Here is a 56,338-nt window from a genome sequence, read left to right as displayed (position 1 = left end):
GGACAAGTCGTGGTTCGACTGGCTGAGCGAGAGCCTGCTGCTGTCCCAGCCCGATCTGCAGGCCAAGAACTTGGGCCAGAAGGGCCTTCTCGCCCGCGAGGTGCGGGCCAAGCAGGTGAAACCGGCGCTGGAGTTCGAGCCCGACCTGGCCGTGGTGCTGTGCGGCGGGAACGACCTGCTGCGCGGCTCGTTCGACGGGGTCGCCGCCGAGCTCGACCAGATCGTCGGGCCGTTGCGCGAGAGCGGCGCGACGGTGGTCACCATGGGCCTGTTCGACATCACCCGCTCCGGGCTGCTGCCCGACGAGTTCAAGCCGTCGCTGAAGGCCCAGCTCGACGAGCTCTACGCGATCGTGGGCGGCGTCGCCGAACGCAACGGCACCCTCCACATCGACTTCGGCACCCACCCCGCAGCGGCCCAGGACGACGTGTACGCCAGCGACTTCCAGCACCTCACCACCCGGGGCCACGCGGTGGTCGCGTCCGCCACAGTGGTCCGGCTGAGCGAGCAGAACTGAAAAATCCCGTACGGTCCGGTTCCCGGAGCCGGACCGTACGGGCCTGCTTTCAGGGCTTGACCGCGACCCCCGCGTAACAGTTCACCGGAGCGCCCCGCGCACCCAGCCGGCTGCTCAGCGGTGAGGGTTCCGGCCGCCAGTCCGGCAGCAGCACGATCCCGGGTTCCAGCAGCCCGAAATCGCCGAACAGCAGGGCCAGCTGGTCTTTCGTGCGGTAGTCCAGGTGACCGTAGGCGCCGGCGTAGACCTTTCCGATCGCCTGCCCCCGGCCGTCCAGCTCGCTGGTTCCGTGGCTGATGGCCAGGTGGCTGCCGGGCGCCAGCGCGTCGCGGTAGACCTCCAGCGCGGCGGTCACCTCATCCCGGTCGAGGAAGTGCAGCACGTTGAAGAAGAACAGCGCCACCGGCTGCGAGAGATCGAGCCGCGAGATCACGTCCGGGTGCTGGAGAATCTCCTGCGGCTTGGTCAGGTCGCCCTGGAACGATCCGCAGTGCGGCAGGTCCGCGAGCAGCTCGCGGCCCCGGGCCGCCGCCACCGGGTCGATGTCGGCGTAGACCACCTTCACGTCCGGGTTGACGGCGTGGGCCACCTCGTGCACGGACGCCCGGGCCGGGATGCCGGAACCGATGTCGAGGATCTGCGTGACCCCGCCCGCGACCAGCTCGCGCACCACCCGTTTGATGAGCTTGCGGTTCTCCCAGATGGTCAGCCGGATCATCGGGGCGGCGTTGCGGGCGGCGTGCGCCACGTCGCGGTCCTCCTCGACGTGGCGGTCACCACCCATCAGGTAGTCGTACATCCGCGCGATGCTGGGGCGGGACAGGTCCGCGCCCTCCACCACCCAGCCCGGTTCGGGTTGTGTCGATGACGTCATGGGTCACGCTCCAGAAGTGGTGAGTCGCTGGTCGACGGAGGCGAGGTCGGGGTACTGCCGGCCCAGGGCGCTGATCCAGCGCTCCAGGCCGAAGGCCACACAGCCGGTGAAGGCCGGCGAGCCGTCCGGCAGCCGGATCCGGTACCGGTCACCGAAGAAGTTGCGGTGGAAGTTCACCGACGCGATGGCCAGCGTGCCGTCGTACAGGAACTCCTCCTTGGTCGGGAAGAGCTTCTGCATCTGGCTCTTGGCGCCGTTCGGATCGAAGAACGGGTCGGTCGCCACGTCGACATGGTGCGGCAGGCCCAGCTGTTCCAGGAACGCCGCGATCCGCGTCCTGAACGCACCCAGGTGCTCCAGCACGGTGTCGCGGTCACCGACGAGAATGACCTCCCGCATGGTGAAACCGAACAGCCGCCGCAGGCCCTCGTAGTGGTCTTCCCGCCGGAAACACGTGGCCACCGTGGTGATCGCCCGGTTCCCGCCCTCGACCGCGGAGTCGGCCAGGTCGAAGTAGGCGCCGTAGCAGGCAGCCGAGGGCAGAACGTACTCGGCGTCGACGAGAGCCGACGCCACCACCGCACCGTCCGCGACCGTGCCCTCGGCGAGCCCGGCGTCACTCATCAGCGTGCGGTTCAGCGCGGAGACGGGTGAGGCCAGGTGCGGGAAGTTGTCGAAGTAGTCCATCTTCGCCAGGTCGCCGACGGTGAGCAGGGGCGGGAAGCGGTACTCCTGTGCCCCCGCCTCCAGACCCCACCCGGCGAAGGTCCGGTCCAGGCGGCCCAGCAGCCCGATCGCGGCCGGGCCGAGGGTGGCCCGGCCGTCGCCGGTGACACCGGTTCCCGTCAGCAGGGTTTCAGACGCCATCGAAGAACCTCTTCCTGATCGACTCGACGGTCCGGAAGTCCTCCCGGCTCACCGAGTCGATCGAGATCTCCCGGCCCGAGTGCTCCTCGAGCAGCAGGATGAACTCGACGAACCCGAGCGAGTCGAGCACCCGGTTCTCGATCAGGTCGTAGCCCGGCGGGATCTGCTCGCCGTTGCCCTGCACCTTCTGGTAGCGCGTGCGCAGGTTCTCGGCGACGACGTCGAAACCGTTGCTCACGAGGCCGCCCCGGCCCGGCGCGGCTCCTCGAACAGCGGCGAGGTGAACACACCGGTGTTGGTCATGAACGAGATGCTGCGCTTGAGGATCCGCTCCACGTAGGCCGGGTGGGACGGGTCGGCCAGCACCTGACGGCGCACCTCGTAGGGGTCGGGGATCCCCGCGTCCTTGTAGATGAGCGGGTCGACCAGGCTGTCGATCGAGGCGATCATGTAGCGCTTGATGTAGGCCTCCAGCACGGCCTGCTGACTCTGGTCGATACGGTCGCGCAGGTCCGACCAGAGCATCGCGACGATCTGCCGCCCGAACGCGATGTGGCGCGACTCGTCCCGGTGGTGCACCTCGTTGACCTTGCGGATCGTCGGGTCGAGGCGCTCGTCCTGGCCCATCCGCTGGTTGAACACGTCCACCAGCTCCTCGAAGATCAGCAGCCGGGAGAAGACCAGGAAGTGGTCGGCCTCGGCCACCCCCGGCCCGGCCAGGCTCATGGCCCGGGAGGGGTAGATCTTGCCGCCGTACCGCAGGCAGAACTCGGCGAAGAACCACATGTGCTCGTTCTCCTCGCCGATGATGTGGTGGAAGTACGCCGAGGGCGCCACGAAATCGGTGGTGTGGATCCGCGCGATGATCTCGTGCAGCAGCTCGCGGATGCCGTGCACGTTGAGGCTGTAGAAGTTGATGCTCTCCCAGCGCGAGATGGTCTGCAGCTGCTGCTCACTCAGGGTGGCGCCGACGGCCGTGCCGTGCTCGACCATCATCTCCGGCGTCATCCACCAGCGCTGCTCCGGCAGGCTGTCGGGCCACTGGAACTCCCGGTACGGGTTGTAGTAGTCCCGCTCCGACAGATCCACCAGGCGCTTGAGCACGTCGCGGAACCCGGGGTCCTGATCGAGCCGTTCCCGGACGCTGGCGTAGGTGGCGGTCATCTGGCTCCTACCCTTCTGATCACGGTGCGGGTGGTCGCCGGGCGCACGCCGCCGGCTGTGTGGTGCAGCGACTCGGGGGCCCCGGCGCCGATCGCGCCCGGCAGCATCCGGTTGATGCGCGACCCCACGCAGGCCGCGGGGATACCGGGATGCGGGTGCTCGGCGAGGTTCGAGAGCCGCTCGAAGACCGCGTCGACGGGTTTGGTGACCCCGTCGTCGTCCACCACCTCGACCCAGGAGTGCGCCAGGTCGAGCATGCCGAGGATCCACCCGCCCCGGGTGCGGGCCTCGTAACCGGCCGCCTGGAACTCTTTCCGCAGGTAGGTGGACGCCGCGACGCACGGGGCGACCCCCGCGTCCAGAATCGGTGCGTAGTCGTGCTGGCAGTCTTCCGGCAGCCGGACCCAGCGGTACCCGCGGTCGAGGAACTCCTCGGTGATCTTGCGCAGGTGCGGGGAGACCAGGCCCCGCACCTTGCCGGCGGTGCTGATGCTGCCCGAGAACGTCACCGGGCCGGGCCCGTCGAACTCGAAGTGCGTGGGCGTGATCCGCACCGCGGACGAGCTCTCCCAGTTCTCCAGCAGCCCGCCGTTCAGCTCGGGCAGGAACCGGGTGTGCGACCACGACCCCGCCACCTCGTCCGGTGCTGACATCTCGATCGAGAACGACCACTGCATCGGGGTTTCCCAGGTGCTGGGGTCTTCCCGCATCCAGCGCAGGGCGTAACGGACGGCCCGCTCGGGGCGGGAGCGCCCGGTCCCGGCGTCGAGGGCGAGGTTGGTGAGGTCGTTACGGTCGAACCGGCCCCCGTCGTGGGGCAGGCCGGCGGCGACCAGGTCGGCGAAGACCTCCGGGCCGCAGCGCAGCACGTCCTGGGCCGCGTCCTCGTCCAGCAGCGGCACCCGGTAGCCGTCGGGTACCGGGTAGAGCCGGGAGAGGGCGGTCAGCCAGGCCTCGCGTTCAGCCGTCACTCCGGGCCCGGCGCTGCCGTCGGGCCGACCAGGGAGCTGACCAGCCTCTCGATGTCGCCGACCGTGGCCATCTCCACGGCCTGCCCCTCCGGCACCTCCGCGAGGTCGAACTCGGTCTCCAGCGCCATCGCCAGTTCCAGCGTGCCGAGCGAGTCGAAACCCAGGTCGGTCAGCTGGTCGCCGGTCTCGACCTCGCGCCGCCCGCCGGGCACCAGACTGCCCACGACGTCCCGCACCCGGGCGCCGATGTCCGCGGATGAGGTGGTGTTCTCGCCGATCTCGGTGTTCTGAGCCATGTCTGTCTCCTGTGGGTAGGGCGGTTCAGCGGGCGGCGGCGACCGGGTGCGGTGTGCCCCAGACGTCCGCGTACTCCGACAGTGCGGTCTCCAGGGTGCGGTCCCAGATCTTCTCGGCGTCCTCCCGTAGTTCCGGAAGACCCATCAGGCGCAGCTGACGTAGGGCCCGGGTGCGGGTGAGATCCCACTGGGTACTGAGCAGGGCGGCCCGTTGCAGCAGGGCCGGGCGCAGGACCGGCGCCGCGCTCTTGCGCTGCGGGTTCACCATGATCCGGGCCGAGGCCTCGACGCCGTTCAGGTACACCTGCGTGATCCGGTCGCGTAGCGGACCCTCGGCGGCCTGCCGGGTGACGGCCAGACCGTAGGTGAAATGCCGCGACTCGTCGCGGATCACATTGCCCAGCCCTTCTTCCAGTGCGGGCAGGCTGAACCGACGGGCGATGCGCCGGGTCAGGTGCAGCGCGGCGGCGGCCAGGATGCCCTCGGTGACGAGGTGATACTCGACCACCGCCGTGTGCCACCAGCCCACGTCCCCACCCGTGGCCGCCACCTGCTCCAGGCTCGTTCGCAGCGTCGGCTCGAACAGCTGGGCGTAGGCCGAGTCGTCATCGTCGGCGGCATCCTCCAGACCCACGGCCTCCAGCCGGTAGTCCTGGAAGAACTGGGCGTGCCGGGCCTCGTCGGCGACCTGGGTGCTGAGGAACAGGCGGTCGGGGTCGGAGGGGGCGAAACCGACCAGGGTGCTGAGGGTGCGGCTGACGAAGACCTCACCGGTCTCCAGCTCGTTGAGCGCGCCCAGCAGTTCCTGGCGGGCGAACGGCCGGAGCGTCTCCCACTGCTCGTGGTCGCGTCGCACGTTCACCTGCGCGATCGCCCACTGCTGCTTCTCCCACTGGTTGTACAGGGCGCGGGGTTCAGGCAGACGGCTGTCCCGGGCCGCGGGCGTGTCCTCGACATCGAGGAGACCGACGACGGGCGCCGTCTCGTTCGTAGCGGTCATGACCGGCCTTCCTGGGTCGCGAGCTGCCAGTCGGTGAGGCCACCGGCCAGATAGTCACGCCACAGCACGCGCCGGCGCGGCTTTCCGCTCGAGGTGCGGGCAATGGCCCCGGAGCGGCCGGCGTACACCGGGCAGTCGAACTCCGGGCTGGTGCGGGCGCGCACGGTGGAGACGATCGTGCCGATCCGGTCGTTCCATCGTTCCGGGGAAGAACTCTCGATCAGCACCACAGCCCGGTCGCAACCGCCGGAGCGGCCCAGCAGCACCGCGACCTGGCCGGCCCGGGTCCCCGAGACCCGCTCCAGCTCGGCCTCCAGGTCTTCGGCGAACACCATCGCGCCGCGTACCTTGATGCCGTCGCCGATCCGTCCGACCACGAAAAGATCCCCGTCGAGCAGGAAACCGGCATCACCGGTGCGGTGACCGGCGGGGTCGAAGTCGATCCGGCGGCGGTCGCCCAGCACGTAGCCGTCCGCCAGCGAAGTACCGCTGATGGTGATCTCGCCCAGGGCCCCGTCGGGCACCTCCGCGCCCTCGTCGTCGAGCACCCGCACCACCAGGCCGGAGAGCGGGCGGCCGCAGCCCACCAGGTGCTCACCGGTCCCGCGGTCGCGCCCGAGCAGCCCGTCGCGCCGCGCCCCGACCGGTGACCCGGGTTCGACCACGGTGCTGTGCGCCGTCGCCAGGGGTGAGCCGTCGGCCGGCCGGGCCCCGGTGACGGCCAGGGTCGCCTCGGCCAGGCCGTAGGCACCCACCAGCGCGTGCGGGTCGAAGCCGAAGGGCGCGGCCAGCCGGGTGAAGTCGTTGACCCCGACCGGGTCGATGCGCTCGGCGCCGAGGATCGCGATGCGCCAGCGGGAGAAGTCGTAGCCGGCCAGGTCGTCGGGGGAGACCCGGCGGGCGGCATAGGAGTAGCCGAAACTCGGCGAGGTGGTGATGGTCGCGCCGTACTTCCCGAAGCACTCCACCCAGCGCCCGGGATTGCGGATGAACTGCTCCGGGCTGAGGATCCAGGTGTCCACGCCGCTGGTGATGCTCGTCAGCATCTGGCCGATCAGCCCCATGTCGTGGAACAACGGCAGCCACCCGGCGAATCGGTCCTGCGGCGTCAGGCCCAGCCAGTCCCGGATGGCACCGACGTTCGCCGTGAGCGCGCCCCAGCTCACCCGCACGCCCTTGGGGTCGCCGCTGGATCCGGAGGTGAACTGCAGCAGCGCCGTGCGCCCGGGCGGGCGGTCGTCCGGCACCCGGACCGGTGGCCCCTGCGCACCGGACTCCCGGACGGCCGTGAAAGTGACGACGGGAGAGGGCAGTCCGGAGACCTTGACAGCCTCCTCGGCATACGCTTGCGACTCTTCCCCGGCCACTACGAGGGCCGGGTCGGCGGCGGTGAGGATGCCGGAGACGTGCGAGATGTAGCCGTCGGCCTTGCGGAACAGCCCCCGGGGCATGACGGTCGAGGGGGTGACGCCGGCCAGCAGACAGCCGAAGAAGGAGACGACGAACTGCTCCGACTCGCTGACCATGAGGGTCACCACGTCGCCGTGGCGCAGGTCCTGCGCCTGCAGGCCCGCGGCGAAGACCTTCACCCGGACGGCCAGGTCGCGGTAGGAGGTGTAGTTCCAGCCGGAGGTCGGGGTGGCCACGTGCAGGCCGGCGTCGCCGGAGGCCTGGGTGAGCCACCGCAGCAGTGGCTCGTCGGCAGTCGGTGGATCTGCTGTGGTGAAGGTTTCTGGCACCCGTCGGATTCCTTCCCGAAGAAGATCTTTCACGGTGTGCAGGCAGGACGACGCTTCCGGGCAGCGAAAAGTGCTGTCGGACAGGCGAACGTGAGATGTCTTAGGTAAGTGAGAAATTCAGCTCGGATGAGCGGAAATGAATATCCGGTCGTACGTCAGCATTGACGGCCCCCTGGAATTGATGGTGCGTCCCCATTGTCGGCAGCGGCGCAGATACTGGACCCGCGCGTCACTGCCACTGCCACGCGGTGGTCTGCCGGTGGCAGTGCTGATCGACCGCTCACCCCATCGATCCAGCCCGATGCTACATCAGAGTAACTATTGGGGGGAATGCCCGTTTTCGTGATGATTCCGCGAACTGTCGGCGCTGGTACCAGGAGGCATGCGCTAAAGTCGCGCCGTGATCCAGACATCAGTCGCGCACGAGGTGCGCAGTGCTGTCGTCTTCGGGGACCACTCGTTCCGGCAGGACTTCTACCAGTAGGCGAATCCGTTCGCCTCACTGTCATGGTCGTTTCCTGTCGAAAGGCTGTTCTTCGTGCTACCTGATTCCTTGCTGTCCCGTCACGCCCATCCCGATCTTCGGTGGGTGGCCTCGCCGGTCGCGGAGGACTTCACTGCGGTGGTGGCGGCATGATCGACCTGCACCGGCACCTCGAGGGTTCGCTGCGGGTCTCGACGATCCTCGAACTCGCCCACCGGGACGGGCACCCGCTGGCTCTGGTGCCCGATCCCGAAGACCTGCTCGTCGCCCGGGGCCCGCTGGGCGGCCTGGTGCCGTTCCTCACCAAGGTTGACGTGGCGGCCTCGGCCTTCCCCGGTCCCGACGACTGGAACCGGGCCGCCCGCGAGGCGGTCGACGACGCCGCCGCCGACGGTCTGGATTATCTGGAACTGCGTTTCAGCCCGTGGTTCATCAGTCAGGAGACCGGCCTGGCCCCCGAGGCCGTCATCGATGCCGTCGCCGACGGGATCAAGACGGAGCATCGCGTCGAGGTGGGCCTGATCGGCATCCTCCTGCGTGACCTGGGCCCGGAACGCGGCCTGGATCAGGTCGAAACGCTCCTGAGCCGGCGGGAGACGTTCTGTGCCGTCGATCTCGCGGGCAACGAGGCGGGCGTGCCGGCCCGGGAGTTCGTGCCGGCCTTCGCCCGTGCCCGCGACGCCGGGCTCCACGTCACCGTCCATGCGGGTGAGGGAGCCGGACCGGCCAGCGTGTGGGAGGCGGTCCGGCACCTCGGGGCGGAACGGATCGGGCACGGGGTGCGCTCCGCCGAGGACCCTCAGCTGATGGAACACCTGGCCGGGAAAGGTATTACGCTGGAGGTGGCCCTGACGAGCAACCTGCACACCGGTGTGGCCCGCAGTTACCGGGGGCACCCGGTGCACGCTCTGCTCGCCGCCGGCGTGCCGGTGGCCCTGGCCACCGACGACCCGCGCGCGTCGGCGATCACCCTGTCCGGCGAATTTGAACGCGCCACAAACGATGTCGGACTGGATCCAGAGCAGATCGCCCGGATCCGCCAGGACGCCCGGCGGGCCCGGTTCAGCTGATCCGATGCGGCAACGCCGCCGGCAGCGCTTCGCCGTGCGGTGACCCCGGGCCGGGGTTCGGGTCCCAGCCCGGCCGCGTCGCCTATGCTCCGGTGTAGCCGACCGGCACGTCCCACCCAGCGAGATCACGGCCAGCCGCTGCCCGGTGCCGTCGAGTTCCGGCGGAAAGCGTTACAGGCTAACGAGTTCTACGGGGGATTAGGTGATCTGCGAGGTGCTGTCCGGCACGTGGAACTCGGGCCGGGTGATGGGCTGTGTGCCCAGGCCGATCACCGACAGCACGATTTCGTTCAGCTCGTCGGGCCGCGTGATCTCGCCGAACTGTTCACTGAGCTGCTCGTTCGTCACCACCGCGGGCGTCGGCACCAGGCGGTCGGGCAGCGGGGCCCATCGGCGCAGCAGCGGTGTGATCCGGGTGCGTCCCTCCGGCGCCGGGGTCGCCTCCAGTGGCGTCTCCCGCAGCCAGCGGCGACTTTCGCCGCCCGGTAGCACAACGCGTCCATCCGTGTTCCTCCCTCCGTGGATCTTCCCCCTACGCCGGGCATTCTGCCCGGAACGGCCGCCCGGACGATCGGATTGCCGATGTCTGTCCGGGCCGAGGTTGCGCGGGGACCCGCGAACGATCAAGGTGTGGTGTGGACGAAAGAGGCATAGCGGACCCCACCGGATTCATCCTGACCCTGCTCAGCCTCCCGCTGATCTTCGGCGGGGTGGTGGCGGTGCTGAGAAGCATCCAGCGCGAGAGCAGCAGGCGCCGGCTGGCCGATCTCGCCACCTCGAAGGTGCCCACCGACTTCGGGCAGGCCAAAGCCCTGCGGGAAGCCCTGGCCAACTGGGCCGCGCCCGATCGGCTGCCGGAGTTGTGGCTGTACGCCTTCGCCCTGCGGTCGCGCCGGTGGATGCTGCCGCTCCAGACGGGAGTCCTGATGGGTTCCTGGAGAGGCCCAGCGTCTGGCAGATCTGCGTCGCCGGCCTGGTGACCGTCATCTACCTGCCCCTCCTCGTCTTCACCGAGCGCAACGCCCGGATCGCCGAAGAATTCCTGCGCCGGTATCCGGAGGGGGAGCCGGTGGGGGACGAGGTGGCCGGCGACCGGGGTCCCGTCGCCTGAGTCCGGCCGGGGTTCCTTGATCGCTCGGGTTGCGACCGGGCGGATCCGGCGGTGAAGTGTGTCCATGGACGATTGGGGCAATCTGGACCGGCTGGCGTTGGGCCTGAATGTCGTGGGTTTCGCCCTGGCCGTGGTCGGTGGTGCTCTGGGGGTCCTGAGCGCCGTCCGGGTGGGCAGATTGCGCCGGGAAGCAGGTCTGCCCGAGAGCATGCCGGGCCACTTCCAGCAAAGACAAAAGCTTCTTGAGGCCCTCGAGCACGGCCCCCGCCCCCGTGAGCAGATGATTCGGTTGCGGTTGTACGCCCGGTGGCTGCGATCCCAGCGATGGCTAGAGCTGACGAGCGTGGGCATGACCCTCGGTCAGTGGGGGTTCCTGGTCAAGGCGCCCTTCTGGTGGTGGGGCCCGTTCGCCCTTGCCTTCACCCTGTTTTCGATTGCCTTCATCGTCCTGACCGAGCGCAACGCCCGACCCGCCGACGCCTTCCTGCGCCGGTATCCCGAGAAAGAGCCGGTGGGGGACGAAACGACTGGCGATCGCGGACCGGTCGCCTGAGACGATGGACGAGATCGGGATCCTGGACGGGTGCGGGCTGGTACTGGTCGCCGGCTGTCTGGTGGCGATGGTGATCGCGGTGGTCCGGATCTACCGGGATTTGATGGACCAGGCCGAGAAACGTCGGGCTGCGGGCATTTCCCCGGACCGGCCGAAAGGTGTGGCCCAGAAGAACATCATGGTGGATGTTCTCGAACACCCCGACAATGTTGATCTGACCGAACAACATCTGGTCGAGCTGCGCCTGAACGCCATGGCTCTACGATCCACTCGCGCCCTGGTGGTTGTTCAGGCAGCCATGGTGGTGGCGTGGTGGGGCAACTTCCTCGTCAACCGGTGGCTATGGGCGGGTATTTTCGCCGCGTTCATGACCCTGCTGTTCTTGCCCGTGTGGATACAGGTCGAGCGCAACGCCCGTATCGGCGCGGCCTTCCTGCGTCGTTTCCCGGCCTGACCCGGTCAGTCGCCCACCGGAGCCTGTCCGAGCACCCCGAAGCTGATGGCCCAGTAGGCGATGTACAGGGTCAGCAGGAGCACCCCGTGCCACCGTCGTAGCCGGCCGGTCGAGATGAAGTAGGCCGACAGCCCGGTCATCACGGTCAGGACCGGCAGGTGCCAGGTCAGCACGTCGTCGCCGACCGCGATGTCGTGGCCGGTCAGCAGGATGATGCCGAGCTTGGCGGTGACGCCGAAGACCACGCTGCCGATGACGTTCCCGATGCCGATCTCGGGGGCGCCGCGACGGTTCGGGCCGACGGTGAGGAACAGGTCTTCCAGCGACAGCACCAGGGTGGCGATCGTGGCGCCGAACAGGGTTCCCTCGATGGAGAAGTCGTCGAGGATGCCCTCGATCCCCTCGCTGGTGACCGCGGCCGCCACCACCAGCCCGGCCAGGGCCAGCACGGTCAGGGCGGGGGCGACCCGGCGGGAGGGTGGCCGCCCCTCAGTGAAGGGCGCGATGGCCGGCACCGGCGGCACCGCAGAACCAGCCGCACCGACCCGTTCCAGGACCTCGGCGTTCCGGAACACCGGCGTGGTGCTGCGCAGCTCACGGGAGGCGACGTAGCCGATGAACGCGACGAACAGCAGCACTAGGATCACGCCGTGCACGGTGGTCAGCGGGCCGGTCAGCACGAACGGGATCATGAGCAGGGGCGAGACGGCGAACAGCACGACGTAGTCGCGGGGGATGTCCACCCGCACCGGGCTGACGATCGCGGCCAGCGCCAGCACGATGCCGGTCATCGAGATCGCAGTCCCGAAGACTGTTCCCAGCGCCACGCCGCCGAGGTCCTCGAGGTTCAGGGCCACCCCGAGCGCGACGTCGTCGAACTCGATGCCGGTGAACACGATCGCCAGCAGGAACACCGAGATGTGCAGCGCGGCCGCGGTGCCGACGAGGTGGGTGACGAGTTTCTCCGCGCAGTAGACCAGCAGGGCCGCACCGACCACGAAGATCAGGATGGACGTCATGTCTGCGCTCCCGCTGGTCAGGCCCGATGGGGACGGGGGACGAGGTTCCCGGCCGGGGCTCCCGGGTTCGCCGCCCGCACGGCGTCGGTCACCAGGGCGTGGTCGGGCGAGAGGTGGCACACCGGGTCGGTGCGCGCCGCGTCGCCGGTGAGCTGGAAGGCCTGGCATCGGCACCCGCCGAAGTCGATCTCCCGGCGTTCACAGCTGTGGCAGGGGTCGGGCATCCAGGAGGTGCCCCGGAAGGCGTTCATCACCGGGGAGTCCGCCCAGATCTGCGCGAGCGACGCCTCGCGCACGCTGGCCCGGGGCAACGGCAGCGACTGGGCCGCCGGGCAGGGCAGTACGTCGCCGTTCGGGGTGACGGTCAGCTGACGCGACGCCCAGCCGCCCATACAGGGTTTCGGGTAGCGGCTGTAGTAGTCGGGGATCACGTAGAGGACGTCCATCGGTAACCGCTCGCGCGCTTCCCGGACCACCAGCTCGGCCTGCGCCAGCTGCTCACGGCTGGGCAGCAGCGCGTCGCGGTTGCGCCAGGCCCAGCCGTAGTACTGGGTGTTGGCCAGTTCCACCCGGTCGGCGCCGGCCTCCTGCGCGAGCTCGAGCACCTCGGCGATCCGGTCGATGTTCTGCCGGTGCAGCACCACGTTCACGGTCAGGGGCCAGCCGAGCTCCTTGACCAGGCGCATGGCGTCGATCTTGCGGTCGAACGACCGCAGGCCGGCGATCCGGTCGGACAGGGCCGGGGCGTCGGCCTGGATGCTGACCTGCACGTGGTCCAGTCCGGCGGCGCGCAGCTGCTCGGCCTTGCGGCGGCCGAACCCGACCGCACTGGTGACGAGGTTGGTGTACAGACCCAGACCGTGCGCGGCCGCGACGATCTCGGGCAGGTCACGGCGCAGCAGGGGCTCCCCGCCGGACAGGTGGCACTGCAGTACCCCCAGATCCCGGGCCTGCGTCAGCACCCGGATCCAGTCGGCCGGGCCGAGCTCCTCGGTGTAATCGTCCAGGTTCAGCGGGTTGGAGCAGTAGGCGCAGGCCAGCGGACACCGGTAGGTGAGCTCCGCGAGCAGGCCGAACGGCGCGTCCACCATCGGGTCGTCAGTCATCGGCCATCTCCACACAACGCCGCGCCACCAGGCTCTTCAGGAAGAGCCGGACCTCGTCGCCGGGCACGTCCCGGTAGCGGGTGGCCAGCTCGTCGACGATCGCCCCGACCGTCGTCCGGCCGTCACACAGGCCGAGAACGGCCGCACCCGTGGGGTTCAGCACCACCACCGTCTCCGGCAGCTGCAGCACGTGCTGCTGCCGGGCCGGCGACCAGACCAGCCGCACGTGACGGGCCAGCCGAGGCCGGTCGCTGCCGGGAATCATGCGGTGAAGGCCCGGTCGATGGCGTCCATCATGCTCCACAGCACGTCGCACTTGAACGACAGGGCATCCACCGCCGCGCTCTGGTCCTGCTCCGAGAGACAGTGTGTGGTGACCACTTCCAGCGCGTGTTCACTGTCGCGGGGAGCCTGGTGCAGACGGTCGCGGAAGTAGGCCAGGCCGGAGGGCTCGATCCAGCCGTAGTACCGCTCGAAGGCGAGGAGTCGCTCGGCCATCAGGTCGGGGGCGAACAGTTCGGTGAGCGACGACGCCACCGACTCCACCCACGGACGCGTCCGCGCGAAGGTGACGTACGCGTCCACCGCGAACCGCACGCCGGGCACCAGGTGCCGGTGGTCGAGGATCTCCTCGCGGCTCAGCCCGGCCGCCTCGCCCAGGCGCAGCCAGGCCTCGATCCCGCCCTGCCCGGGAGCTGTGCCGTCGTGATCGGTGATGCGGCGGATCCAGCGCCGGCGCACGGCGGGATCGGGGCAGCGGGACAGGATCGCGGCGTCCTTGAGCGGGATGTTCTCCTGGTAGTAGAAGCGATTGGCCACCCAGCCGCGGATCTGTTCCGGACTCAGCGTGCCCGCGTTCATCCGCACGTGGAACGGGTGCTGGTCGTGGTAACTGCGCGAGTGCGCCCGCAGACGTGTGACCAGATCTTCGGTACCGATTGTCGCCGTCATGACCTACACCTCCAGCTCAAGACCGTCCACCGCCACCTCCAGGCCGCCGGCCTCCACACGACGTCGCTGTGGGGAGTCGGTCAGCAGGATCGGGTTGGTGTTGTTCATGTGCACGTAGATCGTCCGTCCGCCCCGGTCGCCCAGCAGCGGCAGGCTCTCGGCGACGGGAAGGTGGCCCATCTGCCGCGAGGTCTTGCTGCCCAGGCCGAGCCGCACCAGTTCGTCGTCGCTCCAGCAGGTCCCGTCGATCAGGAGACAGTCGCAGTCGCCGATCACGGACAGCAGGGCCGGTGTGAGCGACTGCACCCCGGGCAGGTACACCAGCGTCCGGCCGGCGTGGACCATCCGGTACCCCACCACCCGGCCGTGCTCCAGACCGGTGCGGAACCGGTCGCGTTTCGTGGTGGGCACGTCGAACGCCCGGGCACACAGCCCTCCGGCCAGGGACATCTCGGTGCCGGGCAAAACCTCCTGCCATTCGACCGGGCAGTACCGTTCCAGCAGGCGCAGCAGCCCGGAACCGTCGCGCAGCGTCTTGTGGATGGCCGGGGTGGTGAACAGCTGTACCGACGACGCCTCCCGCAGCTGGAGCAGCCCCAGCGTGTGGTCGAGTTCGGCGTCGGTGAGAAGAACTCCGGCCAGCGGTGTCTCCCGACCCCGGCGCGGGTGCAGATCGGTGAAGGCGTCGAACTGCGTACGGACGTCCGGGCTCGCGTTGATCAGGAACCACCGTTCGCGGTCGGTGCTCACCACGACGGACGACTGGCTGCGCGGGGGAGCGGCGCCGGCCCGTACGGCCGAGCAGACGCGACAGCCGCAGTTCCACTGCGGTGAACCACCCCCGGCCGCCGACCCGAGAACCCGGACGAACATGCGAAGGCCCTCCCCTCCTCTGCCGCTGATCGCAGCCACCTTCTCCCCGTGATCATGCAGTCTCCCGGCCGAAGGCTGGGGACCGCATGATCACGAGCGAAGTGGACGGACGACGTGCGCGGCGTCTGCTAGTCGTCCAGCTGGGCGATGTACATGGTCACTTCGGGGGCGACGGCGATCTCGTCGAACACGGGTGTTTCCCAGGCGATGAGCTGCGGTTCCATCGGGGTACCTCCTTTCCGGACGATGTCAGAGGCCCCGGGAGGGGGTCTCCTCGGGCAGGGCGAACACGATCAGCGCGCTGCCGTGGCCCGCGCCGAGCATGCCGGGCAGGAATCCCTCGGCCCAGCCGCCCCAGCCGACCGGCACGGCGATGTACTGGCGGCCGTCCACCAGATAGGTCACCGGGCTGCTGTGATGGCCGCTGCCGCACTGGAACTGCCACAGCAGCTCGCCGGTGCGGGCGTCGTAGGCGTTGAACTCGCCCGAGGGCTCACCGGCGAACACCAGGTCACCACCGGTCGCGAGCACGGACGCGCACATCGGCAGTTCGTTGCGCCAGCGCCACTTCTCCTCGCCGTCGGCGTCGAAGGCGCTGATGTATCCGACGGCCTCGTCGATGTCGACGGAGACCCCGGCGCCCCAGTAGGGGATGCCTTCCTTGAACTCCCGGCGCCGCCGGGCGGCGGTGGCCCCGACATCCTGGACCGGCACGTAGAACAGCTCCGTCTTCGGGCTGTAGGCCGCGTGCGTCCACTCCTTGGCCCCGGCCGGGCCGGGGTAGAAGTGCACCGGGACCCCCTCGTCCTGCGGGTAGATCTTCGGGGTCACCTGACCGTCGCGGGTGATGGCGCCCCAGGTGATCCGGTCGACGAACGGCGTGATCGAGACCCGCTCCCCGGTGGTGCGGTCGAGCACGAACAGGTACCCGTTCTTGTCGAAGTGGGCCAGCAGTTTCCGGCCGTCCCGGTCGAACAGGATGCACTCACTCATGCTGTCGTAGTCCCACACGTCGTGCGGGGTGCACTGGTAGTGCCAGCGGATCTGCCCGGCGTCCACGTCCACCGCGACGATGCTGTCGGTGTAGAGGTTGTCACCCTCGCGCACGGCACCGTCGAAGTCCGGCGCGGGGTTTCCGGTGCCCCAGTAGAGCAGGTTCGTCTCCGGGTCGAAAGTGCCGGTCAGCCAGCAGTTGCCGCCGCCCCGGGTCCAGGCCTCGCCGTCGGCGGGCCAGCTCTGCGACCCCGGTTCCCCGGGCTTGGGCACCATGTAGCAGCGCCACTGGTGCTCGCCGCTGTCCAGGTCGAAGGCGTCGAGGTGACCGCGCACCCCGAACTCCCCGCCGGAACTACCCACGATCACCAGGTTCTTCACCACGATCGGGGCCAGGGTGCCGCTCTCACCGGCCCGGACGTCTCCGTAGGTCCGGTCCCACACCCGGCGGCCGGTGGCGGCGTCCAGGGCGATCACGTGGGCGTTGGCCGTCACGAAGAAGACCTTGCCCTGAGCCACGGCCACCCCGCGGTTGACGTTGCCGCAGCACAGCGACACGTCGAAGGGCACGGCGTGCTTGTACCGCCAGATCTCCTGACCGGTCCTGGCGTTCAGGGCCCACACCCAGCCGTCCCAGCCGGACAGGAACATGACGCCGTCGACCACGATGGGGGTGGCCTCGAACGAGTAGGTCGAGGTGCCGGCGATGATGCCGCTGACCCCGGCCTGGAAGATCCAGGCGGGCCCGATGCGTTGCACGTTCCCGGTGTTGATCTGATCGAGCGAGCTGTACCGCTGCCCGTCGTAGGTGCCGTAGTAGGTGAGCCAGTTCTCCGGCTCGTTCCGGGCGTCGAGAATGCGCTCGTAGGTGAGGTTCTCCGTCACCGGTGGGGCGACCTCACCGCCCGCGACCTTGCCGCTCAGACGGCCCTGCTCGATGGCCTCACCGGCGTCGATGTAGTCCGAAGTCGTCATGGGAGTTTTCCTTCCCTACGGCCGGGGCTGGTCGGGGCGGTCGAGGCGGGCCTCGGGCGGTACGTCACCGAGCACGACGATCACACCGGTCAGCCCGCGGCCCTCGTCGTTGCCGGAGGGGGAGCTGTACCAGTAGTAGCCCGGCCCGTCGAGGTTCAGGCTGGCCCGGCCCTTCGAATGGTTCACCAGCCAGATGAACTTCCTGTCGCCGTTGCTCGGAAGCAGCGCGCAGTGCGTGTTCTGGTCGTCGTTGATGATCTCAAGATCCAGGTCGCCACCGTGCGGCAGCACCAGAATGGAGGGATCCCAGCAGATCTCGTCGCGATTGATCCGGATCGTCGCGCTCATCCGGCCGTCCTCGTCCTCGGCGGCCTGCGCGATGTTCCCGGTGTTGAGTACTTTTCCCAGCGCTGCCTTGTTCTGGCCGTCCAGCCCCAGGTTCTCCAGCAGCGTGTCCCGCTCGTGCATGGTCGTCATCGACCTCAACTCCTGATCGGCGTCGGCTCTCCGCGTGATCAATTCATCGGTCGTGGGCGACTTTACGCTGATGAAACAGGTTCTCGCGGGCGTCACCGCCCAGCCGCCGTCCGCTACCGTTCACACCCCGATGCGGGCCGCCCGGACCGTCCCAGGTTCCGGCCCAGGTTCATCATCTTGTCCCACGCGGCGGCGAAGTCCCGCAGGAACCGTTCCCCGGCATCGTCGCTCGCGTAGGTCTCCGCGACCGCCCGCAGTTCCGGATTCGCGGCGAACACCAGGTCGGCCCGGCTCGCGGTCCACCGGCGCCGGCTGCCGACCCAGCCCTCGAACGTCTCCTCGGTCCCTCCCCGGCCGGGGACCATCGTCCATTGCGTATCGTTGTCCAGCAGGTTCACGAAGAAGTCGTTGCTCAGCACGCCGGGGGTGCCGGTGAGCACACCCAGCGACGATCCGCCCGGCACGGCCCCCAGCGCGCGCAGACCGCCCACCAGCACGGTGGTCTCGGCCACGTTCAGGGTGAGCAGGGACGCGCGGTCGACGAGCAGGTGCTCGGACGGACGGCGGGCGTGCGGGCCCCGGTAGTTCCGGAATCCGTCCGCCACCGGTTCCAGCCAGCCGAACCAGACCGGGTCGGTCGACTGTGCGCACGCGTCCGTACGCCCGGGGGTGAACGGCACCCGCACCCGGAACCCGCTGGCCTTCTCCACGGCGGCGCAGCCGCCCAGCACGATGAGATCGGCCAGCGAGACCGGGTCACCACTGAAGGACTCCCGGATCTCCTCCAGGGTGCGCACCACGTCCATGAGCATCTGCGGGTCGTTGACCGCCCAGTCGCGCTGGGGCTCCAGGCGCACGCGGGCGCCGTTCGTCCCGCCGCGCCGGTCGCTGTCGCGGAACGTCGCGGCGGACGCCCAGGCCGTGAGCACCAGATCGGTGGCCAGTAGACCGGAATCGAGGATGCGGCGGCGCAGTTCGGCGACGTCCTCGGCCCCGACCGGTGCGGCTTCGGCGGGCGGTACCGGGTCCTGCCAGGGGAGGGGATCGCGCGGGGCCAGCGGTCCCCAGTAGTTCTCGGCCGGTCCCAGGTCGAGGTGGGTCAGCTTGAACCAGGCGCGGGCGAACGAGTCGGCCAGCTGGTCGGGATGTTCCAGGAACCGCCGGGACACGCGTTCGTAGGCCGGGTCGAAACGCAGTGCCAGATCGGTGGTCAGGAAGGTCGGCGCGTGGGTGCGTCCGGGGTCATGGGCATCCGGGACGGTTCCCGCGCCCTCACCCGCCCGGGGAATCCACTGCCACAGCCCGGCCGGGCTCAGCGCCACGTCCCACTCGAAGCGGAACAGGTTCTCCAGGTAGCTGTTGTCCCACGTTGTCGGGGTCGCGGTCCAGGTTCCCTCCAGGCCGCTGGTGATCGTGTCTTCACCCTTACCCGTGCGGTAGCGGTTGCGCCAGCCCGTTCCGCGGTTCTCGGGCCCGGCGGCAGCAGGTTCGGGGCCCAGGTGTTTCTCCGGATCGGCCGCACCGTGGGTCTTGCCGAAGGAGTGGCCCCCGGCGATCAGGGCCACGGTCTCCTCGTCGTCCATCCCCATCCGCGCGAACGAGCGCCGGATGTCGCGCGCCGACATCACCGGGTCGGGTACGGTGTTCGGCCCCTCCGGGTTCACGTAGATCAGGCCGAGCTGGTCAGCCGCCAGCGGATTCTCGAGATCACGGACGTTGGTGTGCCGCTGGTCGCCGAGCCAGGCGCGTTCCGGGCCCCAGTAGACCGGCTCGGGTTCGAGTACCTCGGGGCGCCCACCGGCGAACCCGGCGGTGGTGAATCCCATCGACTCCAGGGCCCGGTTGCCGGCCAGGACCATGAGATCGGGCCAGGAGATGCTGCGTCCGTACTTCTTCTTGACCGGCCACAGCAGGCGCCGGGCCTTGTCGAGGTTCCGGTTGTCCGGCCAGCTGTCCACCGGGGCGAAGCGCTGCAGGCCCGCCCGCGCGCCGCCGCGCCCGTCCTGGGCCCGGTAGGTGCCCGCGCAGTGCCAGACCATGCGCAGCACCAGCGGCCCGTAGTGACCGAAGTCCGCGGGCCACCAGTCCTGGGAGGTGGTGAGCACGGCGTCGATGTCGGCGGCCAGCGCGTCCAGGTCGAGGGTGGCGAAAGCCTGTGCGTAGCCTTCGGTGTCGGGTGGCTGCCGCCGCAGGGCGGTCAGGTCGAGGTGGTCGGGCCACCAGTCCCGGTTGCTGGAGGACGCCCGCGGGCGCCGGTCCGGTGGGGTCGGCGGCAGGCCGAGCCCGCCCCCGTTCGCCTGTCCTTCCACGGAGATCCTTTCCGGCTCGGGGTATCTCGGAGTTCTCAGAAGTCCAGGGCGCGCCGCACGGCCGGGGCGTTGCGCCGGGAGACCGGCACCGGGTCGTCGGAGGCGTCGTCCATGATCAGGAGCAGTTCGCCCCCGCGGCCGCGTTCGATCTCGCGGATCCGGCTGAGATTGACCACATACCGGCGGTGCACCCGCAGGAACCCGGCCTCGGTCAGCTCGCCGCCGAGCCGGTCCAGACTCGGGGAGGCCGCCCGCAGGCGTCCCTGATCGGTCGACAGCCACACCTCGCTGCCGTCGGACTCGGCGAAACTGACCTCGGGCAGGCGCAGCAGCACCATCCGGTTCTCCCGGGTCGCGACCACCCGGCGCGGGGGCGGCGGTGATTCCTCCGGGGCCGGGGTCATCGGGACCTCGTGATGGTCGCCGAACGACACCAGGCTGCCGATCAGGTGGCCGGACAGGAAGACCGGGCGGATGACGATCGGGATCGGCTCATCCGTCAGATGCGTGAAGATCTGCGTGGACCCGACCCAGCCGGGATTGCGCGCGGCCTGCGTGCAGCCGTACCGCACGGCGCTGATCAGTTCCGGCAGACCGGGATTCCAGCGCACGGTCGCGTCCAGGGCGGGGGTCGAGGCCGGTACCCCGAGCAGCACGCTCGCGGTGTCGTCGGCGATCACCACCTTGCCGGCCGGATCCATCGCGGCCAGGGCGGTCGTCGTCCCACCCCGGTTCGAGCAGGCCTGGGTGTAGACGGCGACCAGCTCGGCGCCGCTGTTGCGGGCCCTCTGCCGCAGCACACCCTGGGTGGTGGCGGCCGCGTTGGCGAGCCAGTTGCCCGCGAACGAGGGCAGACGGCTGCGCCAGCAGGAGACGTTCAGCACCGCGATCGGCTCCCGGGTCACCACGTCGCGCACCGCGACACCGGCGCAGGTCCAGTCGTGAAAGGCCCGGCACCAGTGCTCGGCGCCCTTCACCAGTACCGGCCCGTGCGTCTGGAGGGCCATGCCCATGCCGTTCGTGCCGACCGCCGACTCCGACCAGCAGAACCACGGGGCCATGTTCGCCTCGGTGGCCCGGCCCAGTGTGGCCGGATCACCCCAGGCGGCCAGGATGCGCCCGGTGGAATCGGTGACGGTGACCACCCCGCCGGCGAAACTCACGTCCTGGGCCACACTCGCGGCCCGGAACCCCAGCTCGGCGAACACCCCGTCGTGTTCGGGGGTGTGCTCGATCTCGGTCACGGCGATCGGTGCCTGGCGCAGGTGCGGGTCGACCCGGTACTGCTCCCGGCAGCGGTGCCAGGAGATCGCGACCTCCGGCCTCACCCCCAGCACCCGGTCGTCACCCTGGACGAACCGTTCCCACGCCTCGTAGACGGCACCCCCGGTGGTGACCAGGGGTTCGCGCCGCTGCCCGACATTCATGGTGGAGAACCGCCTTTGGTTCGCCGGCACGGGGTGACATCCGCCGTTGTGTAACGGTTTCGCAACCCCACTGTAGGTACCGGCGCGCGGGTTGGCCACCACCCCCCGGGCGCCCGGCGGCGAAATGGCGCGGGTAGTGGTCCGGTCTTGAGCCGCGACTCCTACAGCCGTAGAAGAAGCCCGGTGAATGAACGCATCATTTCGGGGCTGTGAAGGAACTGGGCAGAGGCATTGCCTTGATCAACAATGCCGGACCGGGATTTCCGGCCACTCATCTCCTCGGCTTTCGGCGAACAAGTAAGCCGGTGAAGACAGCGACTCGAAAGAACCCCGCCCGAACACCTCTCAGGTTTCGACCCAGGTCAGTAGTGCCCCGAGGACTCTCCGATGCTGCCCCGAAGTACACCGAGCCGATGCCGGGCAGACGCCGGACCGGTGCCAGCCGGATGCCTGCCGCATGCGGCGTGGGTGCAGAGCAGATGCCGGGTCGCGGCCGAGCGGATGTCGCAAGGGCCGGAAGCAGCTGACCGGGAGTGGTGACGACTCGCCCTCCACCCAGTTCGTGATCATGTGAACCTTCCCCGGATGCGTCGCGTCGAACGGGGAAGCGGGTGACCAGTGCAGGTCGGTGGTCACAGGAGCGAGGCTGCGGGCCGTGAAGAGTCGCCGCTTCCGGTGGGGACCAGGCTCCTGGCCACGGCTCAGCAGTGTCCGGTGGGCCGGCCAGGGGCCGACCTCGATCTCGGAGGGCCCACCCGAACGTAGAACTGCGAGCAACGTACAACCCCGGAACGTAGAAGTGCGCCCGGCCCGAAGGCCGGACGCACTTCCGGTTTGCTCATCAACAGCCCTGGTCAGACTCCGCGCCGGGATACGTCTGGTCTGCTCGGGGCGACTAGGTCAGCCCTTGAATGAGCAGGGTCTATGCCTGGCGTGGTGGAGCCAGCACCAAGCGAGAACTGTCATGAGCTGCGGCTACGGCAGAGCCGAGCCGCGAAGCCTTTGGAAGGCTGCGGTCAGGAAGCTGCCCGCACGGCCTCGGCCTGCGGGCCCTTCTGGCCCTGCGTGACCTCGAACTCCACACGCTGGCCTTCGTCCAGCGAGCGGTAGCCGTCCATCTGGATGGCCGACCAGTGGACGAAGACGTCGGCGCCGCCCTCGTCGACCGAGATGAAGCCGAATCCCTTTTCGGCGTTGAACCACTTGACGGTGCCCTGTGCCATGTTTCTCCCAAACCCAGACGCCCGCTCTTGCCTTATTGCCTTAGCGGGGCTCGCACCAGCATAGAGCCTTCTCGGGCTTTCTGGTGGGTTACCCACCAGGTACATGGCGCCAGATTGGCTCATCAGGGGGAAACACCTGGTGTTTTGCCTGGCCAGACCGACATTTTGCCCCAATATTTCCCGTGTCGCGCCCCGGCGGGTCGTCCGGATCTGGCGTAGATCCGCACGCGGATCGTTGCGCGCGATCCGGGGAACGATCGATGAGGCCTTTTCGTCTGTTAGCCGAGAAAGCCGGGGAGTAATTCTGATGACGCCGCAGGAAGTGGCTGCCCGGTTCGGCGGCGGTCGGGTGGCCGGGGTGGTGAACGCGATCTGCGGAGGCGGGTCGTGGGCATCGTCCCCAGGGTCGTCGTGGTGCCGGGCGCGGCAGAGTTCTGCTGCTCTTCACGCTCCGGGCCGCCTTCGGCGTCGTGGTGCCGTTCCTGCTGCTCGCCGCCGGCCTGGCATCCCCGCCCCCGACGAGCCGCTACGCCGCATCGGCGCCCCGAAGAACGTTTGCTCCGCCGTCGTCGGCGTGACCACGGTGGTGGTCGACGGCGCTCCGGGTCCGGTTGACCGGGGCGCGTCGGGCCCGGACGTCACTGACGCACGTAATCTGTTGCACCGTAGTGGGTTATCTGCGCTCGTCGTCGCCGTCGGGCTGTTCCTCACCTGATTCCCGGGGCTGGTGTGCGATCAGCCGCGAGGGCCGGTGTCAAGACTCGGCCGGCGATCGGGAAAATCTCGAGGACACGGCTCTCGGGGTGATGGCAAGGATCTGAGACCTCTTTCTTCCCAGGAGAATTGGCCGGATTCCGGATTGGCGGCCGGGTGCGGTGGGCCGTTACTGTGACCGCGCATCCGCTCCTACGTGACGAGGCTTCTCATGCGCGATCTGTCCGGCCCCGAGCGACTCGCCGTCGCCCGGGAACAGGAGTTCCTCGACCGGGCCCTGCTGCGCCACGATCAGCTGCTCGTGCATCTGGAACGCGAAATCCGAGACACATCCAATGATCACGCCGGGAAGGCGCGCGCCCGGGGCCTGCGGCAACGGTACGAGGAGCTGCGCCGGTCCCGCGACGGACTGGTCTTCGGGCGCCTCGACGCGCAGGACGGGACGGTGCGGCGGATCGGCCGGACCGGTCTGCGCGAGGAGGACGAGGACGCCGATCCGCTGGTCGTGGACTGGCGGGCCGAGGCTGCGCGGGCCTTCTACACCGCCACGCCGCTGGATCCGCAGGGTCAGGCCCGGCGCCGGCACCTGCGCGTCGACGGGGCCACCGTCGTCGGCGTGAACGACGAGCCGCTCGACGCGCAGTCGGCGGAGCCGGGCGGCGACATCGTCGGCGAGGGTGCCCTGCTGGCGGCCCTGGGGCAGCGCCGCACCGGGCAGATGTCCACCGCGATCGCGACCCTGCAACGCGAACAGGACGACATCGTCCGGGCCCCGGCGACCAGCCCCCTGATCGTCCAGGGCGGTCCTGGCACGGGCAAGACGGTCGTGGCCCTGCACCGGGTGGCCTACCTGCTGTTCACCCATCGGCAGATGGCCGACCAGGCCGTGCTGGTGCTCGGCCCCTCGGCCCGGTTCCTCGACTACATCGCCCAGGTCCTGCCCGCGCTGGGGGAGACCGCGGTGGTGTCGAGCACGCTCGACGCCCTGATCCCCGGGATCGCCGTGGGCCGGGCGGAGAGCCGGCGGGCCGCGGAGATCAAGGGCCGGGCCGGATGGCAGCCCGCGATCGAGAGCCACGTCGCCTCGCTGCGGCCGCAGCCGCAAGACCTGACCCTGCGCTGGGAGGGGGAGTCGTACACGGTGTCCGAGGAGGCTGTGCGGCAGGCCCTGCGGTCGGTGTCCGGCCGGCCCTACCACCACGCCCGGCGGGTGTTCACCGAGCACGTCCGGCAGATCCTCACCGAGGCCGTGGTGGAGCGCCGGGAGGCGATGCTCACCGAGGTCGAGGAAGGTCTGGAAGACGTGCTGGCCGTCTTCGACCGCGGCGCGAAGAAGTCGATCGCCCCGGCCGGTACGGCGGTGGGGGCCGAGATCGACGGGACGATGTCCGACGACGAGGTGGACGACCTGCGCGAGCGCATCGCGGGCAGCGCCGACATCGCCACGTTCCTGCGGGGGTGGTGGCCCGACCTCGACCCGCAGACCGTGCTGGCCCAGCTGCTCCACGACGAGGCCCGGCTGCGCCGGCACGCGAGCGCGGCCCCCCTGGACGACGACGAGATCGCCCTCGTCACCGGTGAACCCGCGGGCTGGGCGCCGAGTGACGTGCCCCTGCTCGACGCGGTGGCCGACCAGCTCGGCAGTGTGGCCGAAGGGGCCGGAGAAAACCACGGCACCGAGGATTTCGTCGCCGATCGAGCCCGGGCCGACCGGGGCTGGATCTACGGGCACGTGGTGATCGACGAGGCCCAGGAACTCTCGGAGATGCAGTGGCACATGGTGGTGCGGCGCTGTCCGACCGGATCGGTGACGGCGGTCGGCGACATCGACCAGACCGAGGCGGCGCACCGGCACACCAGCTGGGACGAGGCGGTGCGGGCCACCCTGGGCGAGCGCTGGACCCAGGCCGATCTCACCATCTGCTACCGCACCCCGCGCGAGGTCATGGAACTCACCGGCCCGGTGCTCGCGAGGGCCGGCAGCCGTAACGACCCGCCCCGGGGGGTGCGTTCGTCCGGGGTGAGCCCGTGGGAATCAGCAGTGGACGAGGCCGGGTTGCCGGCCGCTGTGGTCCAGGCGGTCACGGCTCTGGGCGAGCGATGGGCCGGCGGCACGGTGGGAGTGGTGGCCCCGGACCGCTGGGTCGTCCCGGTGTCGAAGGCCCTGCGGGCGGCCGCGGCCGGCGATGTGCCGGTGCTGACGGCGACCGGGGCGAAGGGTCTGGAGTGGGACGCGACGCTGGTGGTCGACCCGCACGGCATCACCCGCCAGCCCCGGGGCTGGAACGGACTGTACGTGGCGCTCACCCGGTGTACGCAAGAACTGGGTCAGCTGCGTCTCACCGGCGAGGAGCCACTTTCTTTCCTGCCGGATGAGTAGGCATGATGGCCCGGTCGCTCCACCGTGCCAGCCGAAGGATCAGACGATGACAGGCCAGTTCGCCCCCGTTCCCGTCGTCTCCGTCTCCCCCGGCCTGTTCTCGTTCCCGAACCCGGTGAACGAACTGGCCGCGCGGTCGGTGGCTGCCGGGGTGGTGGTGCTGTCGGCTCTGACACTCGGGCTCAGCCTGGTGGCCGGCACCGGCTGGCTGTGGCTGAGTGTGCTGCTGGCGTACGGCTTCATCGCCCGTGTACTGGCCGGCCCCCGGTTCAGCCCGCTGGGGCAGCTCGCGACCCGGGTGATCGCACCGCGTCTGGGCCCGGCCCGGCTGGTGGCGGGCCCGCCCAAGCGGTTCGCCCAGGGCATCGGTGCGGTGGTGACCACGGTGGCCGTGGTCACCACCGCCACCGGTGCGGCGGGCGTCGCGCAGGTGCTGCTCGGCATGATGATCGTGTTCGCCGGGCTGGAGTCGGCCCTCGGGTTCTGCGTGGGCTGCCGGATCTTCGCCGTTCTCATGCGGCTGGGACTGATCCCCGCCTCGACCTGTGAGGCGTGCGCGAACATCGGGGCACGCCCCGTCACCCCGTAAGCGCCTCGTCCACCCGACGATCAGGCCTCCCGGCTCTCAGGCCGGGGCAGCTTCGCCGTCGTCCTCCTCGGCCACCTGTTCCGCCGTCATCTCGGGTTCGGAGACCGGGTCGGAGAGTTCCTCGCGCAGGTAGGCCCAGAGCACGGCGACCACCCCGGCCACCGGCACCGCGAGCAGGCTGCCGACGATCCCGGCCAGGGTGCCGCCGAGGGTCACCGCCAGCAGCACGACCGCGGCGTGCAGCCCCAGGCCGCGGCTCTGGATCATCGGCTGGAACACGTTTCCCTCGAGCTGCTGCACCAGCAGGATGATGCCCAGCACGATCAGGGCCGCGGTGAAACCGTTGAAGACCAGGGCGATGAGCACGGCCACGAAGCCCGCGAAGAGCGCACCGACGATCGGCACGAACGCCGCCACGAACGTCAGCACCGACAGCGGCAGCACCAGGGGCACCTTGACCAGCCACAGCCCGATCCCGATGAAGACGGCGTCGAGCATGCCGACGAACGCCTGCGAGCGTACGAACGACCCGAGCATGGTCCAGCTGCGCAGGGCCACGATCGGCACGTCGCGGGAGAGCCGGCCGGGCAGCTGCTGCGAGAGCCAGGGCAGGAACCGGGTGCCGTCCTTGAGGAAGAAGAACATCAGGAACACCGCGAGAACCAGTGTCACGACACCGTTCACGATGGTGCTCACGCCGGAGAGGGTGACGTTGATGATGTCGTTGACGCTGCTCTGGACCTTGGCGACGGCGGAGTCGACGCCCTTGGTCACCTGGTCGTCACCGATGTTGAGCGGCGGTCCGGCGGCCCAGTCGCGGGCCTGCTGGATGCCCTGGGTCACCCCGTCGACCAGCTGGTCGGACTGCGCGGCCACCGGCACCACGATCAGCACCAGCGCACCGACGACGATCAGCAGCGCGGTGACCGTGACCGCGGCAGCCGCCGCGGTGGCCGGCCAGCCGTGGTTGCGCAGGAACCGGGCGAGGGGTTCTGTCAGGGTGGTGAAGAGGAGCGCGAGGACCAGGGGCCAGATGATCGACCACGCGGATCCCAGCAGCTTCAGTCCCACCCAGACGGCGAGCAGAACGACCAGTAACTGGGCTGAGGTCCAGGCCGCGGTCCGCAGGGCGGACTGGGTCCTGTCGGGGTTCATTGCTCTTTGCGTCACAGGTGAGTCTCCAGGCACGGCGCCGGCCCCGCATCCTGAACGTGGCCGGCATGATCATCGGAACCGATGATGATCCCGTGCCGGGACGGTGATGGCGAGCGCCCCACGCCGGGGAACCGGCGGGCGACTCCGGGCGATCGGCTCACCAGCAGCTCGCGCGGGTCGTCGTACGGGCGCCGGGTGCCGGCGGGGGACGAGGTCCCCGGTGCGTGATCTCCCGCACCATCTTGAGAACGGGACAAAAAGGACTTTCGCGGGTTAACGTGTCGCCTTCCGAGAGGTGTCCCTTTCCTTGTTCCGGGAGGTCCTGTGAACCTGCGCCACGGGATGACAGCCGCCGTTGCCGGTGCGCTGATCGTCGTCGGGAATCTCGCGGTCGGTGGTGCGGCCGAGGCCGCCACCCCGTCGTCGGCACCAGCTCCTGCGGGTGTCACCCATGAGCAGAACCCCCGCGTGCCGGAGGGTTCGGTGTGGACCGAGGCCTACTTCCCATCCTCCGACCACAGCGGCGTCCAGCTCCATGCCGACGTGCTGCGCCCGGCCGACCGGCCGGCCCGCGCGAAGACCCCGGTGATCCTCGCGGTCGGCCCGTACTTCGGTCACGCCGGGCAGACCGGACCGGAGGGCTTCGACCGGACCGGCCCGTCCGCCCGGTTCGCCGATTTCACCAGCGGCACCGACCTCTTCGCCCGCGGCTACACCTACGTCACGGTCGACCTGCGGGGATTCGGCGGGAGCACCGGCTGCCTGGACTGGGTGGGGCCCGGTGAGCAGGCCGACGTGAAGGCCGCGATCCAGTGGTCGGCGAGCCAGTCGTGGTCGACGGGCAAGGTCGGGATGTACGGGAAGTCGTACGACGCCTCGACCGGCCTGGTCGGCAACGACCTGCGCCAGCCGGCCCTGAAGGCGGTCGTCGCCCAGGAGCCGGTGTGGAACATGTACGACTACCTGTTCAGCAACGGCGTCCCCCGGCCCAACGTCACCGGGACACCCAACGCCTACAACGGCATCGCCACGATGGCCGCGATGCCCGACGACTCCGCCCGGTACCAGGCCAACGCGGCCTACGAGGCGACGCACCCCGAGTGCCTGGCCGCCAACCTGACGAACAACAACGAGCCCGACCCGGACTCGGCCTACTGGCGCTCGCGCAATCTCGCGGCGAAGGCGGCCGGCACGAACACGCCGCTGTTCGTCACCCAGGGATTCATCGAGAACAACACCAAGCCCGAGGACATCGAGCTCTACCTCGACAACCACCGCGGCGTCGAGCGGGGCTGGCTGGGGCAGTGGGAACACGTGCGGGGCAACGAGACCAACGGGCAGGGGCAACTACTGCAGGGCCGCGCCGGCTTCTTCGACGAGGTCATGCGCTTCTACGACCACTACCTCAAGGGCATCCGGCCGCAGGTGAAGGACCCCGCGTACGCGATCGAGGACAGCACCGGCGCCTGGCGGGCGCAGGCGACCTGGCCGGCGGCGACGTCGGAGTTGAGCGCCACTCTGCCGGACGGGCAGTACGTCGACGACGGCGCCGCGTCCACCCTGGCGGCGAAAGCTGCACCCGGGGATCAGCAGTGGGACACGGAACACGCCGCCGACCCCGCCCCGCCCGCGGCCCGGAGCCTCGCGGCATCGACGACGAACAGCTACCTGAGCTGGTCGAAGCCGGTCACGTCCCGGGTCCGGCTGACCGCGACGCCGGGCATCACCCTGAAGGCCGGTGCGACCGGCAACGTGATGGTGCGGCTGTGGGACGTGGCCCCGGACGGCACCGCGGTGATGTTCGACGAGAACGTCGCGCTGATCGAGAAGAAGGGCCGGGTCGCGTTCGACCTGAAGTCCACCGACTGGACCTTCGAGGTGGGCCACCAGCTGGGCGTCCAGATCGGCACCATCGGCAGCGGGAGCTGGCGAGACACCCCGAGCGGCAACACGATCGCGGTCACCGGGGCGAAACTCGCCCTGTCCCGGCAGGATCCCCGCACCGACGTCCCGACCCAGGGCGACCGGTCCCCGTTCCTGGACACCTACCTGAGGCAGTACACCCGCGTCCTCACGGGTGTCGGCCCGGGAACGTTCTCCCTCGGCCGCTCCTGAAAGGTCGTGACGCACGTCATTTGGGCCCCAGGGGGGACATCCGGGAGAAGTGCGGGTCTGGTCCGGCCGACGGCGCGCCGGGGGAGGGAGGGGCCCCGGCCGCTCTATCGTTCATAGTGTGACGAAACGGTTGCTGGTAGTCGTGGCAGTGGGTCTCCTCCTCGGTCTGGCCGGGTGCGGTGAGGAGGGGGCCGACCCGTCCCCGGCCCAGCAGGAGCGGGCGCAGGCGGCCGGTTTCGACGTCGACCTGGTGTACGTGACCGAGGTGGACGGGTACCAGGCCGTGGCCGGGGGCAGCGGGGTCTACGGCGACGCCGGGTACCAGGGCATCTACGCCTCGGCCCGGGGCGACGACCTGCGGCTCACCGTCGAGCGCGGCTCCATCGACGCGAGTTCCTGCGCGGCGCTGCCGATCCCGGGCGCAACCACGGCCGACGCGACGGTGACGTGCACGCGGGACGGCGACGGCTGGCGGCGGGAGTCCGGTGGCCGGCAGGAGTACGCGCTGACCCGGGGCGACGCCCTGGTGCGGGTGAGCGGGACGAGCGCCGACGTGGTGCGGTCGGCGGCGCAGGACGCCCACCCGGCGGGGGCCGACGAACTGGAGGCGCTGCTGCCCCCGGCCCCCGAGATCGTGGAGCGGGGCGACATCACCGGCGACAACGCCCCGGACAACGGCGTCGGCGCGGGTGGCTGATCAGCGTTCGGCGTAGTCGGGCTGCTTCCAGGGCCAGCACTCCCGGAGCCAGCGGCTGACGGCCTCGTACAGCGGCCGGTCGAGGTCGGCGCGTTCCTGGGTGACCCACGACCGGACGTCCACGTCGTGGGTGGGCGTGCGCGGCGGGTAGAAGTAGACGCAGCCCACGTACTCGTCACCGGAGAACACGGCGTAGGTGAATCCGCTGCGCTCCTGCCGGTGCCGTTCGTGGCGGAGGAGATCACGCAGGTTCTCTTGCGCGGAGACCGGTCCGGCGGGCCACCCGCGCCCGGCGAAACCCGGGCTCGCGCGGATGTGCTCGATGCTGGAGGTCCAGGCGGGCAGGTCCACGTCGTTGTGGTGCCCGGCCAGTGGCTCGAACCGGAACCGGGGCGAGGTGAGCGGTGGGGGAACCTCGAACGATGCGTGCACGATCGCGTCCATCCGTTCAGGATGGAGGCGGGCTGCTCTCGGCGAAGCTGACCTCAGCGCACCGAGCGGGCGATGTGCAGCAGGGACTCCGGGGCGTCGTCGCGGGGCAGGACGACCTCCACCAGGGCGGCCTGATCGGTCTCGGCGCGCACCTTTTCGAGCACCTCGACGAGGGCGGCCGGGGTGTCGACCCGGTACACCGGGGTGGTCGGGGCGCCCAGGGCGGCGGGCAGGCTGGTCCAGTTCCACGCGACGATGTCCTGGTAGGCGGCCTCGGGGCTGCGGATGGCCCGTTCGACCGTGTAGCCGTTGTTGTTGATCAGCAGGATGGTCGGCTTGAGGCCCAGGGCCAGCAGCCGGCCGAGTTCCTGGATGGTCAGCTGGGCCGAGCCGTCGCCGATGACCAGCACGGTCTCGCGGTCGGGTTCGGCCAGCATCGCGCCGACGGTGGCGGGCAGGGTGTAGCCGATGGACGACCAGACGGGCTGGCCGAGCAGGTCGCAGCCGTCGGGGAGGGTCATCTCCAGGGCGCCGTAGAAGGAGGTGCCGGCCTCGGCGACCAGCAGGGTGCCGGGTGCCAGGTGGTCCTGCAGCAGGGGCCACAGGTCGGCGTGGGTGAGCTGTCCCCGCGGGTCGGCCGGTTCGTGGACACAGGCCGCGGGTACCGGGCGGCGCGGCAGGGGCGCCGGTCGCGGTGCGCGGGACTCCAGCACCTCTTCGAGGATGCGCAGCGACTCCTCCAGATACAGCCCGTAGAAGGCGTTCCCGGCGATGCGCGCGTGGTCGAGCTGGAGGTCGACGGCGTGCTCGGGGTCGAACCCGTGGGTGAAGGAGCCGGTCAGGAAGTCGGTGAGCACGACGCCCGAGAGCACCAGGGGAGTGGCCTCGTCGATGTGCCGGCGGGTCTCGGCGTTGTCGGTGAAGGCGCCGGCATATACCCCGAGATTGGCCGGATGTGATTCGTCGAGAAGGGCTTTGGATGCCGACTGGGTGGCGATGCGCACGCCGTTCTGGGCGGCGATAGCCCGGATGCGCTGCTCCAGCTGCCGCCGGTACAGGCGCGGGCCGGCCAGCACGGTGACCTCGGCCGCCCCGCCGAGGAACTCGGTGAGCGCGTCGCGGAAGTCCTCGGCGGCCGCCGGGTCGCTGCGCAGGACCCGCAAGGGGCGGGACAGGGGCGTGGCCGAGATCGGGGCGACGGCGACGTCGGCGGGGATGCCCAGGTAGACGGGCTTCGACGAGCCGACGGCGGTCAGCAGGGCCTGGTCGATGGCGGTGGCCGCGTTGTGGGCGCGCACGACGACGGCGGTGGCGGTGACCTCCGCGGCCATCCGCACGAAGTGCCCGAAGTCGCCGTCGGCCAGCGAGTGGTGCACCAGCGTGCCGTGGTTGATGACCGTGGTCGAGGGCAGCCCGACGATGTGCACGACCGGCACGTCCTCGGCGAAACTGCCGGCCAGGGCGTTGACGGCGGACAGCTCCCCGACGCCGAACGTGGTGACGAAGGCGGCCGGGCCCCGGCGCAGGCGCGCGTAGCCGTCCGCCGCGTAGCCGGCGTTCAGCTCGTTGCCGGAGCCCACCCAGTTCAGGTTCGTCGTGGCGAGCATCTCGTCGAGCAGGGCCAGGTTGAAGTCGCCGGGCAGACCGAACAGGTGCTCCAGGCCGAGCTGCTCCAGGCGGCGGGCGAGGTAGCCGCCGACGCTGACATTGGGCCGTGCAGTCGTGGACGTCATGACTGCGATGACACGGCATCGCGGTCACTTTGAGCAAGTGACACCGTTGACACCGGTCGATCCGATCAATCGGCGCCGCGAACACCTGCGTAGAGTGATCGATGTGTTCATCCTCGACGACACGGACCGGCGGATTCTTCGCGCTCTGGACCACGACCAGCGCGCCACCGTGGCCAAGCTCGCCATGGACCTGGGCCTGGCCCGGGGCACCGTGCACACCCGCCTGGACAAGCTCGCCGCGAGCGGTGCGCTGCGGGCCAACTCCACGCGCGTGGCGCCGGCCCGGGTGGGGCTGCCCATGCGCGCGATGGTGACGGCGGGGGTCGAGCAGAGCGAGTTCGAGGGGCTGCTGGCCGACCTCTCGAAGATCCCGGAGGTGATCGAGTGCCTGGGCATCTCCGGTGAGGCCGACCTGATGATCCAGGTCGCGGCGCGCGACCCCGACCACCTCTACTCGATCACCCAGCAACTGATGCGGTGCCGCGGGATCCGGCGCACGGCCACGTCTATCGTTCTGCGTGAACTGCTGCCCTACCGCATGGACCACCTGCTCGAGTAGTGAACGTTAACATCGCAGAGCCGAATGGTCTGCCCGCCGGTTCGTCCGACGAATTGGCCAGTGGGACAAGGTGGAACGGCAGAGGACGACCGCTGGTCGCCATCGCGCAAACCGGACGTATCGGCGTCCGATGTGAGCGTTACTCTGGACCGGCCGCCCATCCCTGACCGGGCCGGGTCGCCTGTGTGCGCACACAGCTGTCATTCCCCTGCAACGCCGCACAGGAATGGATACCCATGCGAACACGCTCACCTCTGAGGCCTGCCCTCCTGCTGGCCTCCGCCGCCCTGCTGGCCCTGGCCGGTCTGGCCCTGCCCGCGACGGGGGCCCAGGCCGCCGGCACCGGCCCCTGCGACCTCTACGCCTCGGGCGGCACCGCCTGTGTCGCCGCGCACAGCACCACCCGAGCCCTCTACGGCGCTTACAACGGTGCTCTTTACCAGGTGAAACGGGCCTCCGACGGCACCACCCGGGACATCTCCCCGCTGGCCGCGGGCGGGGTGGCGAACGCCGCCGCGCAAGACACCTTCTGCGCGGGCACCACCTGCCTGATCACGAAGATCTACGACCAGTCCGGCCGCGGCAACCACCTCACCCAGGCGCCTCCCGGCGGGTTCCAGGGGCCCGACGTCAACGGGTACGACAACCTGGCCGGAGCCGACGCGGCCCCGGTGACCGTCGGGGGCCAGAAGGCCTACGGCGTCTTCGTGTCACCGGGCACCGGCTACCGGAACAACAGCACCAGCGGCATCGCCACCGGTGACGCGGCCGAGGGCATGTACGCGGTCATCGACGGCACCCACTACAACGGGGGCTGCTGCTTCGACTACGGCAATGCCGAGACCAACAGCCTGGACACCGGCAACGGGCACATGGAGGCCATCTACTTCGGCAACAGCACCGGCTGGGGCTCCGGTGCCGGCAGCGGCCCCTGGATCATGGCCGACCTCGAGAACGGCCTGTTCTCCGGGCAGTCCGCGGGCAACAACGCCGGCGACCCGACCATCACCCACCGGTTCACCACGGCCGTGGTCAAGGGCAAGGCGAACCAGTGGGCGATCCGGGGTGGCAACGCCCAGTCCGGCGCCCTGTCCACGTATTACGAGGGCGCCCGGCCCGCCGTGGCCGGGTACAACCCGATGCACAAGGAGGGCGCGATCATCCTCGGTATCGGCGGTGACAACAGCGTCTCGGCCCAGGGCACCTTCTACGAGGGCGTGATGACGACGGGCTATCCGACGGCCGCGACCGAGAACGCGGTGCAGGCCAACATCGCGGCCGCCGGTTACGCCACCACGGCGATCACCAGCGGCACGAAACCCACGGTCGGCTCGGCGGTGTCGCTGCGGGCCACCACCTCCGGCGTCACCGACCGCTACATCTCGCACGCGGGGGCCACGGTGTCACTCGCCCCGGTGAGTTCTTCCAGCGCCGCGGCCGCCCGGGGCCAGGCCACCTGGACGGTGCGGGCCGGTCTGGCCAACAGTGAGTGCGTCTCGTTCGAGTCCAAGGACACGGCCGGAAGCTACCTGCGGCACTCGGACTTCCAGCTGGGTCTGGCCGCCAGCAACGGCACCGCGCTGTTCGCCCAGGACGCGACGTTCTGCCAGCAGACCGGTAAGAGCGGCCAGGGCACCACATTCCGGTCGTTCAACTACCGCACGCGCGACATCCGCCATTACAACTACAACGTCTACCTGGCGAGCAACGGCGGGGTGCACACCTTCGACGCCGCGTCGCTGTGGCCGGACGACGTGAGCTGGGTGGTGGCCTCCGGGCTGGCCCCATGAGGATCTGACGGGGATGCCCGGGGAAAGGTGTGGAGATCTTCACAGGATCTCCACACCTTTCCGGCAGCCGGCCCCGGTGGGCGCGCCAGACTGCCGCTCATGGCAGCAATCCGGTTCTTCGCGAACTATCGGTCATGGTCCGGACCACCGGGGGCAGCGGCCCTGACGGCCGTGGTGTCGGTGCTGATGGCGCTGTATCTGCGCCGGTCCCAGGAGTTCCTGCCGATCATGCTCGCGCTGGTGCCGGCCTTCGGGTGCACGCCGGCCCTGCTGGCCCTGGTCCGGGCGGGCAACGCTCGCACGCGGGACGCCTGGGGCCGGGCCGCGATCCCGGTCGGGACGGCCGTGTTCGCGGCCGGCGTGTACCTGTCCTGGCGCTGGGAGCTGCTCGGCGTGCTGCAGGACGACTTCCCGCTCGACCAGGAGGTCACGAACGCCGCCGGGCTGAGGGCTCCGGCCTGGGTCCTCCTCATCGGGTTCGCGCTGTTGCTGGCCGGTGCCGCGCAGCGCACGGGCGACCGCGTGATCGGGGTCGCGGCCATCGTCCTCACCGCGTTCTCCTCCGGAACGTTCGCCCTGGCCCTGCTGGGCTATTCGGTCAGGAGCCTGCACTACTACGGCGGCACGATCGAGAACGACCTGATGGCCGCGGCCGCGCTGGAGGGATTCGCGACGCTGCTGTTCGTGGCCGTGGCGGTACGGCGGGGGCCCGGGGAACCGGCCGCCCAGCGTCCCACCGACCCGGTGGGCCGACCGTTCCTGACGCGTCTGGCGTCCACCGGCATCGTTCTGGCCCTGGTGGCCGGGGCCGGGGTCTGGGCCTACCACCGGTTCGGCGAGCGGGTGATTGTGTCGGACCTGTTCGAGGACCCGGCCCTGGCCGGCTGTGTGGCCACGGGCCTCGGTCTGCCGGACGCGGACGACCCGACCACGGAACACGACCTGGAGAACCTCTTCGACCTCGACTGCAACGGTGACCGCAACACCGCGGGCCGGATCCGGAGGCTGGAGGGGATCGAGCACCTACCGCAACTGGCCTCGCTGGACCTGCGCACCAACGAGATCAGCGACCTGTCGCCCCTGGAGTACACGCCGTCACTGACGAGTCTGACGCTGACCGGCAACCGCGTCCGGGATCTGACCCCGCTGGCCGGTCTCACCGGCCTGAGCAACCTAGGACTGTCCAGCAACCGGATCGACGACCTGACCCCGCTCGCCGGGCTGAAAGGACTGACCGATCTGGGTCTGTCCGGCAACCGGATCACCGATCTGACGCCTCTGTCGAGCCTGACCGCCGTGACCGAGGTCGACCTGAGCCGGAACCGGATCACCGCGCTCGACCCCCTGGCCGGGATGAGCGGCCTGTACCGCCTGACGCTCCGGGACAACCGGGTCAGTGACGTGAAACCCCTGGCCGGGCTGCCGCTCCTGCACATGCTGAACATCTCCGGGAACCGGATCCGCACCGCTTCCGGTCTGGCCACGCTGAAGGGGATCGACGAACTCTGGCTCGGCGGGAACCCGGTGCGCGACCTGACACCGCTGACCCGCCTGCCCGCCCTGAGGGGACTGGACCTGGAAGGCAGCGACCCGGCGAACCTCTCCGGACTGGCCGGCCTCAGGGACAAGGGCGTGCACGTCGGCGGTTTCGCCTAGGACGACACCCGGCCCGGACCACGCAGTCTCTCCTCGACCACCGGATCCAGGCTCATACCAGGTCCACCCCGAGTTCCAGGTCGGTCACGTCGACGGGCAGGCGGGTCTGCAGGGATCGGTTGGCGGCGATGCCGACGGCCACGGCCCGGACCCCGTCGAGACAGCCGGCGGCGCGGGCCCGGGGGTCGGAGCCCCGGCGCAGGTCACGGCGGAAGACGTCTTTGAGCAGGATCGCGTCCCCACCGCCGTGCCCACCGATCCCGTCGGGAATCGCATACTCCTGCGGCCGTTCCCAGTGACGCTGCACCACCAGGCGGTCGCGCTGCGGCCGCAGGCCGTCGTCAGCCGTGGCCCCGGGTGTGGCCGAGGGGTCCAGCACCACCCGGCCGTTCACGTCCAGCTCGACGAAACTTCGCTCGATGACCTCGAGCTCGGCCCGGCCGGCGGTGCCGTTCACGGTCACCCGGTAGCCCTCCCAGGGGGAGTGGGCGTTGAGGGAGTACGTCAGGGCGGCACCCCCGGCGTACTCGACGAGCAGCGACAGATTGTCCTCGATGCTCACCCCGGGGGCGAACGGATCGAGGTCGCGCCGGTAGCCGTCGTGGTGCTCGGCGTCCAGGTACAGCGCCTTCAGCCGGGGGTCGTCGCGCAGGTCGAGCGAGAACGGGTCGCCCGGCGTGCCGGTGCCGCGCTCCGGCCGGTCGCCCAGCCCTCGCTGCGCGGCCGCGCCGTCCCCGTAGAACCGCAGGCCACCCAGGGCGAAAACTCTTTCCGGCACGTCGTTCAGCCACCAGTTGACCAGGTCGAAGTGATGACTGGACTTGTGCACGAGCAGGCCGCCGGAGTTGGCCTTGTCCCGGTGCCAGCGACGGAAGTAGTCCGCGCCGTGCACCGTGTCCAGCGCCCACTCGAAATGGACGCTCGTCACCTCACCGACGAGCCCGGCGGCGATCACCTCGCGCAGGCTCGAATTCCGCGGCGCGTAACGGTAGTTGAACGTCATCACGACGTCCCGGCCGGTCTCGCGCACGGCCCGGGTGATGCGCCGGCACCCCGGGGCGTCGATCGTCAGCGGTTTCTCGACCACCACGTCGGCCCCCGCCCGCAGGGCCCGGTCGACCATCTCGGCGTGGTGCAGGTCGGGCGTGGTGACGATGACGACGTCGACCCGGCACCGCGCCACCATCTCCTCGAGCTGATCGGGCCGGAACCGGGGCAGCCCGTCCTGCTCGTCGTAGTAGTCGATGCGGCCGGGGTTCGGGTCGCACCAGGCCACGATCTGGCCGACGTCGGCGTGCTCGCCGCGCAGCGCCTCGATGTACAGACCGGCGCGGTGGCCGGTGCCCACGACCGCGTACCGGCGGCGCGGGCGCCCGGGCGGCACCGGGTCGAAATCCGGGATCACGCTCGCCGAGGCCGTGGTGCTGCGGCTGGACGGCGGTCGCGGCGCCGTGGGGTTCTGGTCGACAGACACGAGGATTTCTCCTGAGGTTCAGGCGGACCGGCGGGCGTAGGCGAGCTTCGGCAGGTGGTACGCCAGATCGACCGCGGTCTGCGCGGCCTCCTCCTCGGACAGCCGGTGCTCGGCCACCAGCGTGGCCAGGTAGCCGGCGTCGATCCGCCGGGACAGGTCGTGCCGGGCCGGGATCGAGGCGTAGGCGCGGGTGTCGTCGACGAACCCGGAGGTGTTGTAGAACCCCGCGGTCTCGGTCGCGGCCTCACGGAAACGCCGCATGGCGTGCGGGCTGTCGAGGAACCACCAGGGCGCTCCCAGTCGCACGCTCGGGTAGACACCGGCCAGCGGCGCCAGCTCCCGGCTGTAACTGGTCTCGTCGACCGTGAAGAGGATCAGCCGGAACCCCGGGTGCATGCCGAAGTCGTCCAGCAGGGGCCGTAGCGAGCGGGTGAACTCGGTGCCCACCGGGATGTCCCAGCCCCGGTCGGGCCCGTACGCGGCGGCCGCGGCGCGGTGGTGGTCGCGCAGCACCCCCGGGTGCAGTTGCATCACCAGCCCGTCCTGCGCCGACATCCCGGCCATCACGTGCAGCATGTGCCCGGAGAAGGCGTCGGCCCCGGCGGTCGCGCCGTTGCGCGCGTCCCGGTAGATGCGCGCCGCCTCGTCCGGGTTCAACGGGGTGGTGTCGGCGCTGAGGTGACCGTGGTCGGTGGCCAGGGCACCCGCCTCGACGAACGCGGCCCGGCGCCGGCGCAGGGCCTCCAGGTAGCCGGCGTAGTCACCGGTGTCGACCCCGGCGACCCGGCCCAGCTCGGCCACGTCGGCCGCCCAGGACGATCGGGCCGGGTGGGTGACGGCATCGGGGCGGAACGTGGGGACGACGCGCTCGCCGAAACCGTCGGCGGCCAGCTTCGCGTGGTGGTCCAGGGGGGAGGTGGCGGCATCGGTGGTGGCGATCAGCTCGATGTGGAAACGGTCGAGCAGGGTCCGGGGGCGGAAGGCGGGATCGTCGAGCACCGCCGCGATCTGGTCGTAGAGGGTGTCGGCGGTCTGCGCCGAGGGCACGGTGGTGACGCCGAAGACCTCGACCAGCTCGTGCTCCAGCCAGTACCGCGAGGGGGTGCCGCGGAACAGGTGCCAGTGCTCGCAGAACGTGCGCCAGATGTCGCGGGGCCCGGCGGCCGGCTCCCCCACGCCGAGCCGGTGCGGCGCCACCCCCTGCGAGTACAGCATGCGGGTGACGTAGTGGTCGGGCGTGACCAGCAGGGAGGCCGGGTCGCCGAACGGCGCGTCGTCGGCCAGGGCCTGCGCCTCGACATGCCCGTGCATGCCGACCAGGGGGAGGGACGCGGTCTGCGCGTAGAGGGTGCGGGCCAGGGCCCGGACGGTCGGGTCGGCGGGGAGAGCGCGGTCGGGATGCAGGGTCAGCGTCGTCGCCATCCGCCAACGATTGCATCTGAAAGATCGATGTCAAGACTTGTTTCCGGAATCGGCCGGTTAACTGCCGCCGGTCGTGCAAACGATTGCAGCTTGGCCGGGGCTGAGGCATGATCGGTGCTGAGGAGGTGCCTGATGGCGGTGACGATCCGCGACGTGGCCCGGGCGGCCGGGGTCTCGGCGTCGACGGTCTCCCGGGCACTGACGGTGCCGGGCAAGGTGGACGAGAACACCCGCCGGCGGGTGCTGGCCCTGGCCGACCAGCTCGGCTACCGGCCCAACCGCGCCGCCCGCGGCCTGATCACCGGGCGCACGGGCAATCTCGGCCTGCTGGTGCCCGACCTGGCCAACCCGTTCTTCCCCGGCCTGGTCAAGGGCATCCAGGCCCGCGCCCTGGAGTCCGACTACCAGCTGTTCGTCGTCGACACCGACGAGAACGCCGCGGCCGAGCCGGAGCTGGTGCGCCAGCTGGCCAAGCAGGTCGACGGGATGCTGCTGTGCTCGCCCCGGATGCGCCCGGGCGCGCTGCGCGAGGCGATCGGCCTGGTGCCGACCGTGCTGGTGAACCGGGCGCTGCCCGAGGCCTCGTCGGTCACCTTCGCCGACGTGGACGGCGCCATCCGCCTGGTCACCCACCTGGCCGGGCTCGGCCACCGCGGTATCGGTTACATCGGTGGCCCGGCCGATAGCTGGTCGGGGGCGCAGCGCCTGCGCGGCGTGCGGGTGGGCTGCCTCCAGGAGAGCGTCGAGCTGCACGAACTGGGGCCGGTCCCACCCACCTACGACGGCGGTCAGGCCTGCGCCGACGCCGTGCTGGCGGCGCCGGTGACCGCCGTGATCGCCTACAACGACCTGGTCGCGATCGGTCTGTGCCAGGCCCTGGCCGAGCGGTCGGTGCCGGTGCCCAGCCGGCTCAGCGTCACCGGTTTCGACGACATCCCGATGGCCGGCATGATCCGCCCCTCGCTCACCACCGTGGGCATGCCGCTGGGCGAGGCCGGGCGGGCGGCCGTCGACCTGCTCCTGGCCCAGCTGGCCGACCCGGCGCCGCGCGCCCGTCAGCAACGGGTCCCGACCACCCTCCAGGTGCGTGGCTCGACCGGGGCACCCCGACCCGACGATGGGACACCGACGTGAGCCTCCTGCTGCGACTGGCCCCCGACGACGACGTGGCGATCGTGCGCCGGGAGGTGGGGCCCGGCGACCGGCTGAGCCCCGGCCTGGCCGCCCTCGACCCGATCCCGGCCGGCCACAAGACCGCCCTGCGCGACCTGCCCTCCGGGGCCGAGGTGCACAAGTACGGCCAGGTGATCGGCGTGACCACGCGCGCCGTACCGGCCGGCTCGCACCTGCACACCGGTAACCTGGCCTTCGTCGACGGCGGCGCCGCCCAGGCGGGGGTGATCGGCCAGGGCACGGTGATGGATCTGCCGGCCGGGCTGCGCCGCACCTTCGCCGGGTACCACCGCGCCGACGGCCGGGTCGGCACCCGCAACAGCATCGCGGTGCTGACCACGGTGAACTGCTCGGCCGGGGTGGCGAAGGCGATCGCCCGCCGCACCGACGACGACGTGCGCGAGCAGACCGGCGGCCGGGTGGACGGGGTGGTGGCCCTGACCCACGGCACCGGCTGCGGGATGGCGAACCGCGGCCCGGGCTGGGACCTCCTGCGCCGCACCCTGACCGGCTACGCGCGCCACGCCAACATCGGTGGGCTGGTGGTGGTCGGCCTGGGCTGCGAGATCAACGAGATGACGGGCGTGCTGGCCGATCTCGACCTCTCGCCGGAAGTTCCGCTGGTCTCCTTCACGATTCAGGACGCCGGGGGCACCAGGGCGGCGGTCGCCAAGGGCGCCGGTGTGGTGCGGGACCTGGCCGCCGCGCTGGCGCCGACGCAACGGCGCGAGGCCGGGGTCGAGCACCTGGTGCTGGGGCTGCAGTGCGGCGGGTCGGACGGCTGGTCGGGGCTGACCGCGAACCCGGCGCTCGGCGTGGCCAGCGACCTGCTGGTGGCGGCCGGAGGCACGAGTATCCTGGGGGAGACGCCCGAGATCTACGGTGCGGAGATGCTGCTCATGCGGCGCGCGCTGACCCAGGAGGTGTCCGGCGACCTGCGCGGGCGCATCGAGTGGTGGCGCGAGTACACCGCCTCGCTCGGTACGACGCTGGACGGCAACCCCTCGCCGGGCAACAAGGCCGGGGGCATCACCACCATCCTGGAGAAGTCGCTGGGCGCGGTGGCCAAGGCCGGGCACAGCCCGCTGTCGGCCGTCGTCGGGTACGCCGAGCAGGTGCCGCGGCCCGGGCTGGTGTTCATGGACACCCCCGGCTACGACCCGGTCTCGGTCACCGGCATGGTCGCCGGGGGAGCGAACGTGCTGTGCTTCACCACCGGGCGGGGCTCGGTGCTCGGCAGCCGCCCGGCCCCGACGCTGAAGCTCGCCACCAACGCGCACCTGGCCCGCACCATGGCCGACGACATCGACATCGACTGCTCGGACATCGTGGAGGAGGGCACCGACGTCGCCGAGGTGGGGCGGCGCATCTACGACCGGATGATCGCGGTGGCCTCCGGCGAACCCACCCGTAGCGAGGAACTCGGCGCGGGCCAGGAAGAGATCGTGCCCTGGCAGATCGGGGCGGTGCTGTGAAACGGCTTTCACCGGAATCGGCTCCGGCGGGCACACCCCGGCGCCCGTTCGGGCCGCAGGCCCCGGTGGGCATCGTGCACCTGGGCCTGGGTGCCTTCCACCGCGCTCACCAGGCCGTCTACACCCAGATGGTGGACGACGCGGGCGAGTGGGGGATCTGTGGCGCCACCCAGCGGTCGGCGACCGTGGTGGAGCAGTTGCGCCCGCAGGGAGGCCTGTACTCGGTGATGGAGCGGGGGCCTTCGCAGACCCGGCTCGAGATCATCGGCCAGATTCGCGACGTCGTCGACGGTCGTACCGAGACCGGCCGCCTGATCGCCCGTCTCGCCGACCCGGCCGTGCGCGTAGTGACCCTGACCATCACCGAGAAGGGCTACCGGTCCGGGCCCGGCGGTGCCCTGGACCGGTTGATAACAGGCCTTGGCGCGCGGGCGGAACGGGATGCCGGTCCCCTCACCGTCCTGCCCTGCGACAACCTCAACGGCAACGGTGAGGTGCTGCGTGACCTGGTGCGTGAGAACCTCTCCGGTGACCTGGCCGACTGGGTGGAGAACAACGTCCGTTATCCCTGCTCGATGGTCGACCGGATCGTGCCGGCGACCACCGACGCCGACCGGGCCGAGGCCGGGGCGCGGCTGGGGGCGCAGGACGCCGGGCTGGTGGTCGCGGAACCGTTCCGGCAGTGGGTGATCCAGGACGACTTCGCCGCCGGGCGGCCGGCCTGGGAGAAGGCCGGGGCCGAGCTGGTGGCCGACGTGGCCCCCTATGAGCGCCGCAAAATCCGGGTGCTGAACGGGAGCCATTCACTGCTGGCCTATCTCGGAGCCCTGCGGGGCTACCGCACGATCGCGCAGGCGGCCTCCGACGACGATCTGGCGCAGGCGGCCTGGCGGCTGATCGAGCAGGACGTCGCTCCCACCCTGGCGTCCGACGGGCTGGAGGTGCTCGACTACGGCCGCACGGTGCTGGAGCGGTTCACGAATCCCGCGCTGCCGCATCTGACCACGCAGGTCGCGATGGACGGGAGCCTGAAACTCGGCCCCCGGCTGCTGGGCACGATCCGCGACGCGCGTGCCGCGGGCCGGATGCCGCAGGGCGCGGTGCTCGGGGTCGCGGCCTGGATGGTCTACGTCGGGAAGGCCTGCCAGGAGGGTGTTCTACCGCTGGACGATCCGCACGCGCAGGCTCTGCGCGAGGCCGTGGCCCGTCCCACCGGTCTGGTGGAGTCATTGCTGGGACTGGACCTGGTCTTCGGTCCGGACCTGCGCGACGACCAGGACTTCCGGACCTGCCTGACGGAGAGGGTGGCCGAGGTGAGCCGTCAGCCGGTCGTAAAAACCGCCTGAGCCAGAGGCCGCGCCGACTCGTCCACCCGGCTGTCCCGCAGGTCGCCGAATTCGCGCCGGATCGCCGGATCGCCGGGTCGCCGGGTCGCCGGGTCGCGGAGGTTGGGCCCGGACCCTCGCCCAGCCGGAGGAGCCGCTGGGTGCCCCGGACGTCTTTCTGCCGGAGGCGCACCGTACTGTGCTGGACGGTGTGCAGGCGGGCAAAATAGCGCTCTGGGTGCGGTATTGAGTGAGTGCGACTGGCAGATCGTGTCACTTGGGGGCCGGGTTGATCATGATTTACTACCGTCTCCTCTCACCGCAGGAGCAATGACGTGGTCTTCAAGAAAATGCTGGGTGCTCTCGGGGTCGGCGGTCCGAAGGTCGACACCGTGCTGTCCCAGCCGGGCGCCCAGCCCGGTGGCATCCTGACCGGGCAGGTCAACCTCGTCGGCGGCGGCGCCGACGTGCAGATCGAGCACATCAATCTCGGCCTGATCACGCGGATGGAGATCGAGTCGGGTCACGGCGACCGGGACGCCGTCGGGGAGTTCCACCGGGTGGCGGTCAGTGGCCCGATGCGCCTGGCCGAGGGCCAGAACCTGTCCCTGCCCTTTCAGATCGTGCTGCCCTGGGAGACCCCGATCACGGCGGTCTACGGGCAGTCGCTGCACGGCATGGTGATGGGCGTGCGCACCGAGGTGGCCATCGCCCGGGCCGTCGACAAGGGTGACCTCGACCCGGTCCAGGTGCACGCGCTGCCGGTGCAGGAGCGCATCCTGGATGCCTTCCTGAAGCTCGGTTTCGTGTTCAAGTCGGCCGACCTGGAGTACGGGCAGATCATGGGCGCGCAGCAGACGCTGCCGTTCTACCAGGAGATCGAGTTCTTCCCGGCCCAGCAGTACGCGCACGCGATCAACGAGGTCGAGCTGACTTTCGTCACCGGCCCGCACGCCGTGCAGGTGGTGCTGGAGCTGGACAAGCGCGGCGGCCTGTTCCGCAGCGGCCAGGACAGTTACGGCCGCTACACCGTGTCGCACGCCGACGCCGAGTCCACGGACTGGGCGGGGACGGTCGACGGCTGGATCCGCCAGGCGATTGAGGGCCGCCAGAGTATGGCCGGGCACTCGGGGGGTTTCGGTGGCGGGTACGGGGCCCCGTCCTACGGGCGGGGCGCCGGGTTCGGTGGTGGCCACGGCCAGTACGGCCACCACGACCAGCACCGCAGTTCCGGGATGGGCGGCCTGGGTGGCGTCGCGATGGGTGTGGCCGGAGGCCTGGCCGCCGGGTACGTGGCCAACGAGGTCATGGAAGAGATCTTCGAGGACGACAGTGAGGACGAGGGTGGCGGCGAGGAGGACTGAGCCGGCCTGAACCCGCGCGGGCCCGGATCTCCCTGGTGACAGGGAGATCCGGGCCCGCGTGGTTCAGCGGGTGACGCGAATGGTCATCGAGACACCCGACTGCTTCAGCACCTTGATCTTCACCCCGGATCCGGCGACCTTCACGCCGTGGTCACGCTTCACCGAGTCGTAGTAGTTCTTCGTGTCGTCGAACAGCGGGTTCCCCTTCAGGCTCTTGATCTTCGACACCTTGCCGTTGAGGTGCAGGCTCAGGGCGCCGGTGTTCTTGAGTCCGAAGGCCGCGTCGTAGAGCTGGACGCGCGAGCGCCACGGCTTCTTGTCCACCCGGTACAGCGTCCGGGGGTGGGCGTCGACCGTGAGGTTGCGGCCGCGACCGGGGTGCACACTGACGTCGTTGTCGGTCTGCGAGGTGTCCCAGTAGGTGACGAGCAGGCCCGGCCGGTAGGCGAAGTGCTCCACGTAGTTGGGCTTCGTCGACCAGCCGAAGTTGTACGGGCCGGTCTTCAGGTACTTGTCGAAGCTGGCGTACGTGCGGTTGGCCGCGATGTAGTACTGCTCGTACCCGACCTTCTCGGTGCCGGTGGACCGCTTGAAACCCTTCGCGGTCCAGGCCTTGTCCAGCGTCTCCGCACCGTCGCTGAACACCGTGGTACTACCGGCCTTCAGCGAGATCCGGTCGAGGAACAGACCGGCCGGCTTGGAGCCGGTCGCCCCGTTGCCGGAGGCGTCGGTGGTGTAACGGAACCGCAGCTTCACCTTCTGCCCGGCGTAGGCCGAGAGGTCGAAACCGGCGGTGCGCCAGTCGCTGAAGCCGTCGATGCCGTTCCCCTCGTCCGGGCTGGTGATCGTGCCCGGAACGGCCGTGAACCCGCTGCCGTCGTCGACCTCGACGAAGGCGTAGTCACAGGCCGCGGTCCCGCAGTCCTCGATGTCCCAGGCCGCCGAGAACGACAGGCGAGGGCTGCCCGCGGGCAGGGTGAGGGTGCGGGTCAGGGTGTTGTCGAGGTTGTTCCCCGTCCCACCCCACCAGGAGTACTTCCCCGAGACCGGGTCGGCCAGGTACTGCGTGACCTGTTTCTGGGGCAGCACCACCAGGGCGGCCTGGGCCAGCTTCGTGTTGTACTCCGAAGGCCCGAGCGCCACGGCCTTGTTCGTGCCCTTGGCCGCCTTGACCACGGTGTAGTCGAGCCAGCCCAGCATCAGCTTGTTCCAGGCGCCGAGGTCGCCGGCCCGGGTACCGAGGCCCTCTCCCTTGGCGTTGAGCCGGCTCTGGGCCATCAGTGACCAGAACTCCACCGGGTCGCCCTCGCCGCCGGAGACGTCATAGTCGTCCGGCAGGTTCAGGTCGTGACCGTACTCGTGCGCGATCGTGCTCAGGCCGCTGTTCTCGGCCTGGGTGGTGTAGTCGCCGACCCAGATCCCGGTGCTGCCGATCTGGGTCCCGCCCAGCGGGTTCCCGGCCGGGCCCTTGACCCCGGCGTCCGCCGCCGAGACGTACCAGCGGTGGCTCCAGACCGCGTCCTCACCCTGCGTGGCGTCGCCGGAGGCCTGGTCGCTGCCGGCGTGCAGGATCTGGAAGTGGTCGATGTATCCGTCCGGCTCGTTGAAGTCGCCGTCCCCGTCGTGGTCGTACCGGTCCCACTGGTCGAACGTGGCCAGCTCGGCCTTGATCTGGGCGTCGGTGCGGCCCTTGGCCTTCTCGGCCGCGACCCACACCTTGACCGCGTCCGTGACCATCGCCCAGGTGTTGCCGCAGACGCTGGCCGCGCACGGATAACCGTCCGAGCGGCCGTACCGGGCCTCGTTGTACGGCAGCTTCACCCAGTCGGTGACCTTGCCCTCGAGGCTGTACCGGCCCGAGGACTGGGTCTGGTAGTACGTCCGCAGTGACTCGACGCCCTTACCGACGCCGAAGTACAGCTGCTGGAAGTACTTCTGGCTGAAGTTCGAGCGCCAGATCGTGGTGTTGTCGGTCTTTCCCGGCTTGACCACCTGGTTGTGCAGCGGCCCGGCGAACTTCTTCGGGCCCGGCGTGGCCTTGTCGGTGTTCTTGTCCGGGTAACTCGGGTGCCGCTTGTTACCGAACTCCGCGAGGATCACGAAGACCCGGTCGGTGCGCTGCCGGGACAGCTCGACATACCGGTCATCGCCCGCGGCGGCCAGTTTCACCACCTGGCTGCCGTTGCGCTCCTGGACGGTCGCCTCCCCGTCCAGCACCTGCTTGACCGCCTCCTCCCGTAGGGTCGTGGCCTTCTCCTGCATCGGGCTGGTGAGATGGTCCGACCCCGTGGGCCGGCGATCCGGCCCGGCGGCTGCCTGCGCGGTGCCGGGAAGTCCCAGCACCGCCCCCGATACCACTGAAGCAACCACCAGGCTCGTGAGAACCCTTCGCACACAGACCTCCGTGTCGTCGATCCCGCGACCTCATGTCGCGGATGACGAAGGTCAACCTAGCCACGCACGTCCACCCTTTCTGTGCGAACACTGTGAATAACGCGAAAATGTGATGTACGGGACGCCGACCGCGCCGGGCCCGGCCGGTCCTGTTCCTGCTGAACGGGTTCCGGCTCCCGGGCGTGGAGGGTGATCCGGAGGCGGACGTCGTCGTCCCGGACGAATCCCGCCGCCGGATTCGTCCGGGCGCACGAACCAGGGGCGGGCCGGGTTTCCTGGCCTTCTGCGACATGAGGACACAGCCCGGCAGGCCGGGCATCCTTGGTGCCGAGGTGCGCGAGATCGTTGGCCTCACCGAGATGAGCCAGGTCGAGGACCTGTTCGTCTCGATCGGGGGCGGCGACCGCCTGCCGGCCACCATCGACCTGATGAGCGCGCCGAGCAAGGCCGGTCACTACGTCACCGGGGCCTTCCCGGGAACGGTTCTGGCCGGCGCCGGCATCGGGTTCTTCCACGCGCCCGCCGAGGCCGGCCGGCACAGCCACATCGCCGGGGTCGCTGGCACCCCGGCCGGGCGCGGCGCCGGGCACGCGCTGAAGATGCGCCAGCGCGACTGGGCCCCGGCGCGCGGCGTCACCGAGAGCACCTGGACCTTCGACCCGCTGATCGGCCGCAACGCCTACTTCGACCTGGCCAGGCTGGGCGCCCGGGCGGTGGAGTACCTGCCCGACTTCTACGGGCCGATGGGTGACGACATCAACGGCACCGACGCCTCGGACCGGCTCCGGGTGCGCTGGGATCTGCTGGACCCGCGACGAACCAGGAAGCTGCCGGGGCGTCGGTCGCTCTCGGTCTTCTCCGGCCGGCAGAACGAGGCGGACGCCTCGCGGGTGGAGACGGTGCTGGGCCGGCGGGTGCCCGAGCCGGTGCGTGAGCTCCTGGCCCGGAGGGGTGTCTTCCGTGACCTGCACCGCTCGCACGAGCCGATCCTCGTCGACCCGGTGACGTTCGCCGGGGTCGTGCAGATTCCGCGGCTGGCGATCGCGGTGCGGGCCGGTGACGAGGTGCTCGGCTCGATCTGGGCGACGGTGACCGGCCCGCTCAACCAGGCTCGCTGTCAGACGTTCCCGGAGGCGGCGAAACTCGTTGCCCTGCATATGTTCCGGGTGCGGTCCGGAGCGGATGTCCAGCGCCGAATGCGCACCGACCGGCTCGGCACGGCACTGACCGGGGGAGCGGGGGCAACGGACGCACCGGAGCGGCTCGGGCTGGCCAGGTCGCCGCTGCTGGTGCTCGGGGTGGTGGGATCCGTGACGGGTTCCGACGAACAGGAACGCCTGGGCGATGCTTTTGCCATGCACCTGAGCGCGGTGCTCCCCCGCGCGGTGGCGGCCACGATCGGTGGGGTGACCTACGGGCTGGTGCCGGTGCGCCCCGATCAGGCGGAGGACGCCGCCCGCCTGGCCCGGGACTTCCTTGACCGGGTAGGGGCCGGCTGGTGAAGACGCTGCGGTTCCGGGGCGGACGCTGACGGATCAGGGGATGGAGCGAAGCCAGAGCACCAGCGCCCAGTCCTGATCGTTGGCCAGGGGGTCGGCGGTGTGGGCGGGGCGGCCGTCGACGCAGCTGGGCATGACGAAACCGCAGCTGGCCGAGCCGGCGTCGGCGAAGTCGATGGTGTTGGCCCGGAAGATGCCGTCGGCGGCCTGCTCGTCGGCGGGTGTGCGGTGCGGGTTCTGCAGCATCGCGACGGCGCTGAGCACGCTCCAGTAGTGCGGGAAGGTGTCGCCCCACTGGCGGTTTCGGCCGAACCAGTAGCCGTCCCAGTGCCGGATGCCGATGTCGTGCAGGCGCACGTGCGGCTGGGGGCCACCGAAGGCGCGCAGCCAGCGCAGGGCCGTGGGCAGGGCGGGGCTCTCGGGGGCGGCCAGGGACAGCAGGCTGACCAGGGGAGCGACCATCGACTGCTCGTAGTTGACCTCGTGCGCGGGCAGGTCAGTACCCAGGTCGGCGAAGTTGAGGGCGTGCCGGCGCAGCCGCTCGCGCAGGGCGTCGGCGCGGGCCTGGTCGGGCAGCAGGTCCGCGACCTGAAGCACAGCCTCGGGATGGCCGATGAGCAGGTGCTGGTCGGCGCCGAGGTGATAGACGCGCTCGATCAGGGTGGCGGCCAGTTCCAGGTCGCCGGGCTGCCGGTAGAGCACGTACTGGTCGGCGAAGAACCTTGCCATCCAGGGAAAGTTGTAGAGCCGGATCTTCTCCTGCGGGGTGTCGCTGCCCCAGAGCACGTCGTGGTCGGCGGTGATCAGCCGGGCCCGGGCGTAGGCGGCCCAGCCGTGCAGGGCCGCGTCCAGTGCGTCGGCGTCTCCCCAGCCCCGCAGCCGGGCCTGCTGCAGCAGGGAGGGCATGGCCAGGCGCTCGGCGCCGTCGGACCAGTCGGACCAGGCCGAGGTGGTCTGGGTCAGCCCGGTGGCGTTGTCGAACGGGACGAGCGCGTGGCAGTCGGGCGCGGGCCGCAGCGGTGCTCGGCGGTGTGCCAGCGGTCGCGGCCCTCCTGCAGCACGAACGGGTGCTCCGGCAGCGCCGGGTGATGGAAGCGGGCGGGATGACCGTCGTCGGTGAAGGTGACGAACGGCGTGGCGGTGTCACTCATGGGCAGATTCTTCACCCCGGGCCGGCAGGGCCGCCTCAGCCCTCGAGTTCGTGCCGGACGCGGCGGGAGGGCTGAAAGAGGTACAGATCGATGACGCCGGGAGGTTCGGCCAGGCCGGGGCCCCCGTTGTCGACCCAGGCGGTGATGTCGGCGGCCGCGTCCGGATCGTTGACCTGGCCGAGCCAGACCGGGCGCCCGCCGGCCCGGCGCCCTTCGGCCGAGGGCTGCACGACGATGACGTTGGCGCGCTCGCAGGCATCGAGGCAGTCGGTACGCCGGATCCGGGCGACGGACTCCAGCGAGGTGCGCAGGCCGGCGAACTGGGCCTCATGATCCAGGTGGGGGACCTTGGCCGACGATCCGCAGCAGCATCCCCGGCAGATCGTGACCGTGCAGCGGGCGGCATCGGCCGACTTCGCGGGCGTGGTGCGGGTGCGTTTGCTCATGCAGGTCTCCTGAGGAACGGGGGCAGCCATGATGGCGCAGCCGCGGCGGTGACGGGACTCACGTCCGGGCCCACCACGAGGAGGGCTCCGGACACGTTCACCGGGCAACTAGTTTGGCCGTCCAGCCCTTTGCCGTCGTACCGAGGAGTGAAGTGTCGAGCACCGCCGGATCTGTCCCCGCGTCCCCGATCCTGGAGGCCGACGCCCGGCCCGGGACGGAAGACCTCGACCTGCGGCTGGTGGTCGCGGACATGGACGGGACGCTGCTGGACGGATCCGGGAACATCCCGGCCGGCTTCTGGCCGCTGCTGGAACAGATGCACGAGCGGGGCATCGTCTTCGTCCCCGCCAGCGGCCGCCAGTACGCCACCCTGGCGAACCTCTTCGAGAGGGCCCCGGCGGACATGCCGTTCGTGGCCGAGAACGGCACCTTCGTGGTGCAGGAGGGCGTCGAGCTGGCCTCGACCACCCTGGACCCGGCGGTCGTGCAGGACGCGGTCGCGCTCCTGCGGGACCTGGCGGCCGGTGAGCTGGACCTGGGCGTGGTGCTGTGCGGGAAGCGCTCGGCGTACGTCGAGCGCACGGACGAGCCGTTCGTGGGCGAGGTGCGCAAGTACTACGCCGCACTGGAGGTCGTGGACGACCTTCTCGCCGTGGACGATCAGATGCTGAAGATCGCGGTCTTCGACTTCGACGACGCCGAGACCGGGGCCGGGCCCCGGCTGGAGCGGTTCCGCCGGACCCAGCAGGTCGTGGTGTCGAACGAGCACTGGGTCGACGTCATGGCCGCCGGCGTCAACAAGGGCGACGCGGTCCGGCGCCTGCAGGACCGGCTCGGGGTGACCCGCGAGCAGACCGTGGTGTTCGGGGACTACCTCAACGACCTGGAGATGCTCGACGCCGCCCGCTGGTCGTTCGCGATGGCCAACGCCCACCCGGAGGTGCTGGCCCGGGCCGCGGCCGTGGCCCCGTCCAACACCGAGAACGGCGTGCTCACCACGCTGGGTGCGCTGCTGGCCGACGGCCGGATCTGACCGATGTTCTTCCCTCCTGAGCTGGGGCTGCCCGCCCTGGCCCTCCTGTTGCTGGCCGCGTTCGCCGCGGGCTGGATCGACGCCGTCGTCGGGGGCGGCGGCCTGCTCCAGCTGCCGGCGCTGCTCCTGGTGCCCGGCCTGGCCCCGGTGCAGGTTCTCGCGACGAACAAGCTGGGGTCGGTCTTCGGGACCGCCACCAGCGCGCTGACCTACTACCGCCGTGCCCGGCCCGATCTGCGCACGGCGCTGCCGATGGCGGCTGTCGCCCTGGTCGGCAGTTTCGCCGGGGCGTCCATCGCCTCGTCGCTGCCCGTCGCCGTGTTCAAGCCCGTCATCGTGGTGGCGCTGGTCGTGGTGGCCGCCCTGACCCTGGCCCGCCCGGCCCTGGGACAGGCCACCGCGCTGCGCTACTCGGGGCACGCCCACTACCGTGCGGCGGTGGCGGTGGGTCTGGCCATCGGGGTCTACGACGGGGTGCTCGGCCCGGGTACCGGCACCTTCCTGGTGATGGCCCTGGTCAGCCTGATCGGGTACGACTTCCTCCAGGCCAGCGCCAAGGCCAAGATCGTCAACTTCGCCACCAACATCGGTGCGCTGCTGTTCTTCGCACCCAGCGGTGCCGTGGTCTGGGGCCTGGGCCTCCTGCTCGGCGTGGCCAACCTGAGCGGCAGCTACCTGGGTGCCCGGATGGCCGTCTCCAGCGGTACCCGGTTCATCCGGGCCGTCTTCCTCGTCGTGGTCCTGGCCCTGATCGTCAAGGTGAGTCACGACGTGTGGGTGGAGAACCTGAGCTGAGCCCACCCGGATGAGCCGGTCGTCCCGGCGCTCGTGCTCGTGGCCGAGAAGGGCATTGATCCGGTTACGGGTCGTTCCAGGGACGCGTGTCCGCACCCGATGCCGACACGGTTGCCGAGCGGGCGGGCGTCCACCCTTTTGATGTCGGGCGCCCGCGGGAGGGGAACCGGTGGCGGCTGCGCATCGACTGGCCGTCGGTGCGGCTCCTGCCTCTTTACCCTGCGGCGGACCTCTTTACCCTGCGGCGGACGACGACCTGGCGTGGGTGGTGAAGGCCCCGGTGCCCAGGGCGGTCGCGACGCCGGCGCTGGCGAGCGCGGCCCGCCGGTAGCCGGGGTTCAGCCCGGGCAGTCCGGCGAGGGCGAGCATGCTGGCGACGTGCAGGCCGTCGACCCGCACCGCCCAGGGCGCCACCCGGGCGGGTGCCAGCCCGAGGGCCGCGGCCTGCACCAGATGGCGGGCGCCGAGCACCCGGGTGGTGAGGACCAGGCCGGGCAGGGCCGGGTCGGCGCCGACGCTGCGCAGGACCGTCCGGGGCCGGATGATCAGCGCGGCGCCGAACCCGCCGCCCAGCAGAGCCTGGGTTCTCACGAGCGGGCCTTGCTGACCAGGGCACCGGCCTTCTTGGACAGGCTGTCGCCGTAGCCGATCAGGCTGGCGCCGACGCCGCTGACGGCCGGGCCGAGCTTCGAGGTGACCGGGCCGACGCGGTGGGCGACCCACTGCTGCTTGCTGAAGGTCCGGGCCTGGTCGTCGAAGATGCCGTGCGAGCCGAAGTCCTTGCCGCCCTCGCCGTCGGCCGGCTCCCAGAGGTTCGAGGGCTGGTCGGGCGGACGCGGGTCGCTGGTCTGCTGCGACGAGAACCCGGTGCGGGCCAGGTATCGGTCGAGCACGGCGGGGATCACGGCGTTGCCGAGAATGGTCTTCGCGGAGCCGGTTCCGACCCAGTACTCGCGGCGCTGGGGGTGGTCGGCGGCGTACAGCACGGCGCGCGCGGCGACCTCCGGCTGGTAGATCGGGGCCACCGGCTGGGCCTGCTTCGGCAGCCGCGACAGCACCCAGGAGAACTGCGGGGTGTTCACGGCGGGCATCTGCACCATGGTGGTGTTGATGCCACTGCCTTCGTGCATGAGCTCGATGCGCAGCGACTCGTGGAAGCCCTGGATGGCGTGCTTGGCGCCGCAATAGGCACTCTGCAGGGGGATTCCGCGGTAGGCCAGGGCCGAGCCGATCTGGATGACCGTGCCCCGGTCGCGCGGGCGCATCAGCCGCAGGGCCGCCTGGGTGCCGTAGACGAAGCCCAGGTAGGAGACCTCGGTGATGCGCCGGAACTCCTCGGCGCTGATCTCGCTGAACGGTGCGAACACCGACGAGAACGCCGAGTTCACCCAGATGTCGATGGGCCCGAGCTCGGCCTCGGCCCGGTCGGCGGCGCGCTGCACGGCGTCGGCGTCGGCCACGTCCACGCTGATCGTCAGCGCCTGCCCGCCGGCCGCGCGCACCTCGGCGGCGGCCCCGTCCAGGCCGGCCTGACCGCGGGCCAGCAACGCCACCTTGGCCCCGCGCTCGGCGAAGGCGACGGCGGTGGCCCGGCCGATTCCCGCGCTGGCTCCGGTGATGACGACGACGTGACCTGTTTCGGCTGGCATGAAGATCAGTCAGGCAGTCACCCGGGGCGCCTGCAACTCGAGGGGGGTGGGTCGAATCGCCGTCCCCGGCGTTCCTTGTCACGCTGACCTGGTGAATTCCCCCCAGGCAGCACCCGTCGTCCTGATCACCGGGGCCAGCGGCGGTATCGGTGGCGCGGTCGCGCTGGCCTACGCCGGGCGCGGCGCCCGGCTCGTGCTCACCGCCCGCTCGGCCGGCAAGCTCGAGGAGCTGGCCCAGGCCTGCGAGCAGGCCGGCGGTCAGGCCGTCACCCGCATCACCGACGTCAGCGACGCGGCCGCGGTGCGCGATGCGGTCGATACGGCGGTGCGGGAGTTCGGGGGCCTCGACGTGGTGGTGCACACGGCTGCGGTCGTTGCTTACGGACGACTGTCACAGGTCCCGGAGCGGGTGTGGGATCGCGTGGTGGACGTGGGGGTGCGGGGCACGGCGAACGTCGCGCGCGAGAGTCTGCGGGTGTTCGAGCCGGCCGGGCACGGCAGCCTGGTGATCATCGGCTCGGTGCTCGGGCAGATCACCGCGCCGCGGATGGGCGCGTACGCCACCTCGAAGTGGGCGGTGCACGGCCTGGCCCGCACTCTGCAGCAGGAGGCCCGGCAGACCCCCGGCGTGCACGTGTCGCTGGTCTCGCCCGGCGGCATCGACACCCGCATCTACCGGATGGCCGCCACCTACGTCGGCCGGGCCGGCTCCCCGCCCCCGCCGGTGCTCAGCCCTGAGGCCGTCGCCCGCAAGGTGCTGCGCACGGTCGACAGCCAGCGCCGGGGTGGCGCCGTGGGCCCGCTGAACCCGCTGATGCGAATCGGTTTCACGGCCGTGCCGTGGGTCTACGACGTGCTGGTCGGCCCGCTGTTCAACCTGCTGGCCCTGGCTCGTGAGCCGAGCCCGGAGAGCGAGGGGAACGTGTTCCGTTCGTCCGAGGACGTGGAGGGGGACGGGGCTGACGGGGCCGGGGTTCATCCGTGAGCCGGCCGGACGAGATCGACGTTCTCCTCGATCCGGCCGCGTAGTCCGGCCGGGGGTTTCCCGGCACCCCGCCCCAGATCGGTGAGCTCGTATTCGACCCGGGACGGCGCGGCCGGGTAGACCCTGCGACTGGCGAACCCGTAACCCTCGAGCTGCCGGAGGGTTACGGGTCAGGACCGGCGGGCCGACGCCGTCCAGTCGTCGCTGGAGCTCCCCGAAGCGCTGAGGCCCTGACCCGAGAGCTCCGAGCGCCGGCGCGCGTCATTCGCTCACCAGGACGTCCAGAACCTCCCGGCAGGGGCAGAGCGCGGCGTCATCGATCGGCGCACGACGGCCTTCGAACGGGCATGAAAGCCATCGACGTCGTCCTCGATCTCGTCGGAATGACGCAGCCAGAGAAAGCTTTACGGTCACTGGACGGGCTGCGTCCCGGTGGTCTCCTCGTCGCGGTCGCCCCCGGCCGGCCCCCGGGTTTCGCCGAATGCGCGCAGGCAGCCTCGGTGCGGGTGGCGCCGGAGCCTTTCGTCGAACCGGACGGACACGGGCTCACCCAGCCGGCGGCCCTGGTCGACAGCGGTCGGCTGGACCAGGTTTTCCCCTTGGCCGACGCGGCCCGCGCCGAGACTGGTGCCACTCGGTGACCGTGGAGCGCAGCGCGGCGATCGCCGCTGGCCTGCCGGACGCGCAGCTGGCCGTCGTTCGAGCCAGCCTCCGCCTTGATGGCGCTGCGGTCCGGATCAGTACCGCTGCACGTCTGGAGAGCCCACTACCGCCGGAATCACGGGCCTCGATCAAACCTGTCATGCGCGCTGTCTCCTGAAGAGGCGCGTGCTAGCCTGAACACACGTTCAGAACATTCGTTCAGATTGCCTCCAGGCACGGAAGTCTGGCGTGGCAAACATGGAGGAATTCATGTCCTGGTCCAGCCCTGAGGAACCAGCCCCGACGACGGAGCGTCACGGCGAAACCGCCCAGCCACGGGCGGAGTCCCGGCGATGGCTCGTTGCGGCGGCCGTCGTGTTCGTGGGTGTCGCGGGCGTGGCAATCATGGCAAGTGCCGTCGTCATCACCATCCGCGCCTCTGCACTGATCCCGCTACCGCCAGAGACATTGACGGGCTTTCGTCATCTGATCGACGGTACGGACCGGGCCTACGCGGCGCAGGTTGATCCGTTGGGCAGGCGGGTGGAAAGCGCCATTGCTGGGGAATATCCCTCGGCGAACGTTGACGTCTACACCAATGCCGACGAAAATCAATTTTTATTCGCAGCGACTGCGCAACATGAATCGCCCTTCACGTACTGGCGCATCCTTGATCGGTTCACGGATGCGCTGTCCCGCGACGGGATATCTACCTCGCCCTTTACTGCCTTGGACCCGGGAAGGCGCGGGGGGCAGGCAAAGTGTGGTTCCGTAGACTGGATCGGCACAACAATGGACCTGTGCGTGTGGGTCGATCGGGGCACGGTCGGCGCCATCCTGGCAGCCAAAGACACGTTGCAACCCGACTTCATCCGCATGCGCAACAGTATTGAAGAAAGCTCGCTAGAAATCGAGTCTGATTAATATCTTCGGTGCGAGAGTGGAAATAAGCGATGCTGCGGTATTCATGTGGCCGATCGGCCAGGGTGAATGCGGGGTAGCGGCTTGAGAAAGTCCGGTGAAAATGGCGCCGCCGAGTTCGGCACCGGCGCTCGCATCCTGTGCCCTGGCGGTGGTCGTCGCGTTGCTGCTTCTCCGTCCAGCAATCATTCGACTATTTCCTCGAGCGAGCCCGGACGAAGGCGTCGCACAACCCCTCGATGAACAGCGCTGTGCCGTACGATTAGCGCAGATCGCCGTACGATTAGCGCAGATCGCCGTACGATTAGCGCAGATC

Annotated in this window: 54 protein-coding genes and 1 pseudogene (1 of these 55 cut by a window edge); 23 read left to right on the top strand and 32 right to left on the bottom strand. The window is 70.2% G+C overall.

Annotation, left to right across the window (positions count from 1 at the left end):
• Positions 1-517: the 3' portion of an SGNH/GDSL hydrolase family protein gene (locus tag LR393_RS31945; protein ID WP_231488935.1), read on the top strand. Its footprint begins 143 nt before the window's first position; 517 of the gene's 660 nt are visible here — the last part of the coding sequence; its start codon lies beyond the left edge, outside the window; it ends in the stop codon at positions 515-517.
• Between the two features lie 49 nt (positions 518-566).
• On the opposite strand, the gene LR393_RS31940 is transcribed toward LR393_RS31945, so the two are convergent.
• Genes LR393_RS31940 through LR393_RS31905 form a run of 8 tightly spaced genes read right to left on the bottom strand, consistent with a single transcriptional unit; the run spans position 567 to position 7,428 of the window.
• The gene (locus LR393_RS31940) at positions 567-1,391 is read right to left on the bottom strand and encodes an SAM-dependent methyltransferase (RefSeq protein ID WP_231488934.1); all 825 of its coding nucleotides are present in this window, start codon (positions 1,389-1,391) and stop codon (positions 567-569) included.
• A gap of 3 nt (positions 1,392-1,394) precedes the next feature.
• Entirely contained in the window at positions 1,395-2,258 is an 864-nt protein-coding gene (locus LR393_RS31935; protein WP_231488933.1) for a class-II aminoacyl-tRNA synthetase family protein, read from the bottom strand.
• Positions 2,248-2,496: an acyl carrier protein gene (locus LR393_RS31930; protein ID WP_231488932.1), complete on the bottom strand. Its 249-nt coding sequence runs from the start codon at positions 2,494-2,496 to the stop codon at positions 2,248-2,250. The genes LR393_RS31935 and LR393_RS31930 overlap by 11 nt, the downstream gene beginning before the upstream one ends.
• Positions 2,493-3,422, bottom strand: coding sequence for a diiron oxygenase (locus LR393_RS31925; RefSeq protein WP_231488931.1), 930 nt, complete (start codon positions 3,420-3,422; stop codon positions 2,493-2,495). The genes LR393_RS31930 and LR393_RS31925 overlap by 4 nt, the downstream gene beginning before the upstream one ends.
• Positions 3,419-4,393, bottom strand: a complete 975-nt coding sequence (locus tag LR393_RS31920; protein WP_231488930.1) for a hypothetical protein — start codon at positions 4,391-4,393, stop codon at positions 3,419-3,421. The genes LR393_RS31925 and LR393_RS31920 overlap by 4 nt, the downstream gene beginning before the upstream one ends.
• Entirely contained in the window at positions 4,390-4,689 is a 300-nt protein-coding gene (locus tag LR393_RS31915) for a phosphopantetheine-binding protein (protein WP_231488929.1), read from the bottom strand. The genes LR393_RS31920 and LR393_RS31915 overlap by 4 nt, the downstream gene beginning before the upstream one ends.
• Positions 4,690-4,714: 25 nt before the next feature.
• Positions 4,715-5,689, bottom strand: a complete 975-nt coding sequence (locus LR393_RS31910; RefSeq protein ID WP_231488928.1) for a ribonucleotide-diphosphate reductase subunit beta — start codon at positions 5,687-5,689, stop codon at positions 4,715-4,717.
• Positions 5,686-7,428 (bottom strand): AMP-binding protein, encoded by a 1,743-nt coding sequence (locus LR393_RS31905; protein WP_231488927.1) that lies wholly within the window; start codon positions 7,426-7,428, stop codon positions 5,686-5,688. Before LR393_RS31905 ends, LR393_RS31910 begins: the two co-directional genes overlap by 4 nt.
• Positions 7,429-8,061: 633 nt before the next feature.
• On the opposite strand from LR393_RS31905, the gene add reads away from it, so the two are divergent.
• A complete protein-coding gene (gene add, locus LR393_RS31900; protein ID WP_231488926.1) occupies positions 8,062-8,982 on the top strand; it encodes an adenosine deaminase in 921 nt (306 codons plus the stop codon).
• Positions 8,983-9,180: 198 nt separating this feature from the next.
• On the opposite strand, the gene LR393_RS31895 is transcribed toward add, so the two are convergent.
• A complete protein-coding gene (locus LR393_RS31895; protein WP_231488925.1) occupies positions 9,181-9,474 on the bottom strand; it encodes a hypothetical protein in 294 nt (97 codons plus the stop codon).
• Positions 9,475-9,617: 143 nt separating this feature from the next.
• Between LR393_RS31895 and LR393_RS31890 the strand changes: the two genes are divergently transcribed.
• The 4 genes from LR393_RS31890 to LR393_RS31880 all read left to right on the top strand — a co-directional run bounded on the left by LR393_RS31890 (position 9,618) and on the right by LR393_RS31880 (position 11,100).
• Complete coding sequence (locus LR393_RS31890) at positions 9,618-9,962, top strand: hypothetical protein (RefSeq protein WP_231488924.1); 345 nt, start codon at positions 9,618-9,620, stop codon at positions 9,960-9,962.
• On the top strand, positions 9,959-10,093 hold the full coding sequence (locus LR393_RS35950; RefSeq protein WP_269328212.1) for a hypothetical protein: 135 nt from the start codon (positions 9,959-9,961) through the stop codon (positions 10,091-10,093). Before LR393_RS31890 ends, LR393_RS35950 begins: the two co-directional genes overlap by 4 nt.
• 64 nt (positions 10,094-10,157) lie before the next feature.
• Entirely contained in the window at positions 10,158-10,646 is a 489-nt protein-coding gene (locus LR393_RS31885) for a hypothetical protein (protein WP_231488923.1), read from the top strand.
• 4 nt (positions 10,647-10,650) lie between these two features.
• Complete coding sequence (locus LR393_RS31880) at positions 10,651-11,100, top strand: hypothetical protein (protein WP_231488922.1); 450 nt, start codon at positions 10,651-10,653, stop codon at positions 11,098-11,100.
• Between the two features lie 5 nt (positions 11,101-11,105).
• On the opposite strand, the gene LR393_RS31875 is transcribed toward LR393_RS31880, so the two are convergent.
• The 11 genes from LR393_RS31875 to LR393_RS31825 all read right to left on the bottom strand — a co-directional run bounded on the left by LR393_RS31875 (position 11,106) and on the right by LR393_RS31825 (position 22,453).
• On the bottom strand, positions 11,106-12,119 hold the full coding sequence (locus LR393_RS31875; RefSeq protein WP_231488921.1) for a sodium:calcium antiporter: 1,014 nt from the start codon (positions 12,117-12,119) through the stop codon (positions 11,106-11,108).
• A 17-nt stretch (positions 12,120-12,136) separates the two neighbouring features.
• Positions 12,137-13,207: a pyrroloquinoline quinone biosynthesis protein PqqE gene (gene pqqE, locus LR393_RS31870; protein WP_345718814.1), complete on the bottom strand. Its 1,071-nt coding sequence runs from the start codon at positions 13,205-13,207 to the stop codon at positions 12,137-12,139.
• A gap of 10 nt (positions 13,208-13,217) precedes the next feature.
• Complete coding sequence (pqqD, locus tag LR393_RS31865) at positions 13,218-13,490, bottom strand: pyrroloquinoline quinone biosynthesis peptide chaperone PqqD (protein ID WP_231488919.1); 273 nt, start codon at positions 13,488-13,490, stop codon at positions 13,218-13,220.
• Positions 13,487-14,176: a pyrroloquinoline-quinone synthase PqqC gene (gene pqqC / locus LR393_RS31860; protein ID WP_231488918.1), complete on the bottom strand. Its 690-nt coding sequence runs from the start codon at positions 14,174-14,176 to the stop codon at positions 13,487-13,489. Before pqqC ends, pqqD begins: the two co-directional genes overlap by 4 nt.
• Before the next feature lie 3 nt (positions 14,177-14,179).
• A complete protein-coding gene (gene pqqB, locus LR393_RS31855; protein ID WP_231488917.1) occupies positions 14,180-15,049 on the bottom strand; it encodes a pyrroloquinoline quinone biosynthesis protein PqqB in 870 nt (289 codons plus the stop codon).
• Between the two features lie 128 nt (positions 15,050-15,177).
• Positions 15,178-15,273, bottom strand: coding sequence for a pyrroloquinoline quinone precursor peptide PqqA (gene pqqA / locus LR393_RS31850; protein ID WP_231488916.1), 96 nt, complete (start codon positions 15,271-15,273; stop codon positions 15,178-15,180).
• 25 nt (positions 15,274-15,298) lie between these two features.
• Entirely contained in the window at positions 15,299-17,017 is a 1,719-nt protein-coding gene (locus LR393_RS31845) for a PQQ-dependent dehydrogenase, methanol/ethanol family (RefSeq protein ID WP_231488915.1), read from the bottom strand.
• Positions 17,018-17,032: 15 nt separating this feature from the next.
• A complete protein-coding gene (locus LR393_RS31840; protein ID WP_231488914.1) occupies positions 17,033-17,494 on the bottom strand; it encodes an MSMEG_3727 family PQQ-associated protein in 462 nt (153 codons plus the stop codon).
• Between the two features lie 113 nt (positions 17,495-17,607).
• Positions 17,608-19,803: a catalase/peroxidase HPI gene (katG, locus tag LR393_RS31835; protein WP_231488913.1), complete on the bottom strand. Its 2,196-nt coding sequence runs from the start codon at positions 19,801-19,803 to the stop codon at positions 17,608-17,610.
• Positions 19,804-19,838: 35 nt separating this feature from the next.
• The gene (locus tag LR393_RS31830) at positions 19,839-21,230 is read right to left on the bottom strand and encodes a DNA-binding protein (RefSeq protein ID WP_231488912.1); all 1,392 of its coding nucleotides are present in this window, start codon (positions 21,228-21,230) and stop codon (positions 19,839-19,841) included.
• A 1,016-nt stretch (positions 21,231-22,246) separates the two neighbouring features.
• Positions 22,247-22,453: a cold-shock protein gene (locus LR393_RS31825; RefSeq protein ID WP_231488911.1), complete on the bottom strand. Its 207-nt coding sequence runs from the start codon at positions 22,451-22,453 to the stop codon at positions 22,247-22,249.
• A gap of 910 nt (positions 22,454-23,363) precedes the next feature.
• On the opposite strand from LR393_RS31825, the gene LR393_RS31820 reads away from it, so the two are divergent.
• Together LR393_RS31820 and LR393_RS31815 are read left to right on the top strand one after the other, a co-directional pair.
• Positions 23,364-25,547, top strand: coding sequence for a HelD family protein (locus tag LR393_RS31820; RefSeq protein WP_231488910.1), 2,184 nt, complete (start codon positions 23,364-23,366; stop codon positions 25,545-25,547).
• 46 nt (positions 25,548-25,593) lie between these two features.
• Positions 25,594-26,136, top strand: a complete 543-nt coding sequence (locus LR393_RS31815; protein WP_231488909.1) for a DUF4395 domain-containing protein — start codon at positions 25,594-25,596, stop codon at positions 26,134-26,136.
• A gap of 36 nt (positions 26,137-26,172) precedes the next feature.
• On the opposite strand, the gene LR393_RS31810 is transcribed toward LR393_RS31815, so the two are convergent.
• A complete protein-coding gene (locus tag LR393_RS31810) occupies positions 26,173-27,291 on the bottom strand; it encodes an AI-2E family transporter (RefSeq protein WP_231488908.1) in 1,119 nt (372 codons plus the stop codon).
• 342 nt (positions 27,292-27,633) lie between these two features.
• Between LR393_RS31810 and LR393_RS31805 the strand changes: the two genes are divergently transcribed.
• Both LR393_RS31805 and LR393_RS31800 read left to right on the top strand, forming a co-directional pair.
• Complete coding sequence (locus LR393_RS31805; protein WP_345718815.1) at positions 27,634-29,406, top strand: CocE/NonD family hydrolase; 1,773 nt, start codon at positions 27,634-27,636, stop codon at positions 29,404-29,406.
• A 118-nt stretch (positions 29,407-29,524) separates the two neighbouring features.
• Entirely contained in the window at positions 29,525-30,103 is a 579-nt protein-coding gene (locus LR393_RS31800; RefSeq protein WP_231488906.1) for a hypothetical protein, read from the top strand.
• Here the strand turns inward: LR393_RS31800 and LR393_RS31795 are convergent, their stop codons facing one another.
• Positions 30,104-30,547: a hypothetical protein gene (locus LR393_RS31795; RefSeq protein WP_231488905.1), complete on the bottom strand. Its 444-nt coding sequence runs from the start codon at positions 30,545-30,547 to the stop codon at positions 30,104-30,106.
• 41 nt (positions 30,548-30,588) lie between these two features.
• Positions 30,589-32,268, bottom strand: a complete 1,680-nt coding sequence (locus LR393_RS31790) for an alpha-keto acid decarboxylase family protein (protein WP_231488904.1) — start codon at positions 32,266-32,268, stop codon at positions 30,589-30,591.
• Between the two features lie 103 nt (positions 32,269-32,371).
• Between LR393_RS31790 and LR393_RS31785 the strand changes: the two genes are divergently transcribed.
• The 3 genes from LR393_RS31785 to LR393_RS31775 all read left to right on the top strand — a co-directional run bounded on the left by LR393_RS31785 (position 32,372) and on the right by LR393_RS31775 (position 36,273).
• The gene (locus LR393_RS31785; protein WP_231488903.1) at positions 32,372-32,827 is read left to right on the top strand and encodes an Lrp/AsnC family transcriptional regulator; all 456 of its coding nucleotides are present in this window, start codon (positions 32,372-32,374) and stop codon (positions 32,825-32,827) included.
• A 236-nt stretch (positions 32,828-33,063) separates the two neighbouring features.
• A complete protein-coding gene (locus tag LR393_RS31780) occupies positions 33,064-34,617 on the top strand; it encodes an alpha-L-arabinofuranosidase B (RefSeq protein ID WP_231488902.1) in 1,554 nt (517 codons plus the stop codon).
• Between the two features lie 99 nt (positions 34,618-34,716).
• On the top strand, positions 34,717-36,273 hold the full coding sequence (locus LR393_RS31775; RefSeq protein WP_231488901.1) for a leucine-rich repeat domain-containing protein: 1,557 nt from the start codon (positions 34,717-34,719) through the stop codon (positions 36,271-36,273).
• A 52-nt stretch (positions 36,274-36,325) separates the two neighbouring features.
• On the opposite strand, the gene LR393_RS31770 is transcribed toward LR393_RS31775, so the two are convergent.
• Complete coding sequence (locus LR393_RS31770; RefSeq protein WP_231488900.1) at positions 36,326-37,747, bottom strand: Gfo/Idh/MocA family protein; 1,422 nt, start codon at positions 37,745-37,747, stop codon at positions 36,326-36,328.
• Positions 37,748-37,765: 18 nt separating this feature from the next.
• Positions 37,766-39,169 (bottom strand): glucuronate isomerase, encoded by a 1,404-nt coding sequence (uxaC, locus tag LR393_RS31765; protein ID WP_231488899.1) that lies wholly within the window; start codon positions 39,167-39,169, stop codon positions 37,766-37,768.
• Between the two features lie 132 nt (positions 39,170-39,301).
• Here uxaC and LR393_RS31760 point away from each other — a divergent pair, with 132 nt between their 5' ends.
• The 4 genes from LR393_RS31760 to LR393_RS31745 all read left to right on the top strand — a co-directional run bounded on the left by LR393_RS31760 (position 39,302) and on the right by LR393_RS31745 (position 44,506).
• Positions 39,302-40,303 (top strand): LacI family DNA-binding transcriptional regulator, encoded by a 1,002-nt coding sequence (locus tag LR393_RS31760; RefSeq protein ID WP_269328211.1) that lies wholly within the window; start codon positions 39,302-39,304, stop codon positions 40,301-40,303.
• Complete coding sequence (locus LR393_RS31755; RefSeq protein WP_231488939.1) at positions 40,300-41,817, top strand: UxaA family hydrolase; 1,518 nt, start codon at positions 40,300-40,302, stop codon at positions 41,815-41,817. Before LR393_RS31760 ends, LR393_RS31755 begins: the two co-directional genes overlap by 4 nt.
• On the top strand, positions 41,814-43,163 hold the full coding sequence (locus LR393_RS31750) for a mannitol dehydrogenase family protein (protein WP_231488898.1): 1,350 nt from the start codon (positions 41,814-41,816) through the stop codon (positions 43,161-43,163). The genes LR393_RS31755 and LR393_RS31750 overlap by 4 nt, the downstream gene beginning before the upstream one ends.
• A 314-nt stretch (positions 43,164-43,477) precedes the next feature.
• On the top strand, positions 43,478-44,506 hold the full coding sequence (locus LR393_RS31745) for a sporulation protein (RefSeq protein ID WP_231488897.1): 1,029 nt from the start codon (positions 43,478-43,480) through the stop codon (positions 44,504-44,506).
• Between the two features lie 63 nt (positions 44,507-44,569).
• Here LR393_RS31745 and LR393_RS31740 read toward each other — a convergent pair whose 3' ends face one another.
• Positions 44,570-46,900 carry an immune inhibitor A domain-containing protein gene (locus LR393_RS31740; RefSeq protein ID WP_231488896.1) on the bottom strand — a complete coding sequence of 777 codons (2,331 nt, stop codon included), beginning with the start codon at positions 46,898-46,900 and terminating at the stop codon, positions 44,570-44,572.
• Between the two features lie 332 nt (positions 46,901-47,232).
• On the opposite strand from LR393_RS31740, the gene LR393_RS31735 reads away from it, so the two are divergent.
• The gene (locus LR393_RS31735) at positions 47,233-48,402 is read left to right on the top strand and encodes a hypothetical protein (protein WP_231488895.1); all 1,170 of its coding nucleotides are present in this window, start codon (positions 47,233-47,235) and stop codon (positions 48,400-48,402) included.
• Between the two features lie 33 nt (positions 48,403-48,435).
• On the opposite strand, the gene LR393_RS31730 is transcribed toward LR393_RS31735, so the two are convergent.
• The 3 genes from LR393_RS31730 to LR393_RS31720 are packed head-to-tail and all read right to left on the bottom strand — an operon-like array spanning position 48,436 to position 49,996.
• Complete coding sequence (locus LR393_RS31730; RefSeq protein ID WP_231488894.1) at positions 48,436-49,305, bottom strand: hypothetical protein; 870 nt, start codon at positions 49,303-49,305, stop codon at positions 48,436-48,438.
• Positions 49,306-49,358: 53 nt separating this feature from the next.
• Positions 49,359-49,550 carry a hypothetical protein gene (locus LR393_RS31725; RefSeq protein WP_231488893.1) on the bottom strand — a complete coding sequence of 64 codons (192 nt, stop codon included), beginning with the start codon at positions 49,548-49,550 and terminating at the stop codon, positions 49,359-49,361.
• A 35-nt stretch (positions 49,551-49,585) separates the two neighbouring features.
• Positions 49,586-49,996, bottom strand: a complete 411-nt coding sequence (locus LR393_RS31720; protein WP_231488892.1) for a hypothetical protein — start codon at positions 49,994-49,996, stop codon at positions 49,586-49,588.
• A gap of 152 nt (positions 49,997-50,148) precedes the next feature.
• Between LR393_RS31720 and LR393_RS31715 the strand changes: the two genes are divergently transcribed.
• Positions 50,149-51,030 (top strand): Cof-type HAD-IIB family hydrolase, encoded by an 882-nt coding sequence (locus LR393_RS31715; RefSeq protein WP_231488891.1) that lies wholly within the window; start codon positions 50,149-50,151, stop codon positions 51,028-51,030.
• A gap of 3 nt (positions 51,031-51,033) precedes the next feature.
• Positions 51,034-51,825 (top strand): sulfite exporter TauE/SafE family protein, encoded by a 792-nt coding sequence (locus tag LR393_RS31710; protein ID WP_231488890.1) that lies wholly within the window; start codon positions 51,034-51,036, stop codon positions 51,823-51,825.
• Between the two features lie 234 nt (positions 51,826-52,059).
• On the opposite strand, the gene LR393_RS31705 is transcribed toward LR393_RS31710, so the two are convergent.
• Together LR393_RS31705 and LR393_RS31700 are read right to left on the bottom strand one after the other, a co-directional pair.
• The gene (locus LR393_RS31705; RefSeq protein WP_231488889.1) at positions 52,060-52,416 is read right to left on the bottom strand and encodes a hypothetical protein; all 357 of its coding nucleotides are present in this window, start codon (positions 52,414-52,416) and stop codon (positions 52,060-52,062) included.
• On the bottom strand, positions 52,413-53,474 hold the full coding sequence (locus LR393_RS31700) for an SDR family oxidoreductase (RefSeq protein WP_231488888.1): 1,062 nt from the start codon (positions 53,472-53,474) through the stop codon (positions 52,413-52,415). The genes LR393_RS31705 and LR393_RS31700 overlap by 4 nt, the downstream gene beginning before the upstream one ends.
• Before the next feature lie 91 nt (positions 53,475-53,565).
• Between LR393_RS31700 and LR393_RS31695 the strand changes: the two genes are divergently transcribed.
• A complete protein-coding gene (locus LR393_RS31695) occupies positions 53,566-54,459 on the top strand; it encodes an SDR family NAD(P)-dependent oxidoreductase (RefSeq protein WP_231488887.1) in 894 nt (297 codons plus the stop codon).
• On the opposite strand, the pseudogene LR393_RS37295 reads toward LR393_RS31695, so the two are convergent.
• A pseudogene (locus LR393_RS37295) lies at positions 54,450-54,578 on the bottom strand (winged helix-turn-helix transcriptional regulator); the annotation flags it as partial. The gene LR393_RS31695 and the pseudogene LR393_RS37295 overlap by 10 nt on opposite strands.
• A 228-nt stretch (positions 54,579-54,806) precedes the next feature.
• Between LR393_RS37295 and LR393_RS31690 the strand changes: the two are divergent.
• Together LR393_RS31690 and LR393_RS31685 are read left to right on the top strand one after the other, a co-directional pair.
• The gene (locus tag LR393_RS31690; protein ID WP_269328209.1) at positions 54,807-55,100 is read left to right on the top strand and encodes a zinc-binding dehydrogenase; all 294 of its coding nucleotides are present in this window, start codon (positions 54,807-54,809) and stop codon (positions 55,098-55,100) included.
• Between the two features lie 250 nt (positions 55,101-55,350).
• The gene (locus LR393_RS31685; protein ID WP_231488885.1) at positions 55,351-56,025 is read left to right on the top strand and encodes a hypothetical protein; all 675 of its coding nucleotides are present in this window, start codon (positions 55,351-55,353) and stop codon (positions 56,023-56,025) included.
• Positions 56,026-56,338: the final 313 nt, after the last annotated feature.

Origin of the sequence: Kineosporia mesophila, assembly GCF_021129235.1 — a bacterium.
GTDB classification, from domain to species: domain Bacteria; phylum Actinomycetota; class Actinomycetes; order Actinomycetales; family Kineosporiaceae; genus Kineosporia; species Kineosporia mesophila.
Note: the sequence above shows the minus strand (reverse complement) of the source record. Positions and strands in the feature narration are given on the sequence as shown.

What these genes read in the sequence shown, in the direction of transcription:
- pqqA (WP_231488916.1), bottom strand. Translation starts at nt 15,273, where the DNA reads ATGGAACCGCAGCTCATCGCCTGGGAAACACCCGTGTTCGACGAGATC.
- LR393_RS31805 (WP_345718815.1), top strand. Translation starts at nt 27,634, where the DNA reads ATGACAGCCGCCGTTGCCGGTGCGCTGATCGTCGTCGGGAATCTCGCG.
- LR393_RS31885 (WP_231488923.1), top strand. Translation starts at nt 10,158, where the DNA reads ATGGACGATTGGGGCAATCTGGACCGGCTGGCGTTGGGCCTGAATGTC.
- LR393_RS31845 (WP_231488915.1), bottom strand. Translation starts at nt 17,017, where the DNA reads ATGACGACTTCGGACTACATCGACGCCGGTGAGGCCATCGAGCAGGGC.
- LR393_RS31780 (WP_231488902.1), top strand. Translation starts at nt 33,064, where the DNA reads ATGCGAACACGCTCACCTCTGAGGCCTGCCCTCCTGCTGGCCTCCGCC.
- LR393_RS31825 (WP_231488911.1), bottom strand. Translation starts at nt 22,453, where the DNA reads ATGGCACAGGGCACCGTCAAGTGGTTCAACGCCGAAAAGGGATTCGGC.
- LR393_RS31880 (WP_231488922.1), top strand. Translation starts at nt 10,651, where the DNA reads ATGGACGAGATCGGGATCCTGGACGGGTGCGGGCTGGTACTGGTCGCC.
- pqqC (WP_231488918.1), bottom strand. Translation starts at nt 14,176, where the DNA reads ATGACGGCGACAATCGGTACCGAAGATCTGGTCACACGTCTGCGGGCG.
- LR393_RS31725 (WP_231488893.1), bottom strand. Translation starts at nt 49,550, where the DNA reads ATGAGTGACACCGCCACGCCGTTCGTCACCTTCACCGACGACGGTCAT.
- LR393_RS31875 (WP_231488921.1), bottom strand. Translation starts at nt 12,119, where the DNA reads ATGACGTCCATCCTGATCTTCGTGGTCGGTGCGGCCCTGCTGGTCTAC.
- pqqD (WP_231488919.1), bottom strand. Translation starts at nt 13,490, where the DNA reads ATGATTCCCGGCAGCGACCGGCCTCGGCTGGCCCGTCACGTGCGGCTG.
- LR393_RS31915 (WP_231488929.1), bottom strand. Translation starts at nt 4,689, where the DNA reads ATGGCTCAGAACACCGAGATCGGCGAGAACACCACCTCATCCGCGGAC.
- LR393_RS31940 (WP_231488934.1), bottom strand. Translation starts at nt 1,391, where the DNA reads ATGACGTCATCGACACAACCCGAACCGGGCTGGGTGGTGGAGGGCGCG.
- LR393_RS31760 (WP_269328211.1), top strand. Translation starts at nt 39,302, where the DNA reads ATGGCGGTGACGATCCGCGACGTGGCCCGGGCGGCCGGGGTCTCGGCG.
- LR393_RS31730 (WP_231488894.1), bottom strand. Translation starts at nt 49,305, where the DNA reads ATGCCCTCCCTGCTGCAGCAGGCCCGGCTGCGGGGCTGGGGAGACGCC.
- LR393_RS31935 (WP_231488933.1), bottom strand. Translation starts at nt 2,258, where the DNA reads ATGGCGTCTGAAACCCTGCTGACGGGAACCGGTGTCACCGGCGACGGC.
- LR393_RS31700 (WP_231488888.1), bottom strand. Translation starts at nt 53,474, where the DNA reads ATGCCAGCCGAAACAGGTCACGTCGTCGTCATCACCGGAGCCAGCGCG.
- LR393_RS31830 (WP_231488912.1), bottom strand. Translation starts at nt 21,230, where the DNA reads ATGAATGTCGGGCAGCGGCGCGAACCCCTGGTCACCACCGGGGGTGCC.
- LR393_RS31720 (WP_231488892.1), bottom strand. Translation starts at nt 49,996, where the DNA reads ATGAGCAAACGCACCCGCACCACGCCCGCGAAGTCGGCCGATGCCGCC.
- LR393_RS31795 (WP_231488905.1), bottom strand. Translation starts at nt 30,547, where the DNA reads ATGGACGCGATCGTGCACGCATCGTTCGAGGTTCCCCCACCGCTCACC.
- LR393_RS31810 (WP_231488908.1), bottom strand. Translation starts at nt 27,291, where the DNA reads ATGAACCCCGACAGGACCCAGTCCGCCCTGCGGACCGCGGCCTGGACC.
- uxaC (WP_231488899.1), bottom strand. Translation starts at nt 39,169, where the DNA reads ATGGCGACGACGCTGACCCTGCATCCCGACCGCGCTCTCCCCGCCGAC.
- LR393_RS31925 (WP_231488931.1), bottom strand. Translation starts at nt 3,422, where the DNA reads ATGACCGCCACCTACGCCAGCGTCCGGGAACGGCTCGATCAGGACCCC.
- LR393_RS31840 (WP_231488914.1), bottom strand. Translation starts at nt 17,494, where the DNA reads ATGACGACCATGCACGAGCGGGACACGCTGCTGGAGAACCTGGGGCTG.
- LR393_RS31710 (WP_231488890.1), top strand. Translation starts at nt 51,034, where the DNA reads ATGTTCTTCCCTCCTGAGCTGGGGCTGCCCGCCCTGGCCCTCCTGTTG.
- pqqB (WP_231488917.1), bottom strand. Translation starts at nt 15,049, where the DNA reads ATGTTCGTCCGGGTTCTCGGGTCGGCGGCCGGGGGTGGTTCACCGCAG.
- LR393_RS31790 (WP_231488904.1), bottom strand. Translation starts at nt 32,268, where the DNA reads ATGACGTCCACGACTGCACGGCCCAATGTCAGCGTCGGCGGCTACCTC.
- LR393_RS31910 (WP_231488928.1), bottom strand. Translation starts at nt 5,689, where the DNA reads ATGACCGCTACGAACGAGACGGCGCCCGTCGTCGGTCTCCTCGATGTC.
- LR393_RS31815 (WP_231488909.1), top strand. Translation starts at nt 25,594, where the DNA reads ATGACAGGCCAGTTCGCCCCCGTTCCCGTCGTCTCCGTCTCCCCCGGC.
- add (WP_231488926.1), top strand. Translation starts at nt 8,062, where the DNA reads ATGATCGACCTGCACCGGCACCTCGAGGGTTCGCTGCGGGTCTCGACG.
- LR393_RS31690 (WP_269328209.1), top strand. Translation starts at nt 54,807, where the DNA reads ATGAAAGCCATCGACGTCGTCCTCGATCTCGTCGGAATGACGCAGCCA.
- LR393_RS31775 (WP_231488901.1), top strand. Translation starts at nt 34,717, where the DNA reads ATGGCAGCAATCCGGTTCTTCGCGAACTATCGGTCATGGTCCGGACCA.